The organism is Streptomyces sp. NPDC049954, assembly GCF_040656295.1.
Classification (GTDB): domain Bacteria; phylum Actinomycetota; class Actinomycetes; order Streptomycetales; family Streptomycetaceae; genus Streptomyces.
The window spans coordinates 467420-522065 of record NZ_JBFALS010000007.1 but is presented as its reverse complement, the minus strand read 5'-3'; the positions used below and the strand labels follow the sequence as shown (position 1 = coordinate 522065).

Sequence of the window (54646 nt, the reverse complement as noted above, 5' to 3'; positions counted from 1 at the left end):
GCACCCTGGCCGCCCTTCCCGCGACGGCCGCCCCGGCCGCGCCGGTGGGCCACATCGAGAACGCCGGTGTCTCCGACGCGATATCCGGCAGCTACATCGTCACCCTCAAGTCCGGTGCGCCGAAGGCCGGTTCGGCGGCAGGCAAGGCGCTCGCCAAGGAGTACGGCGCGAAGATCGACCGGACGTACTCGGCCGCCCTCAACGGCTGGGCGGTGAACCTCGGGGAGGCGCAGGCGAAGAGACTCGCGGCCGATCCGGCGGTCGCCTCGGTCGCGCAGAACCGCACGTTCACCGCGGACGCGACCCAGACCAACCCGCCGTCCTGGGGCCTGGACCGCATCGACCAGAAGACGCTTCCGCTCAACCGGAGCTACACGTACCCGGATTCGGCGGGCCAGGGCGTCACCGCGTACATCATCGACACGGGTGTCCGCATCACCCACCAGGACTTCGGCGGCCGGGCCTCGTACGGGTACGACGCGATCGACAACGACAACACGGCGCAGGACGGCAACGGCCACGGCACGCACGTCGCGGCGACCGTCGCGGGCACCTCGTACGGTGTGGCGAAGAAGGCGCGGATCGTCGGCGTCCGCGTCCTGAACAACGCGGGTTCGGGGACGACGGCGCAGGTCGTGGCCGGGATCGACTGGGTCGCGCGGAACGCGGTGAAGCCGGCGGTGGCGAACATGAGTCTCGGTGGCGGCGCCGACACCTCGATCGACACGGCGGTCAGGAACGCGATCAGGGCGGGCGTCACCTTCGCGGTCGCGGCCGGCAACGAGTCCACCAACGCGAGCACGAAGTCCCCGGCGCGGGTCACGGAGGCCATCACGGTCGGCGCGACGACGAACACCGACGCGAAGGCCGGCTACTCCAACTACGGTACGGTGCTTGACCTGTTCGCCCCGGGTTCGTCGATCACCTCGGCGTGGGGCACCGGCGACACGGCGACCAACACGATCTCCGGTACGTCGATGGCGACCCCGCACGTGGCGGGCGCGGCGGCGGTCTACCTGGCCGGCCACACCTCGGCGACCCCGGCCCAGGTCTCCTCGGCCCTGGTCGCGGGCGCCTCGACCGGAGTCGTCACGAGCCCCGGCTCGGGCTCCCCGAACCGTCTGCTGAACATCGTCCCGTAAGGCGTGTGAGTCCTCTCGACGCGGACGGTACGTGAACGAGGGCGGCGGTCACCTCAAGGGGTGGCCGCCGCCCTTGCGCCGTCCACGGCTGCGGCGGCGCGCAGGAGATCCACGGTGCGGGGGGCGGCCCGAACGAGGCTCGGTGAGCGAGGCGTTGCCACTGCCGTGGCCCCGTACTGGTTCGGGCGGCCCGGTGGCCGGACACCTGAGCCCGAGTCGGCGACGTCCTGCGCAGCCAGGCCGCTCACCGGTTTCGCGGGACCTGGCGCCCTAAAAGAGGGTTCCGCCTGACGAACAGGACCGAGCCGGGCAAGCTGGCATCCGGAGCATCCGGACACAGGGAGAGTCACCGCATGCCGTCGACCGTCGAGTACATCCGCTACCGCATCGCTCCGGACGACCAGAAGGCGTTCGAGAGCGCATATCACCAGGCCGCCGAATCGCTGGCCGCAGCTCCGGAGTGCATCGACTACGAATTGGCCCGCTGCCAGGAGGAACAGGACCGCTACATCCTGCGGATCCGGTGGACATCGGTCGAGGACCACCTGAAGGGCTTTCGCACAGGCGATCACTTCCCGGCCTTCTTCCGCGCCATCCGCCCCTATGTGACCGCCATCGAGGAGATGCAGCACTACCACGTCACGAACGTCGTGGGCGTGGGCAGCGCCACAGGACGGGAGTACTCGTGACCGACCCGCTCGACACCACATCTGAACGCCCCGCCTCCGGCGGCAGACCCGGCACGCCGAGCATCTACGAGTGGGCGGGTGGCGCCGACGCTCTGAACCGCCTCACCGAGGTCTTCTACGGACACGTCCTGAAGGACCCGGTCCTGGCCCCGGTCTTCGCGCACATGGACGCGCGCCACTCGCAGCACGTGGCCTTGTGGCTCTCCGAGGTCTTCGGTGGTCCCTCCCACTACACCGAGGGTCGCGGGGGCCACCCGCACATGGCCCGGCAGCACCTCGGCCGTGGCATCACCGAACAGCAGCGCCGCCGCTGGATCGACCTGCTGGTCGACAGCGCCGACGAGGCCGGACTGCCCACCGACCCGGAGTTCCGCGCGGTGTTCCTGTACTACGTCGAGTGGGGCACACGGATGGCGCTCATCTACTCGGGCGAAGACCCGCCGCCCGTCGACGCCGCCGATGTGCCGGTCTGGCAGTGGGGGCAGACACCGCCCTGGCAGCCCGGAAACTGAAGAGTGAGAGGAGCCGAGCGACGAGCGGGAGCAGGGAGGCGAGCATCTTGCGCTTGGAGGTGGCGGGCTCCCGGGTCAGCTCGACATCCACCCGGGCCGCTCGCCCCTCGGGCTTGCCACCGTCCGCGACGAAGCCGCGCCCGGGATCGCCCCGGGCGCCACCGGGCAGCCGGACGGCACGACCCCCCGGCTGCGCATCGTGCTGGACCGGGAAGCCGGCTCCTCCGGGACCACGCTGTCCCCTGGCCGGGGTCGCGCATTCGCGGCCCTCGGCGCACCGGGCCCGGGACGAACACCGTGGCCGCCCGGAGCAAGGGGCTGACGACCTTGCGGTGTGGCAGGAATCCGCACTGGAGCGACGCCAAAGGCAGACTCGACCTACGCTTCAACTGCAAGCACCACACGATCAACTGGGGCTACCGGATCTCCGCCAAGCTGAAGTCCGTCATCACGGGAGCGGTGACGGAGCGAGGTGCGTCGTGGTGGAGGAACGGCCGGCACATGCCGAAGAACTCGCCGCACACGTGGGCAAGAACTACCATTTCCACGGTACCTTCGAGCCGGTCAGGCGCGGTGACCGCGTTCAGTCGCAGGACACCTGAGGTTCCGCGTCAAGGTCGGCGGCCGGACCGGTACGGGCACCTTGACCTGGACCAGCGACGTCAAGGCGAAGAAGTAGTACATGTGTCTGTCTCATGACCTCGTCCGCGGATGGGCCGAGGCGATCCTCGCGCAGCTCGGGCCACCGGCCGGTCATTCGCTGGCCGTGTCCGGGCCCGGGTTCCGCTCCGGTACCCATACCGAGGCACACCAGGCCCCCGACAGCGGGGAGTTCGCTTCCTCCCTGCACATCCGCCTCGATGACGAGCCCTCCTCGGGCGACGACGGGAACCCGCCGGACGAGGACCCGCCGGACAGCGAGGCCGACGGGCTGCTGGTCACGCTCACCTTCGCCGACGGCTCCACGGCCTCCGTCTGCTTCGGCGTCTGCTTCGAGGCGCCCCTCTCGGAGGCGGAGGCCGTCACCCTGCTGGCCGGTCAACTCCAGGACGCCGTACTGGAGGAGACCGGCGGCGCCCCCCACCCGCCCTGCCCGGGCCACAGTCACCCGGCCGTGGCCAGAACCGTGGACGGCATCGCGTGCTGGGCCTGCCCGAACGGCGGGGCGGTGCGGCCCGTCCTCCCCGCTGCCTAGGGTGTGACGTCGTCCACGGCCCCGGCGGCGCGCAGCACGGCCACAGTGCCGGGGTAGGGCCCGGACGAGGCCCAGTAGAGCGGGGAGTTGCCGCTGCCGTGGTCCTCGCGCTGGTTCGGGTCGGCGCCGTGGCCGAGCAGGACGCGCACGGTGTCCTCGTGGCCCCAGGCGCACGCGGCGCACAGCGGGGTGCCCTCGGCGCCCACCCCCGCGCTCTCGGTGCCGGGCTGGGCCCCGGCGGCGAGGAGCAGGACGGCGGACTCGGCGGCCCCGTGCACGGAGGCGGCGTAGAGCGGGGTCGTCCCGTCCCGGTCCGCGGACTCGGCGGGCGCCCCGGCCGCGAGCAGCCGGCGCACGTCGGCGGGCTCCCCGAACATGGCGGCCTCGACGAGACGTTGGACGAGCTTCTTGCGCGTACGACGGTTCATGGCGGAGAGCGTAGGGCTTACCTCGCCCCGGCCCCCGACTCGGCGCGGCCCAGTCCGGAACGCGCCGAGCCGGACGGCGGGTCCAGCCGAGTCACGAGCCGGCGGTCAGCCCTGGAAGCGGTAGCGGACCTGGCGGTACGTCTCACCCTTGCCGAAGGCGAATCCGACGTCCGGGTCGACGCGGTACAGCAGGACGTCGCCGGAGCGGATGGTGTCACCGAGGCCGTACCAGGTGCCGTCCGGGTGGGTCAGGAGGGCGCCGTACTTGTTCTCGTAGGCGTCGGCGGTGGTGCCGCGTTCGGCCGGGTCGCTCACCACCCGGGCGCGCCCCTCGACGGTGATGTCGGTACCGTCGAGGGCGTTCGTGCCGGTCGTCATGGAGCAGCGGTCGTTGGCGTGGAGGTTGCGCGCCTTGCGCTCCTGGTCGCCGGTGGCGAAGTACAGGGCGCCGCCGGTCCAGACGGCCAGCAGCGGTGTCACGTGGGGGCGGCCGTCCGGGCGGACGGTGGACAGCCAGAACAGTGGCGCCTCCTCCAGCTCACGCCGCGCGGTCGGCCAGGGGATCACCTCGGCGCCGGGGTCGCTGAAGGGGCCGACCGAGGCGACGGGATCACTGTGGGCCATGGAAACTCCTTAGGGGGGGGCGGGGCACGGGTCAGGACAGCGGGGCGGGACAACGGGGCGGGTGGTTCGGGTCAAGGGGACGGCGGCACCCGCGGACGCACTCGTGGCCACCCGCGGACTCACTCACGCCCTACCGCGCCCACCCGGCCCCCCGGTTCCACGTCCAGTTCCACGCCCAGCGCGTCAAGCCAGTCGCCGGTGCCGTGCTCGCGCCAGGACGGCTCCTCGCGGCCGTCGAGGTAGACCCCCTGCTCGGTGAGGACGAGCCGCGTGCCCCCCTCTGCCGGGCGGAACTCCACGGTCGTCAGCGAGGCCGTCGCGAGTCCGTCCCCGACGTGCAGCACGGAGGTGTAGACGATGCGCTCGTCCCGGACGATGTCGCGGTACGTCGACTCGAAGGTCATCGACGGGCCGCCGTCCGGGCGGGCGCGGTTGACCTCCCGGCCCCCGACCCGGAAGTCCAGTTCGTGGTCGGCGCCGGGCGTGGAGAACCAGCGGGCCTTCACCTTCGGGTCGGCCCAGGCCGCGAACACCCGTGCCACCGGGGCCGGGTAGAGGCGTTCGAGGGTGAACGTGGCGTGCGTGACAGAACGGTCGGCCATCACAGGCTCCCTTGCTCCGGTGTGCCGGGATCATCGGCCAGGCAGTCGCCGAGCCGGTCCAGTCGCCGTTCCCAGACCGTGCGCTGCCCGGCGAGCCAGCCCTCGGCCGTCCGCAGCGCGTCCGGCTCGATACGGCAGGTGCGGACCCGGCCGGTCTTCTCGGACCTGACCAGCCCGCACGCTTCCAGCACCTGTATGTGCTGCATGACCGCGGGCAGCGACATCTCCAGCGGCCTGGCCAGCTCACCGACCGACACCGGCCCGTGGACCAGCCGCTCGACCATCGCCCGCCGCGTCCCGTCCGCCAGCGCCTGGAACACCCGGTCCAGCGATCCGGCATAGTTAGGCATGTCCTTAACTATGCGGCGGCGCAGCTCCGCGGTCAAGGCTTCACTCCTCGACCGGCGCGGCGCTCGCCCGGGTTCCGGCAGAGCGTGGCCACTCAGCGCAGTACGGCCGCCAGCAGGTCGGTCCCCAGCGCCGTCATCTCGGGCAGGTTGAGGGAGTACCGGACGTAGCGACCGTGGCGCCGGGACGTGAGCAGGCCCGCGCGGCGCAGGACGGCGAGGTGGCGGGAGACCTCCGGGGGTGAGAGTTCCCAGGCGTGGGCCAGCTCGCCGGTGGTGTGCGGGCCACGGGCCAGGGTGCGCAGCAGCCGCAGCCGTACCGGATGCGCGAGTGACTCCAGCCGTAGCGAGACCGTCTCCAGCGGTACCGGCTCCGGTGGACGAGCCTCTGCCACCGGGTACTGCACCACCGGCTGCCACCCGGGCGCGTGGACGGCCACCAGGTGGGGACGGCCGAAGACGCTGGGGACGAACGTGACCCCGGCGCCGTCAGCGGCGGTCGCGTTGTCCTGGAGCTTGTCCACGATGATGCTGTCGCCGTCCGGCGCCAGGGTCACGGCGCCGGAGACCGATGCGAGTGCCGCCCCGACGCCCTGGCGCTTCAGCAGGTCGTTCTTCAGGCGCAGATCGGTGGCGAGCTGCACGGCGACGCCTCTCCAGGCGGTGTCGAAGAAAGCCTCGGCGCACTGTTCGAGAGTGTCACGCACCCGGGCCCGCACGATGTCCGGGTCCGCGAGCAGCCGTTCCGCGAAGGCCTCTTGGAGCGCGCCGCGGGCCTGGGCCAGGTCCAGGGCCCGCTCGCGCGCCGTGGCGTCGGCGAGCGGCGACGGCCCGGCGAAGTGGACCCGGTTGCTGCCGCACGTGGTGATGAGTGCGGCGGTCACATAGGTTTCGTCGTCGATCCGGTCCACCTCGTCCAGCTCCTCGGCGAGGGTGGGCCGGGGACGGGCGGGGACCAGGAAGTCGGCTCGTGAGGAACGCCAGAGGAACTCCGCCTCCCGCAGCCGTTCGGCCAGCTCCGGCCGGAGCCCGGCCCAGACGTCCCCGGCCCAGCCGGCGAGCTGCGGGTGATGCGCGGGTTCGGCCAGCACGTGCAGCATCGCGGTCAGCTCGGCCAGCGGGGAGGCGGCGAACCGCAGTTGCCCGGGCGGCGGGCCGCCGATGTCGATCCTCAACGTCATTCCCTCATCATCACGGGGCGGACGGCCGACGGCCGCGTCGATTGACGATGTCCGTCAACCGGCAAGGGCCGGCTCGACGCCGGACGCACCGTTACGCCATGGCAACCACCGTCAAGATCCGGCCGCACACCCTCGTCCGAGCCTCCGGAGGCCCCCGCTACGCCGTCGCCCTGACCGTGGACGCGCTCGGCACCGGCCTGCTGCGGCCCTTCCTGCTCCTCTACGGGGTGTCCGTGCTGAGGCTGTCCGCGTCGGCCACCGGCCTCGCCATGACGGTCGGCGCCGTCCTGGGCCTGGTGTGCATGCCCGCGGTCGGCCGATGGCTGGACCGGGGCGCACGCAGCACGGTCGTGGCGGCGTCGATGCTGGTGCGGGTACTGGGCGTGGCGCTGCTGCTGGCCGCCCCGGCGGGGCACGTCGGGCTGTTCGCGGCGGCGGCGCTCTTCCTCGGCATCGGCAACCAGGCGTGGCCGGCCGCCCACGCGGCCCTCGTGGCCACGGTCGCCCACGGCCGGGAACGCGACGCCGCCCTCGCGGGGGGCCGCGCCCTGCGCAACGCCGGACTGGGCGCCGGCGCACTGCTCGCCACCGCGTGCCTGGCGGGCGGCACCACCGTGTTGCAGGCGCTGGCAGCCGTCACCGGGCTCGCCTACCTCGCCGCGGCGGCCTTGGCGTGGTCGGTCCACGTGGACGCTCTTCCGGCCGCTGCCGCGGGCAGGGGCGGGGACGACGTGCCCGCACCCCGGATGCGCGCGCTCCTGGCCGCCAACGTGATCTACGTCTTCTGCCTCAACGTCCCCGAAGTCGCGCTCCCTCTGGTCCTGGTGGCGCAGATGGGCGCCTCCCCGGTGTGGTCGGGGGTCGTCTTCGCGGCCAACACGGTGCTGGTGATCGCCCTCCAGGTTCCGGTCACCGTCCTGCTGTCCCGCTTCCCCCGCCGGTCGGTGCTGGCGGTCGCCGGCGTGGTGCTCACCGCGTCCTACCTCGGCTTCCTCGCGGCCACCTCCCTGGGACACGGCTGGGGCGCCCCGGCCGTCGCCGCGGTGTCCGTGGTCTGCACCGTCGGCGAGATCATCTACGCGGGCAGCGCCACGGCGCTCGTCGCCGCCCTCGCCCCCGCGCATGTCCTGGGCCGGGCTCTCTCCCGCTTCCAGCTCTCCACGGGCTTCGGCCTCGCCGTCTCCCCGGCGGCCGTCACCGCTCTCGCGCCCCACGGCCCGACCGCCCTCTGGGGCAGCCTCGCCGCCGCTACGCTCCTCTCGGCCGGAGCCGTCGCCACCGAGCGGGAGCAGGAAACGGGGCTCAGCGGTCACTGACGCCGGGCGTGAGGGGACTCGTGAGCCGGTGAGTCCGGGCGGGCTCGTGAGCCCGGCGACCGCTCCGGACCACACTCGGTGCGGCCTGAACTCAGCGTGCGCTGAGTTGTACAGTGCGGTGACCGGGGCCCGGTGCTGTCCCGCTTCGCCTCACAGTCACCCGTACAGTCGCCGGGCGCCCGCTCCACCAGCGATACGACGGAGAGGCTGCGCACAGCACATGACCATGCGACACGACGACACCACCTCCGACAACGACACCGACACCGACATCGCCCCCGCCACCCCGGATCTGCCGTCCAACAGGGGCCGTTGGGGCCTCGACGACCAGCTCGGCACGCTCAACCTGATCACCGAGGAGGTACGGGCGCGGGGCGCCGCCGAGGTGCGGACGGGCCGCGCGGTCTCCCTGGCGCAGGTGATCGAGCCCGCGCCGGTGGTCAGCGGCCCCTTCGCCCCCGCCGGCCGGCCCGCCTCGCCGGTGCAGCAGACGGTGACGTACACCGGCTCCCCGACGATGGCGGCCGTGGACGTCATGACCGTCGTCAACCACCACACGCGCTCGACGCACATCGACGCCCTGGTGCACATACCGCGTGACGGCGATGTCTATCCCGGGCGGCCCCTCACCCGCAGCCTGAGCCCGGCCGGGGCCGTCCACGGCTCCACGACCGCCTTCGCCGCCGGGATCGTCACCCGGGGCGTCCTGCTCGACCTGGCTCCGGGCACAGCGCTGGAGCCCGGGCACGCGATCACGGCGCGGGACCTGGAGGCCGCCGAGGAACGGCAGGGCGTACGGCTGGAGTCCGGGGACGCCCTCGTCGTGCGCAGCGGCTGGATCGGAGGGCCCCAGCCGGACCGCGAGATGCCCGGGATCAGCCTCGACGCGGTGCGCTGGATGGACCGGCGCGGCGCCTCGCTCTTCACGGGCGACGCCGGGGACGCCCACCCCGGCCACGACCCCGCCTGCCCGATGCCGCTGCACGACGTCGCCCTGCCGCTCCTCGGCATGCCGCTGATCGACGTCCCCGACCTGGAGGAACTGGCCGCCGTGTGCGCGGAACTGGGCCGCTACGCCTTCCTCCTCACGGTCGCTCCCCCGCGCATCCACGGACTGACCGGGGTGCCGGTCAACCCGCTCGCCCTGTTCTGACGACCGCGTTCTGACGACCGTGTCCTGACGTACGGCGACGCGCGTACGGGTCCGGTCCGCGACGGACGGGCACCTACGGTGGCGCCGTCCGTCGTCGTGGCCGGGCCTGCCCGCGCCGCTCACCGAGGCGGGTGGCGCCGGTCCCCGAACGCCTCCGCCAGGACGGACCGGGTCAGCACCCGCAGGAAGGGCGGGACGGTCAGGGCGACCGACCCGGCGAAGACGGCGAAGGCGAGCCGCAGTCCGAGCCCTTCGGCGAGCAGGCCCATGAGACCGGCGCCCAGCGGCATGGCTCCCCAGCTGAACAGCCGGCTGACGGCCCCGAACCGGCCGAGCAGGGCGTCCGGCACGAGGCGTTGCGCCATGGTCCGGGAGTTCACCGTCCACAGGGTGCCGCCCATGCCGCCCAGGAAGGCCGCGCCGGCCACCGCCCGCAGGTCGGCCGTCAGGGCGGGCACGGCCATCATCGCGAGGGTGCCCACGAGGTCGGCGAACATGACCCAGCGGCGACCGAGGAGGCGGTTGAGCCAGGTGACCGTCAGCGCACCGGTCAGGCCGCCGACCCCCAGGGCGCTCAACAGGACGCCGTACTCGGTCGAATCGAGGTGCATGACGGAGGTCGCGAACAGCGGCATCAGCGCGAGCCAGGCACCCCAGCACGCGCACAGGACGGTCAGGATGAGCGCCATGGTCCGCAGCACCGTGTGGCGCCACAGATGGCGCAGACCCTCGGCGATCTGCTCCCGGACGGTCTCCGTGGCGGCCCGCGCCTCGCCCTTCACCGCGTCCCGCCGGCTCGCGCGGAAGCGGCCCACGAGCAGGAGGACGACGAGCGAGGAGGCCAGGTACGACAACCAGGTCGCACCGAGCGCGAATCCGGTGCCGGCCGCGAGCAGGAGGCCGCCGACGAAGGGCCCGGCGAACTCGTTGCAGACCGTTTCGGCGCCCGCGATCCAGGTGTTGGCCCGCTCCCGGTCCTCCGGCGCGGTCAGGGCCGGGATCAGCGCCGAGGCCGAGGTGAGGGCGACGACCTCGGCGACGCCCAGCACCGTACCGGCGGCGCAGAGCACCGGGATGCCGACCGCCCCGGCGCCAGCGAGCGGTATCAGCGCACCGACCGCGAGCAGCCGCAGGGCGTTGGCCCCCCACAGCAGCCGCCGCCGGTCCGCCCGGTCCACGAGCACTCCGACGTGGAGCGCGGCCAGCAGCCAGGGCAGGGACAGCGTGAGCGACACGGCGGAGATCTGGGCGGGCGAGGCGGAGGCCCGGGTGGCCAGGAGGGGGAGGGCGATCTTGGTGACGCCGTCCGCGAGGTTGGTGAGCGCCGTGAAGACGAGGAGGACGACGGTGTCGCGCGTGCCGCGACGCGCTGCGGGCGGCGGCGCGGCGCCCGGCACGAAGTCCTCGGGAAGCGCGGCGGCGAACGCGACCGGCGCTCCCTCCCCGGCATCGGCGCGGTGATCGCCCATCAGTCTCCCCCAACCGTCGGACGGCCGAACGCCCTAACCGTCTAAACCGTTATGCCGGTTACCCCGGTACGCCGAGTCTGGCACGGAGGTGAGCCGGTCCGCTACCCGCTAAAGCGGATAGCCGGTTAGCCGGTGTAGTCTGGGCCCCTTCGCAGGAGGTGATCCATGCCCGAAGCGCCCGCATCCGCGCGGCTCGTGGAGGCGTTCGCGAACACGCTGGACGTCGAGGAGGGGACCGACGACCTGGACACGGCTCGCAAGCTCGACGCCTGGCTGCGCGAACAGGGGCTCCTGCGGGGCGGCGAGCGGGTCCGCGCGCGGGACCACGCCTTGTGTCTGCGCGTACGCGCGGGTATCCGCGAGGAGTTGGGCGTCCACGTGGGCGACACCCCGGACGACGAGCTGTTGAGCGACGCGGCCGAGGCGCTGCGCGAACTCCCCGTCGTCGTCACCACCGGAGCCGGACCGGGGACCGGGGTTGGGGCCGGGGCCGGGGCCGGGGCCACCGGGGTGCTCTCCCCCGCGCCGCACCTCCCGGCGGCCAGGAAGGCCCTCGCGTCGCTCGCGATCGCGTGGAGCGAACTGGCCCTCACCGGCGAGGCCACGCGGCTCAAGCGCTGTTCCGAACACGCCTGCGCCTGGGTCTTCTGGGACACCTCGAAGAACCGCAGCCGCCGCTGGTGCTCGATGCGGGTGTGCGGCAACCGGGCCAAGGCCCGCCGCCTCGCGGCACGCAGGGCCACCGGGGCACCGCGGCCCGAGTGACGGGTAGAGCCGTGCGGGCCGCCCGCACGCGTACGAGGTGACGAACGACGGGCGGCCCGGCCCTTCGGCTCAGCCCCTCCCCTGCCGGGACCTCCGGTTGACGACGGCGAGCCGGGCGCTCAGGACCTCCGCCCGCCCTATGACGACGATCCGCCCGGGGTCGGCGTCCCACTCCCGGCCGCCGCCGAGCGGACGGAGCTGGGTGTACGGCCCGACCTGCCCCATGACGACCCCGACCCGCCCGCTGGCCTCGTCCCGTACGACCGCGCCGGGGCGCGGCGCACCCGGCCCCACCGGTACGGCCTGCTCACTCACGGCCGGCTCCGCCCGGTCCGGCGGCGAGCACGCGCGCGAGGTCCCGGGCGACGGCCGGGGTGACGCGCCCGAGTTCGACCAGGGGCCGCGCGGGCTCGGTGGCGAGCGAGGACGGGTCGAGCCCGAGGGAGGGCAGCGTCACCCCGCGAGCCCGCAGGGCCAGCCGCAGAGTGTCCCTGGCCTCCCGCGCGTCGTTGACGATCTGGGACCAGCTGGGTACGTCGTCGTTCTTCATGGGGACCTTCACTCGGTGGAGGGGATTCGGTGGTTCTGTCCTCCCATCCTCGGCGCCGCGCCCTACGCTCCCAAGCAATTGACGTCCCAAACGGACGCGAGGGAAGAGGAGTTGCGATGCCGGCTCGACCCACCGAACTGACCCCGGACCGCTCCGCGCGACACATGTTCGGCGCGGAGATGAGGAGGCTGCGCGAGGCAGCGGGCATGTCCCTGGAGAGCCTGGGCGCGGTCATCAAGTACAGCAAGAGCTCCCTGGCCCGTTACGAGACGGCGGAGTCGATGATCCCACCGGATCTCCCAGCGCTCCTCGACGCGGCATTCGGGACGTCGGACGGGTGGTTCGGGAAGCTTTACGCGTTGGCTTGCAAGGAGTTCCACCCGGATCAGTTCCGCAGAATGGTGGAACTGGAGGCCCGCGCCAGCCTGATCCAGCAGTACAGCGGGCTCATCGTCCCCGGGCTTGTGCAGACCGAGGCGTACGCGCGAGCGCAGTTCAGGGTCCACAATCCGCGAGCCACCCTGCACGACATCGATGAACTCGTTACGGCCCGCATGAGTCGACAGGGCCTTCTGACCCAGAACCCGGCGCCAGATCTCTACGTACTCCTTGACCAGGCGGTTTTGCTGCACTCGTATGGCGGCCGGGAGGTCATGCGCGAGCAGCTAGCGCACCTGGCTGGCTTGGCCTGCACGTCCACGACCATCCTGCAGGTTCTCCCAATGGTCCACGGGGGACATCCCTTGGCGGGCGGTTCACTGAAGTTGCTCACCCTTGACGACGGGTCTCGTGTCGCCTACGAGGAAAGCATCACCACCGGAACCCTGCTGGAGGATACGCACATCGTCAAAGCGCATCAGCGGTCGTACGATCTGGTCAGGGCCTATGCCTTGTCACCCAGCGATTCGGCGAAGCTGATCCGCTCCACGATGGAGGAACTCCCCCATGAGCACCACCCCGGACTACACCCGCGTGGACTGGACGAAGTCCACCTACAGCGGGAACGGCGGTGACAGCTGCCTGGAGTGGGCCCCTTCCGTAGCCCGCGCAACGACCACGGTTCCGGTCCGGGACAGCAAGACCCCCCGAGGCCCCGTCCTCACCTTCAGCCCCGCCGCCTTCACCGCCCTCGTCAACTGGGCGCGTCAGCCGCGATCCTGACCCGGCTGCCTGACCTGCACGGCCAGGACCGTCCCGAAGGTTCACGAGGCGACAGGGCGACGCTGGCCCACTCCGCGATGAGGACCTCCATGAGCACCGCCGGCCTGGACCACGGGGTGTGACGGGCTTTCTGGGTGCTCGTGCTGGTCATGGGCAGCAGCCCCCGGGGGGATCGTCTGCCGGCGGTGGGAGTCGAGGAGCGTCAGGACGGCAGTGATCCCACGCGGCTGGGCGAGGGTCCGAGGTTTCCTGTGACGGTCGCCGCTGCGTGCCCCTGATCTTCAGCGGCTCTTTGCGGCGTGATCTGTGGGGTGCATGTCGTGGACGCCGTCACGCCGGGTCCCGGAAGGTGGAGGGGTGACGGAACGCAGCATTGTCTTCGTGATCTACGAGGGATTTCAGCCCCTTGACCTCACCGGTCCGCACGAGGTGTTCCAGCACGCCGGGCGGCTGGCCGGCGGCTATCGCCGGCTGGTGGTGGCGCCTCGTCCAGGGCCGGTGCGGGCGGCGAGCGGGCTCGTGGTCCACGCCGGGCACGGGGTGGACGAGGTGGATCCCGAGGATGTCGACACTCTGGTCGTGGCCGGTGGCGAGGGAGTCGACCTGGCGCGCCGCGATGCGGAGCTGACCGGCTGGATCCGAGCCGTCGGGTCGCACGCCCGCCGCGTCACCTCGGTGTGCAGCGGGGTGTTCCTGCTGGCTGCCGCCGGACTCGTCGAGGGGCGCAGGGTCACCACGCACTGGGCCCGCGAGCAGCAGCTCATCAGGGAACATCCGGGTGTCGAGGCCGACTGCGAGCCCATCTTCATCCGGGACGGGCAGGTGTGGACATCGGCCGGTGTCACCGCAGGAATGGATCTCGCCCTGGCGCTCGTCGAGGACGATCTCGGGCGGGACGTCGCTCACGCTGTCGCCCGCGAGATGGTCATGTTCCTGCGCAGGCCCGGCGGTCAGTCCCAGTTCAGCGTGGTGCTGTGGGCGAGAGAACCCGCGACCGACCCGGTCCGTGCCGCGGTATCGGCCATCCACGCCGATCCCGGCGCGCGGCACGCGATCGCCGACCTGGCGCGGAGCGCGCGGCTGAGCCCGCGTCACCTACAGCGCCGGTTCACCGCCGAACTGGGCACGCCGCCCGCCTCGTACGTGGAGCGAGTACGTGTCGAGGCCGCCCAGCGCGCGCTGGCCGAAGGCGACGACCCGGTCGAGGCCATCGCGCGGCACTGCGGGTTCGGCATCCCCGAGACACTGCGTCGCACCTTCCACCGTCACCTGGGCGTCGCCCCCTCCGACTACCGGGCGCGATTCCGGTCCACCGCCACCACCCGGGCGGAACAGCAACAGGAACAAGAACAGGAGCATTCATGACCACCTACGGACTGCTGGTCTTCGACGGTGCCGAGGAACTGGACTTCGTCGGCCCCTGGGAGGTGTTCACCGCGTCCTCGATGCTGCGCGACGGCGTGGACACCGCCGTCCTCATCTCCGAAAGATCCGGACCCGTACGCTGCAGCAAGGGCATGCGCGTCCTGCCTGACCACACCTTCGACGACCACCCGCCCCTCGACGTGCTGCTGGTCCCCGGTGGCCCCGGGGCGCGCGAGACGGAGCTGTACAACCCGGTCGTCACCGGCTGGGTCGCCAAGAACGCGGAACAGGTCTCCTGGGTCAGCGGCGTGTGCACCGGCGCGGTGATCCTGCACGCCGCCGGGCCCGCGCGCGGGCGGCGCGTCGCCACCCACTGGAGCTACGAGGACACGCTCGAATCGCGCGGCGATGTCACCGTCGTCCGTGACGCCCGCTATGTCGTGGACGGGAACCTGATCACCAGCCAGGGCGTGTCGGCCGGGATCGACAGCGCCCTCTGGCTGGTGGGCCGGCTGCACGGCGTCGAGCACGCCCGCGCGGTGCGCCGGTACCTCCAGTACGACCCGGCGCCGCCCTACCTCGCCGACGAACCCCTCGTCGCCTGAGATCGGCCCCGGCCTGTCGTTCGGCGCCTTCCCCGGCGGCCGGCCGCCCCCTACGAGGTACGTGCCCCGCAGCCCGTCAGGCGCGGTCGTGGAGAGTAGCCGGTGCCGGTGCCGACCTCCAGCACGGACATGCCGGGCCGGACCCGTAGCTCCTCCAGCATCCGGACCACCAGACCGGGCAGCGTCGAGGACGACGTGGGCACCTGCGCCAGCCGGCCCTCGACCTGCCGGGGCACCACGCGTCCGGCGAGCCGCGTCACCAACGTGTCGTCCTCGTACACGCGGCCGATCAGCTCGGGCGACGCCTCCAGCGACACCGGTCGATACCACCCGTCGCCGTCGTACTCGAACCAGCCGCCCCGCAGAAACGCCTCACGCGGGACAGCCAGCACCGCCGCCTCCCACTCGGCGCTCAGGACCACCCCCGCCTCCTTGAGCCGTGCGGCCGGCCCCACCCGCAGCGCTGCGGACTCGTTCACTCGGACACTCCGTTCTCCACCGGACCACTGAAGCAGTCCACGGGTTCATACGTGAGGTTTTGGTACATCGCGAAAACCCCTTGCTCAATGGTCAAGAAGTGTTGACCATTAGGCCATGCCTCCCGATGACGGACCTCCCGAGACCTTCCGTGTCACCACTGACGAGCAGCTACGCGCCGTGTCCAGCCTCACGCGTCACCGGATCATGGCCGTGCTGCGCTTCGAGCCCGCGACGATCACGCAGATCGCCGACCGCGTGGGGCTCGCGAAGGGAAGTTCCAGCTACCACGTACGGCTGCTGGAGCGGGCCGGCCTGGTGAAGGTGGTCCGGACGCGGAAGGTCCGGGGGGTCACCGAGCGGTACTACGCGATGGCCGCGCGGTCCATCGTGCTGCCGGACCCGGGCGAGGGAGGTCCGGACGTGCTGATGCGGCACGCGGTGGCGGACCTGGAGGCGGCGCCGGCGGACGGCGAGCGGCATGTGGGGATGGCCCATCTGCGGCTCACCGAGGAGCAGTTCGCGGAGCTGGGGGCGCGGCTCCAGGCGCTGGCGGACGAATACCGGGAGTTGTCCGATCCCTCACTGCCGGACGCGTCGCTCGTCTTCGCGCTGTTCCACCCGGCAACCCGCCATCAGCAGGCCAAGGGGGACGCCAAGTGAGCCTGACAGAAAGCAAGTTGCCGACCGGTTTCGGACGACTGTGGACCGCGCAGACGGTGTCCTCGCTCGGTGACGGCGTGTCGCACGCCGCGCTGCCACTGCTCGCGCTGGCGTTGACGCGGGACCCGATGGCGCTCGCCGTCGTCACGGCCGCCGGGACCCTGCCGTGGCTGCTCTTCGGGGTGCTCGGCGGTGCGCTGGTGGACCGCTGGGACCGCCGGCGCACGATGTGGGTGACGGACGCGGCGCGTGCGGTGCTGCTCGCGATACCGGCGGGCGCGGCCGCGCTCGACGTGCTGAGCATTCCGCTGCTCGCGGCCGTCGCCTTCCTGCTCGGCCTCGGCGGACTCTTCTTCGACACGGCCGCGACGGCTTATCTGCCGGATCTGCTCGGCCGTGACCCCGTACTCCTGGAGCGCGCCAACTCCCGTCTGCGCGGCGCCCAGACCGCCGCGTCCGGCTTCGCGGGGCCACCTGCGGGCAGTGCCCTGCTCGCGCTCGGGCGGGCGGTCCCGCTGCTCGCCGACGCGGTGTCGTTCGCGCTCTGCGCACTGCTCGTCCGGTCGCTGCCCGCCGCGCCCCGTCCCGTACCGCAGGCCCGTGAGTCGCTGCTGCGGCAGGCGCGGGCCGGTGCCTCGTACGTGTTCCGGGACCGGCTGCTGCTCGGACTCGCGCTGCGCCCGGCGGTCGGGAACATCGCCTTCCTCGCCGTGGAGACCGTCCTCGCCCTCTTCGCGCACGACCGTCTCGGCATCGGCACCTTCGGCTTCGGCCTGCTCCTCACGGCGGAGGCCACCGGCGGTCTGCTCGGCGCGGGCATCGCCTCCTTCCTCGGCCGGGTACTCGGCACCGGCGCCGCGCTCACCTGCACGGCGGCGGTCGAGGGGCTCGCCGTCCTGGGCCTCGCCGCCGCCCCCGACCCGTACGTCGCGGGCCTCGCGCTCGCGGTCTGCGGAGCGGGCATGGGCGCCACGATGGTGCTCGCCCCTTCGCTGCGGCAGGCGATCGTCCCCGCCCACCTGATGGGCCGGGTCGCCTCCACCTCCCGCATGCTCGCCATGTGCGCCGCCCCGTTCGGCGCCTTCCTCGGCGGCTGGCTGGCCACCGCCTACGACGTACGCACCCCGCTGTACGCCGCCGCCGGTCTGCTCCTCACCATGACCGCCGTCACGTCGACCATGACCAGCAACCGGAAGGTGGAAGCGGCGCTGCGGGCCGCCGCCCCGGCCGGTGAACCCCGCCACCCGGAGGAGTCCGGGGATGCCGTTCAGGAGGGTGCCGTTCAGGGCTCCGCGGGGTCGTTGGCCTGAGCCGCGCACGCACGCACGCGTACGGCGGCCGGACCCCGTGAGGGAGCCCGGCCGCCGTGGTCACCGCATCTCGTTGTTCACCGCACCCGACCGGGTCAGGTGCTCAGCCGCACTGTCCCGCCGGGCGGTCCCGCTTGACGAGGTTGGTGTAGCCGGTGGTGCCGTCGATCCACAGGACCGTGCGGCCCTCGTCGGCGGCGGCGTACACCTGGTCGCCCCGGTCGCAGGAGACGCGCTGCGCGCCGCCCTTGCCGTCGGGGGCCACCTGGTACAGCTTCGGCAGCGTCGCGTTGGTGCCGTCCGAGACCAGCGGCAGGGTCATGATCGTGACCGCGTCGTCCGAGGCCGTCAGCGTGTACGCGTCCAGGGAGCCGGCGCCGGACTCGGGGACGACGGTGACCGGGTCCGAGCCGTCGAGGGCGGCGCGGCGGACGGCGGCCTGACCGGTGTCGGCGGCGTCGTCGTCCTCGATCCAGAAGACGCCGTCATCGGTGAGCGCGGTCTGTCCGACACCGGCCGTGGCAGTCGGGTCGACCGGCATGAGCGTGGTGGCGGCGGTCGCGGGGTCGAGGACCTCCACGCCGAGCTTGTAGCCGTCCGCCTCGGGCCACAGCTTGGCGTAGGCGATCTTCCCGTCACGGACCGAGGGCAGGGCCGTCGACATGACCGGCAGGCCCTTGTCGACCAGGCCGGTGGCGCCGGTCTTCAGGTTGATGTAGCCGACGTGCTGAGAGCCCATGTACGGGTCGGTCGTCGTGTAGACGACGAGGTCGCCGTCCACGTTCAGCGAGGACACGTTCGTGCCGGAGGCGCCGACGACCTTGTCGAGCCCGCCGGTGAGCGGGCGCGCGTGGAACAGGATGGACGAGTTCGTGTACTCGGCCCAGACGACGGTCTTGCCATCGGTGTCGGCGTACACGTTGTAGTCGCCGTTGTTGGCGCTCATCAGCTTGGGCGCGCCCTTGCCGGTGGTGTTGCCGACCCACACCGAGTACGGCTCGCTGCCGTCCTCGTTCGAGCGGGAGACGGCGTACTTGCCGCCGCCCGCGCCGACTCCGGTGCCGGAGACGTTGACCTTCGAGAGGATCGTGTCGGCGTCGACGCCGAGCGCCTTCTCCCAGCCCGGGGTGATGCCGTGCGCGTCGAACGACCGCTTGACGACCTTGAGTTGCGCGTTGGTGACGCCCAGCTCCTGGGCGGCGGCGATGACGGCGGCGCGGCCCTCGGTGAAGCCGTCGAGCGGCGTCATGTACGCGGACAGCGCGCGGTAGACGATCTTGTCGGCGAGTTCGGCGCCGAGGTCCTCGCGCAGGTCCCACAGGGCGCCGGAGAAGATCGTGGAGTTGGCGTGCACCCCGCCGTTGTCACCGCGGAAGGAGACGCCGACGAAGTCCTTGGAGGTGGTGTGCCCGTCGTTCAGGTCGCGCAGCGCGCACTCACGCGAAGGGAGGTCGGTGCACAGGTCCTCGCCGAGCAGCGAGGCGTCCGGGTCCGACATCGGGACGTGGTTGGCGGTCACGTCGATGGCGTTGCCGAAGTAGTCGGCGATGGCCTCGTTCATGGCGCCGGACTGGCCCGCGTAGACCAGGTTGGCGGTGTGCTCGACGACTCCGTGGGTCATCTCGTGGCCGACCACGTCGGTGTCCGCGGAGAACGTGCGGTACCCGTCGCCGCCCTGGCCGTACACCATCTTGCTGCCGTCCCAGAAGGCGTTGTTGTACGGCTGACCGCCGTTGACCACGCCGACCAGGGACTGGATGAAGCCGTTCTTGCCGTCCAGGCCGTCCCGGCCGAAGTTCTTCTTGTAGAAGTCGTAGACCTGACCGGCGGCCCAATGGGCGTCCACCGCACCGGAGTCGGTGAAGTCGGCGCCGAGGTCGGGGGTGGCCGACTGGAAGGTCTTGACGCCGCTGGGCCACGTGCCGGACGCGCTGGCGACCTCGCGGCCGCGCGCGTCGTAGGTGGCGATCATCTCCCCGTCGTACGGGGAGGACGCGGGCCGCTTGCTGTAGTCGATCGTCTGGTAGGCGCCGTCGGCGCCCTGGTACAGGTTGACCTCGGTCTTCTCGCCGTTGTAGCGGGTGCCGGTGCCCTTGACGACGAGCTGCGAGGCGGCAGCGGTGGCGTCGGGCGCGGCCGTCTCGCCGGTGGCCGTGGCGCCACCGGCGGCCCCCGTCGCGCCGAAGGTCTGGATGGCGCTGTACTGGAGGACCGGGAAGCCGGAGTGCGCGTCGACGTACACCTCCTGCCGCACCGGGCTGCCGTCCGCCGCGTCGGTCCCGGTGACCGTGATGTGCCGGGTCAGCACGCCCTCGCCCTGCGGGAGGATCGTGACGCCCGAGGACTTCCCGGCCAGCGGGGCCGCGCCGGGCTTCCCGCCCTTGGCCGGAGCGCCCTTGGCCGGGGCCTTCAGCGGGCCCGCGCCGAGCTGTGCGGTGACCGCGCCGACGGCCCGCTCGACCGCCGTCTTCTCGGAGACCTCCGGAGTGACCGTGCCGAGCTTCAGCTTGGTGAAGTAGTTGCCGGAGGTGCCGGTGACCGCGCGCCTGCCGTCCTTCTTCGTCATCCGGACGACGTACTGCCCGCCGAGGACCGGGACGCCCTGGTACTTCTGCTGGAGGCGGACCGTCTCCTCGCCGCCCTTGCCGGTGTCGGTGCCGAGCGAGGTGAGGTCCTTCGCCGAGGTGTCCGCGATGTGGTAGCGGCTCTTCTTCGCCTTGAGGTGGCCGCGCGCCGCGTCGGCGGCGTCGGCGGTGGCGGAGACGTCCTCGTGCAGACCGGTCACGAGCGACGGGGTGTCCGTCTCCGCGCCCGTGGTGGCGCCGGAGGCGGCCGAGGTGGTGGACGTGACGGTGCCGGACCCGGCGGCCGTCGTGGTGGTGCCGGTGTCCGCCTGCGCGGACGGCATTGCGGTGACCAGGAGGCCCGCGGCGGCCAGCAGCGCCGCCACGCCCTGGCCGAGGGCTATGCCGCCCGCCCGCTTGCCCGCGCCCCTCCCCGCACTGTTCCCGGTTCTCTTCCCTGCACTGGCCGATCTCCTGCGCGTCGCACTCCGCACGGTGCCCCTCCGATGTCACTGCTGGGTGAACGGATTCCGGATGCGGACATGCAAGTACCTGAGCGGGCATGTGAACAATGCGTTCCAGGTGCCGACTTGTGTACGTGGACACTTGTGTGGGCTGCGGGACTTGGCCAGAATCGCCAGGTGGGGTGGGGTGAACTGGACGCGCGGTGGCACGCTCTCGGGCTCGGGGCCGACGAACTCCGGGTGTACGAGGCGCTGCTCGACGCACCCGCACACCCCACGCGCACCGCCCTGGCCCGCGCCCTCGGGCTGACCGCGCGCCGGGTCGCCGCCGCGCTCGGCCGGCTCGCCGAGCACGGCTTCGTCCAGCCCGCGCGGGGGCCCGGACTGCCGGCCGCCGTCGCCCCGGCGACCGCGCTGCGCAATGTCATCCACCTCCATCAGGCACAACTACTGCGCCGTTCCGCCGAGTTGGAGGAACTCACCGGTTCCGTCGACCGGATCGCCGCGCAACTGCTGAGCACCGCGCACGACACCCGGGCCTTCGGCATCGAGACCGTCCACGGCAGCCGGGCCATCGCCGAGCGCGCCGCCTCCCTGCTGGTGTCGGCCAACGAGGAGGTGGCGCTGTTCGACCGGCCGCCGTACGCGGCGAGCCAGCCGGACGGGATGCCCGCCCCGCTGGACGTCACCGAACCCGTGCGGCGCGGGGTACGGGTGCGGGTGGCCGTGGACCGGGAGGGGCTGAGCTTCCCGGGCCGCGCCCGGGGCCTGAACGAACTGACGGCGCAGGGCGTGCAGATCCGGGTGGGTACGGATCTGCCCACGAAACTGATCACCGTGGACCGGCGGGTGACGCTGCTGCCGCCGAGCGACGCGGCGGACCCGACGGCCTCGGCCCTCGTGGTGAGCGACTCGCTGCTGAGCCACGCCCTCGTACCGCTGTTCGAGGCGGTGTGGGACCGGGCGGCGCCGATCGGGGCGGCCTCGCAGGGCCAGGTCACGGACGCCGACCGGGAGTTGCTGACGATGCTCTCGTCCGGGCTGAAGGACGAGGCCATCGCCCGCCGCCTCGACGTCCACGTGCACACGGTGCGGCGCCGCATCAGCAGGCTGATGCTGGAGCTGAACGCGGAGACCCGGTTCCAGGCGGGCGTACAGGCCGCGTTGCGGGGCTGGTTGACGGGGTGAGGGCCCGGGCGCGGCTACGACACGCCGGCGGGAGCGCGTGCGACAACGGACGGCAGGGGGCGGACGGCCGACGCGGACGGCAAGGTCCGGACGGCCGACGCGGACGGCCGACGCGGACGGCGGACGCGGACGGCGGACGCCGCCCCGAGGGAGCTGATCCGTCCGCCCGTCTCCCTACGCGCCCGCGCCCGCGCCCTTGCCCCCGCCCTTCCGCTCCGCGAGCGTGTGCGCGACCACCGCGTTGGCATGCCCGTGGCCCAACCCGTGCTCGGCCTTCAGCCAGGCGACGAGCTCCATGTGCTTCGTGAGCGGCGAGGAGCGGACGAGCCCCTTCCACTCCTCGACCGGCCTCCCGTACTTCTTCTCGATGGCGGGGAAGTAACTGGCGGGGCCCTTGGTGGCGTTGGCGGTGATGCTCATGGTGACGTGTCCTTGCCGGTCGCTGCCTACTGGTAGTACTACGACCGGAGCGGGGCGGGAAGGTCATCGGTGGACGCCGACCCGGCCGCGGCCCCGACGCCGTGGCGCGGCCCCCGGGGGGCGACAGGACGTCAGCCCTTCTGATAGCGGGTGGCCAGGCCGGTGCTCTGCCCGCCGAAGGCGGCGAGGTCGGCGGTGAAGACGTCGTCGAGGAGCTGGTGGTCCTCGACGCCGGGGGCGCTGACGGTCTCGCCGAGTTCGATGCCGCGCAGGGCCCCGGTGACGACGTCGGCGGCGCTCATGCGCGGGACGGAGCTGAGGTCCAGGCCCTGCACGGAGTGGAACTCGGTGGCGACGACGCCGGGGCACACCACGTGGACCCGCACGCCGGAGTCCTCGACCTCGGCGGCCAGGGTCTGCGTCATGGCGACCAGATAGGCCAGGGCACCGGCGTAGACGGCGCGCCGCGGCATCTGGGACTTGTCGGCGGGGCCGGAGAAGGCGATCATCCCGGCGACGTTGACGATCGTGCCGCTGCCGCGCCGCTGCATGCCGCCGACGGCGGAGCGCATGAGCTCGGTGGGGGCCAGGACCTTGACGCCGACCAGTTCGCGGGCCTTGTCGGCGGGCAGCTCGGCCAGCGGCATGTAGTGGGCGACACCGGCGTTGTTGACGAGGACGTCCAGCGGCTCGTCGGCGCAGTAGGACGCCACCAGGCCGATGCCCTCCTCGGTGGACAGGTCGGCGACGACCGGGCGCACCGTGACCTCGGGGTGGTCGGCGGCGAACTCGACCAGGCGGTCCTGGCGGCGGCCGACGACGATCAGGTCGTAGCCGTCGGCGGCGAGGCGTTCGGCGAAGGCCCTCCCGATGCCGGAGGTCGCGCCGGTGACGAGGGCGAGCTTGCTCATGAGGGTTCCCTTTCGGCTTTCCGGCCCTGCGACCGGACTCCGTGACGGAGACCGGCCCTGTGACCGGACTCCGTGACGGAGACCGGCCCTGTGACCGGACGGGTGCGACCGGCCTTGCGACCGGACTCCGTGATGACCGGCCTGGAGGGGTGCGGCGGCCGGGCGGCCGCCGTGTGTCACCCCGGCGTCGGCGGGCGCGGTGGATCAGTGGTGCTTCCGATCTTCGCTCCGTCCGGTGGGTCGAGCCAGTTCCCCACGCGTCCAGGGGAGTGACAGGACCCCTCTCGCGGTCGGCACCGCACAGGAGCGGACCCGCGAGGGTGAGCCCGCGGAAGTGGTCCCGCCCGGGCAGTCCGACCTGGGTGAGCCCAGCCGCTTGACGGCCCCCGCACACATCTCTAGGTTCCGGAACGACGACTGACCGACAACCGACGAAGCGCCGAACCCCGAACCCCACAAGGGGAGTTCGGCGCTTCCAGCGTGCCGAGGGAGACGGCACCACCTGACGTCGGCGGGCTTCCCCGGCCCGCCCACACCCCCCACTCAGGACTCAGGAGTACGCACATGATCCGACGCAGATCAGTCCTCACGGCGGCGACCGCGGGCGTGGTCGCGGCGCTCGCCGGGCCGGCCGTACCCGGTTCCGCGCAGCCCCTGCGGCGCGCCGGGAGAGCGGCGCCCCGTTCCGTGGCGCTGGGGACCGACAACGCCGCCGCGGCCTTCGCCGCGCTGAACAGCGCGTTCCTCGTCTCCGACGGCGAGCAGCGGTACTACAAGGAGTCCCTGGAGAAGGCGGAGAAGGACTACTTCTGGCGTCAGGCGCTGGACATCCAGGCGGTGCAGGACGTGTACGAGAGCGATCCGCGCACCGAGACGCGGGATCTGGTCGGCCGCCTCCTCGACACCTTCCTCCAGCAGAACCAGGGTTCGGGCGGGCTGTACGACTGGGGGTGGAACGACTACAACGACGACCTGCTCTGGGCCGGGCTGGCCTTCGTGCGCGGCCACGCGATCACCGGTGACCAGACCTATCTGGACCAGGCGCGGTACGCCTTCGACCGGGTCTACGACCGGGGCTGGGACGACGCGCTCGGCGGCGGTGTCTGGTGGAGCGTCGACAAGGAGGAGAAGAGCGCGCTGAGCAACAGCCCGGCGGTCATCCTCGGCTGCCTGATCTACGAGGCGAACGGCGACCGCGGGTACTTCGACAAGGCGCGGGCGATCTACGACTGGGTGTGGGGGGCGCTGCTGGACCGCTCGACCGGCGGGGTGCACGAGAACATGGCGGCCGACGGGACTCTCGCGAGCGGGCAGACCGTCTACTCGGCGGGCGCCTTCGTCGGCGCGGCCCAGGCCCTGTACCGCAGCAACGGGGTGGGGAGCATCTTCGACGACGCCAAGCGGACCGTCGACTGGGTCATCCGGGACCGCACCGTCGACGGCATCATGACGGACGGGCAGCGGGAGGGGACCTGGCAGACCGAGTTCTCGCGCGGCATGGGCGAGTTCGTCCGCGAGAACGCTCTGTGGGGCGACTACTACGACTTCATGAAGCGCAACGCCGACGCGGCGTGGAACGCGCGGCGCACCGACCTGAACCTGACGTGGAACCGCTGGGACGCGCAGACACCGCAGGACGACACCCGGGCGATCGAGGCCATCGGCTCGGTGATCATGCAGGCGGTCACCCCGGCCACCCGGCCGTGACAACGATGCCGTGACGGAGGGTGCGATGACAACGATGCCGTGACGGGGGTGCCGTGACAGCGGCCGGACGAGGGGGGCGCGCCCGGCAGCGGGCAGCGGGCAACGAGGCGGGCGGCGGGCACCCCGCCGCTCCGCAGCGGCGGGCCGGGCCGCTCCGGTGCGGTGTCCTCCGTCCCGGCCGCCGCCCGCTCACGCCTGCCGCGAGGCCAGCCGGACCACGGTGATGTCCGAGGGCGCCCCCACGCGGACCGGTGGGCCCCAGGCCCCCGCGCCCCGGGTCACGTACAGCTGGGTGTCGCCGTAGCGGTCGAGGCCCGCGACCGTCGGGTTGGACAGCTTCGCTATGAGGTTGCCGGGGAAGAGCTGCCCGCCGTGGGTGTGGCCGGAGAGCTGGAGGTCCACGCCGTGCTTCACCGCGTCGTGGATCATCACGGGCTGGTGCGCCAGCAGCACCGAGGCGCGCGAGGTGTCCCGGCCGCCCAGGGCCCTGCCGTAGTCGGGGGCGGCGTGGTGGTCCTCGCCCGAGATGTCGTTGACGCCCGCGAGGTCGAAGCCGGGCAGTTCCACGCGCGCGTTCTCCAGCGGGTGCAGGCCCAGCTCCCGGACCTTGTCGATCCACTCGTCGGCGCCCGAGTAGTACTCGTGGTTCCCGGTGACGAAGAAGCTCCCGTGCCGGGCGCGCAGTTGGTTCAGGGGTTCGGCGGCCGGCCCGAGGTCGGCCACCGAACCGTCCACGAGGTCGCCGACCACCGCGACCAGGTCCGGCTGCGTCGCGTTGATCGTGTCGACGACGCGCTGGGTGTGGGCGCGGCCGAGGATCGGGCCGAGGTGGATGTCGCTGACCACGGCGATCCGGTAGCCGTGCGCCGAGCGCGGCAGCTTCGCCAGCGGGATCGTGACGTTCTTGACGCGCGGGCCGCGCAGCACCCCGTAGGTCCCCTGCGCGACCGTCCCCACGGCGGCGGCCGCCGCCGCTCCCCCGACGATCCGCGACACGAACAGACGGCGGGAGGAGGACCGGGCGGGGACCGGGGGCGCGGAAGCGGCCCTAGTCGTGGCCGTGGCCGTCGCCTCCGGCGGTTCCGCGGCGGCCGGTCGCTGTTCCGCGCCCACGGTCACCTCGGTACGGTCCGCCTGCCGCTGCGCTCGTACACCGGTCCCGTCCTCACCCGTAAGGGTGGAGCGGCGGCGCGTCACCCGTATGAGGAGGGGGCGCAGCAGCTCTCCCACCAGGACGGCGAGGAGGAGGTAGATCGCGAGGGCCGCCCACAGGAAACCCGGCCAGGCCAGCACCTGTTGCGCCCGGAAGGGGAGGCCCGAGCGGCTGCCCGCCATCGCGGCGATCATCAGGACGGGGCCGGCCACGAAGAGCGCCGTGCCCAGCTTGCGGGCGGGTCCGGGGGCGGCTGTCGTGTCGCGTACGAGCCTGCGCCACAGGTACCAGTGCAGGGCGGCGAGCACGGCGAGCGCGACGAGCACGGCCGCCGCGAGGAGAATGACCATGCCGCGTCAACGGGCCGCCGGTGGACGGGGTTCCCGTACGGCGGCGTCCCGGACACGGCCGGACCGCCCCCGCTGCCGGGTCACACCGGGAGGTCGGCCTTCCGGAGGGCGCGCAGACCCCGGAACCCGATGGCCCCTACAACCGTCCCTAGGACAAAGGACACCACCGCGAGCAGCAGGTGGACCCAGAAGTAGGCGGTCGGGTCTCCGGCGTCGTCGAAGGCGAGACCGCTCCCGTCCTTCCAGAGATTCTTCGCGAAAGTGATCCAGATGATCCAGCTCCACACCCCGAAAGCGAGCAGGAACCAGGAGAGGGGGCGGCTGAGCTTCATGCTTCCAGTATCGCGCCGGGGTCGCGCCGCCCTTCGCGGGGGTGCGCGGGAGGCCGGGGGCGCCGGGATGACCCCCGTACCGCAGGCGGGGGCGGCGACGGCGACGCACACGCGGGCGAGTACTGCGGACGGCCCAACGATCAGGGGCTCGCAACTTGCCTCCCCCGCCACGGGATGTACGTTCCTGAGCGTGCCTGCCTCCAAAAAGCCCGCATCGGCGCGCTCCTTGACCGCCCGTGCCTCCGTGCTGTCCGTGTTGTCCGTGCTGTCGGCGACGGCGCTCTCCGTGCTTCCCGTGACCGCCGCCACCAGCGCCTTCGCGGACGAGGGTCCGCAGAAGCCGAAGGTTCCCCGCCCTCCGGCGTCGATGTCCGACGTGGGAGGGGCGCGGCTGGCCCGCCCCGGCACCCAGGTGGACCGGAAGGCGGGGGCGCCCGCGCTGCCGAAGAAGGTGTCCGCGCGTTCCTGGCTGGTGGCCGACGCCGAGTCCGGGCAGATCCTCGCGGCCCACAACCCGCACTGGCGGCTCGCCCCGGCCAGCACCCTGAAGATGCTCTTCGCGGACACCCTGCTGCCGAAGTTCCCGAAGGACCAGGTGCACCGGGTCAGCCTGAACGACCTCGCGGGCATCGGCGCCGGGTCCAGTCTGGTCGGCATCAAGGAGGACCTGCCCTACTCGGTGCACGATCTGTGGCTCGGCGTGTTCCTGCGCTCGGGCAACGACGCGGTGCACGTCCTGTCCTCGATGAACCACGGGGTCGACGCGACCGTCAAGGACATGCAGGCGCACGCGGACGACCTCCAGGCCGAGGACACGCACGTCGTCACCCCGGACGGGTACGACGCGAAGGGCCAGGTGTCGAGCGCGTACGACCTGACGCTGTTCGCCCGCAACGGCCTGAAGAAGAAGGACTTCCGGGAGTACTGCTCGACCGCCTACGCCGAGTTCCCCGGGCTGTACGCGAAGAGCAAGAAGGACAAGGACGACGAGGGCGCTCAGGAGACCCCCGCCGACACCGGTGCCGACACCGGGCAGGCCGGGTCGGGGCAGTCGGGTGCCAAGGCCTCCACGGACACCCGCAAGCGCGAGCACTTCGGCATCCAGAACACCAACCGCCTGCTGACCGGCGCCCCCGGGCTCGACAAGTACCCGGGCATCGCGGGCGTCAAGAACGGCAACACGACCAACGCGGGCGCGACCTACACGGGGCTCGCCGAACACGACGGCCGCCAGCTCCTGGTCACCGTCATGCACCCGGAGCCGGACGAGCCGCAGGCCGTCTACAAGGAGGCCGGGCGCCTGCTCGACTGGGGGTTCGAGGCCGACGGAAAGGTCACGCCGGTCGGTGAGCTGGTCGCCCCGCGCAGCGTCCTCGCCGAGCAGGCGAAGGCCCGCGCGAAGCAGGAGGGCGGCTCGCACGGCGGCGACACCAAGGCGGGCGGCGCGGGCCAGGCCTCCGCCTCCGGCCCCACCGAGGGCTCCGGCGGCCTGGGCACGGCCCTCGCGATCACCGGCGGCACGCTCGTCGTGCTCGGCGGCGTCGTGTACGTCGTACGGCGCCGGCGTCCGCTCCCGGGCGGGGGCGGCGGACAGGACTGAGGCCCCGGCCGGGATACCGGCTGAGGCACCGGCGGCGCGCGGCGGACGGCTCCCTTCCCGGGGGCGTCCGCCGCGCTCAGTCCTCCCCGGCGGCGCCCCGCTTCGCGCTCGCCGCACGGGTCGCGCCGTTCGCCTCCCAGGACGCGACGGGGCCGAGGGGACGCGTGGCCGGGCCGACTGGAGGCACAACGGACTCCTCCGCTCCCTCCGGCACCTCCGGGGTCTTCTCGACCGGCCCGACCGGCCCGTCCGGCCCGTCCGGCCCGTCCTCCCCGAGCGGGTCGCCCTGCGCCCACTCCTCCTTCATCTCCCGCGTGTGCTTGGTCGCCGACCAGGCCGCGCAGTACAGCAGCAGTTTCGCGGTGAAGTTGATCCACAGGAGCAGGGCGACGGGGACGCCGAAGGCCCCGTACGTGTTCTTCGCGGCGACACCGCTGATGTAGCCGCCGATCAGCAGTTTCAGCAGTTCGAAACCGATCGAGCCGATGGCGGAGGCGAAGACCAGCGAACGCCGGTCCGGGTGCACGCCGGGCAGCAGGCTCAGGACGTACAGGAGCAGCAGGAAGTCGGCGAGGACGGCGACCGCGAAGGCCAGGACCCGCAGGAGGACGCCCCCGGCCGCGCTCTCCTCGATGCCGAGCTGCCGGGCGCTCCAGCCGATCGCCGTGGACGAGAGCGTGGAGGCGACGGCCGAGAGCAGTCCGGCCCCGCCGAGCCCCACGAGGACCCCCGCGTCCTTGACCTTGCGCAGCAGCGGGTTGCCCTCGTCCTCCGGGACCTCCCACACCACGCGCAGGCACTCGCGCATCGAGCCGACCCAGTTGATCCCGGTGAACAGCAGCAGCGCACCGGCGACGATCCCGACCGTGCCCGCGTTGTCGACGAGCCCCTGGAGGTCGAGCTGGTCGGCGATGCCGGGGATCTGCTCCTTGACCCGGTCCTGGAGGTCGGCGACCTCGTCCGGCCCCGCCGTGCCCGCGACGAGCGCGGCGGCCACCGAGATGAGCGGGAAGACCGCGAGGAAGCTCGTGAAGGTCATCGCGGCGGCCAGCCGCGTCCACTTCACCGCGTCGAGCCGTTCGTACGAGCGGTAGACGTGGGTCCGCATCGCGCGGGCGATGTACGGCCCGACGCCGGGAAGTCTGGTGAGGAAGTCCATGCCGTGTCCGCCCTCCGGGGGAGCGCCGTTCTTCGGGTACCCCGGAAAAGGGGCACGGCCGCCAGGTTCACGCCGTCATCTGCCCACGACCCCGGCACGGCACTCCGGCACGCCGTCGCGCGCGCGAGCGATGGGCCGATCCGGTGAGTTTTCCGTCGGTTTGGGCGTATTCGACTGGTGTGCGGCGATACGGTCGCCGTCAGGTTCCCTGCCCCCTCTCCCTCTGGAGGAGCCCGGCCCATGAAGGACGCGATCGGACCGCCCCGCTCCCTGTTGATCCTGGGCGGCACCTCGGAGCTGGGTCTCGCCACGGCCCGGCGGATGATCGGCCGCCGCACCCGCACGGTGTGGCTGGCCGGCCGGCTCTCCCCCGCGCTGGACTCGGCGGCCCGCGAGCTGCGCGCGCTGGGCGCGGAGGTGCGCACCGTCGCCTTCGACGCGCTGGACCCCGAAGGGCACGAGGAGGCCCTCGGCAAGGTGTTCGCGGAGGGGCCCGTGGACCTCGTCCTGCTGGCCTTCGGGGTGGCCGGCGACCAGCTCAACGACGAGGCCGACCCGCCGGCCGCCGTCCGCGTCGCGCAGACCAACTACACGGGCGCGGTCTCGGCGGGCCTGGTGTGCGGGATGGCGCTCCAGGCGCAGGGGCACGGCACGCTCGTCGTGCTGTCCTCGGTGGCCGGGGAGCGGGCCCGCAGGTCCGACTTCATCTACGGCTCCTCGAAGGCGGGCCTCGACTCCTTCGCGCAGGGCCTGGGCGACGCGCTGTACGGGACCGGGGTGCGGGTCATGGTCGTACGGCCGGGCCCGGTGCGTTCGCGCAAGGCGGTGGAACCGGACGAGGGGCTGCTCTCCACGACCCCGGAGGCCGTGGCCGAGGCCGTCGAGTCCGGGCTGCGGCGCGGCGCGGAGACGGTGTGGGTGCCCGGACTGCTGCGCGTCGTCATGGCGGGGGTGCGCCTCGTACCGCGCGCCCTGTTCCGCCGCCTGCCGCTGTGACCTGACGCGAGGCCCCGGGGCGGCGGATGCCCGGCCCCGGGGGTCAGCTGATGGGGTGGCTGCCCTCGCTCGTGGGCACCCCGGCCTGCGCGGGCACGCCGGTGGCGCCGAAGAAGAAGGTGCGCAGCTGCCGCCACACCCCGTCGGCGCCCTGTTCGTACAGGCCGAAGCCGGTGCAGTCCCAGGCGGCCGAGTAGTCCGACAGCTCCTCGAAGGCCCGGTCCATCGCGTCCTCCGCGATGCCGTGGGCGACGGTGACGTGCGGGTGGTACGGGAACTGGAGTTCCCTGGCGATCGGTCCGGAGGCGTCCCTGACCTGCTTCTGGAGCCAGGTGCAGGCGTCCGCGCCCTCGACGACGCGGACGTAGACGACCGGGGAGAGGGGCCGGAAGGTGCCGGTGCCGGACAGCCGCATCGGGAAGGCGCGCCCGGCCGCGGCGACCTCCGCGAGGTGCGTCTCGACGGCGGGCAGCACGTCGGTCTCCGCCTCGGTCGGCGGGAGCAGCGTGACGTGCGTGGGGATGCCGTGCGCAGCGGGATCACCGAAGTCCGCGCGCAGCCGCTGGAGCCGGCTGCCGTAAGGCTCCGGGACCGCGATCGAAACGCCGAGCGTTACGGTCCCCACGTCCTACTCCGATCTCTTCGGTTCAGTCCTGCGGTCCTTCGCCGGGCCGCCGGGGCTGTGTCCCCGTCCCGATGTCCCTGTGCTCCCGCTGTACGGCCAGTGTCGCGCTCGGGGCCGCGCACGGCCAAGCCCCACGGTGTGTGCCTGGTGTCACGCGCGGCCCGTGCGCCGTACGCGCCGAGCGCGTGAGCCGTGCGCGGGGCGGGCGCCCGCCGGCCGCTCACCGGGGGGCCCGCCCGGGGCGCGGCCCGGCTCAGCGCTTGGCGGGGAGGAACCCCACCTTGTCGTACACCTGGGCGAGGGTCTCGGCGGCGACGGTGCGCGCCTTCTCCGCGCCCTTGGCCAGGATCGAGTCCAGCGTCTCGGGGTCGTCCAGATATTCCTGGGTGCGGGCCCGGAACGGGGTGACGAAGTCCACGACGACCTCGGCGAGGTCCGTCTTGAGGGCGCCGTACATCTTGCCGTCGTACTTCTGCTCCAGCTCGGCGATGCTCGCGCCGGTCAGGTTGGAGTAGATGCCGAGCAGGTTGCTGACGCCGGGCTTGCCCACCGGGTCGTAGCGCACGACGGTGTCGGTGTCGGTGACGGCGCTCTTCACCTTCTTGGCGGTGACCTTCGGCTCGTCCATGAGGTTGATCAGGCCCTTGACCGAGGAGGCCGACTTGCTCATCTTGTTCGCCGGTTCCTGGAGGTCGTAGATCTTCGCGGTCTCCTTCAGGATGTACGCGTCCGGGACCGTGAAGGTCTCGCCGTACCGCCCGTTGAAACGCTCCGCGAGGTCCCGGGTCAGCTCGATGTGCTGGCGCTGGTCCTCGCCGACCGGGACCTGATGGGCCTGGTAGAGGAGGATGTCGGCGACCTGGAGCACGGGGTAGGTGAAGAGGCCGACCGAGGTGCCCTCGGTGCCCTGCTTCGCCGACTTGTCCTTGAACTGCGTCATCCGGGCCGCCTCGCCGAAGCCGGTGAGGCAGTTCATGACCCAGCCCAGTTCGGCGTGCTCGGGCACGTGGCTCTGCACGAACAGGGTGCAGCGCTCGGGGTCCAGGCCGGCGCCCAGGATCTGCGCGGCGGCGAGCCGGGTGTTGGCACGCAGGTCGGCGGGGGCCTGCGGCACGGTGATCGCGTGCAGGTCGGCCAGCATGTAGAAGGCGTCGTGCGTGTCCTGGAGTGCCACCCACTGGCGGACCGCACCGAGGTAGTTGCCGAGGTGGAACGAGCCCGCGCTGGGCTGGATTCCGGAGAGCACACGAGAACGTTCAGAGGCCATGGGGCCCATTCTCTCAGGTGCCTCTCACGGTCCGGGGACAGGTGCCGTGCACACTTCAGGCGCGTTTCGGCGGCCCCGTCCGGCGGGTCGTCCGCGCGCCCGGGCGGTCGCGCGCGAGGTGCGGCCGGTCCCCCGGTACCGTCCGGGGCATGGACGAGAGCGGGAAGCGGGCCGCCGGGCCCGCCGGTACGGAACAAGCGGAACGAGCAGGGCAAGCCGAACAGCTGGTGTACGTCGGCAAGGCGGGCAAGGACGCGGCGCTGGACCGGGGGTGGCTGCTGGGCCACTTCAAGCCCGAGGGCGATCCCCGGCACAGCGAGGCCGTGGAGATCAAGTGGGGCGTGCACCCGCCGGGCGAGACCCGGGCCGAGTGGGTGCACGGGGAGGTCAGGGAGGCGCTGCTCGTCCTGATCAGCGGCCGTTTCCGGGTCGAGCTGCCGGGCCGCAGCGTGCTCCTGGAGGAACAGGGCGACTACGTGGTGTGGGGCAGGGGCGTGGACCACTCGTGGACGGCGGAGGAGGAGTCCGTCGTCCTGACCGTGCGCTGGCCCTCGGTGCCGGGGTACGCGGTCGAGCGGGGCTGAGGCGAGGGGCGGGGCGGGGGCGGTTCGCGGGGCGTCCGTCCGTCCGGATACGGGAGCGTCCGTCCGTCCGGATACGGGAGCGGCCGTCCGTCCGGCCTCGCCCACGCACGGTCCGTGTCCGGGCGCGCCCACGCACGGGGGGTTTCTTCGTCGGCGGGGCGCGCGACGATACAACGAGGGGCACCACACCATCGGACCCACCGGACCCATCGGCCCAGCCCCGTACTTCGGACGGACGGAGACCCCGTGTCGAGCCATCTTTCCCCCGGCCAGCACCCCGACGAGCCGGCCACCGCGGTGAGCGCCGCGACCGCCGAAGCGGTGTCCGCGGCCGAGGCGCACAGCGCGCACAACTACCATCCGCTGCCGGTCGTCGTCGCCGAGGCCGAGGGCGCGTGGATGACGGACGTCGAGGGCCGCCGCTACCTGGACATGCTGGCCGGGTACTCGGCGCTCAACTTCGGGCACGGCAACCGCCGGCTGATCGAGGCGGCGAAGGCCCAGCTGGAGCGGGTCACGCTCACCTCGCGGGCCTTCTACCACGACCGTTTCGCGGACTTCTGCACCCGGCTCGCGGCGCTGTGCGGCATGGACGCGGTGCTGCCGATGAACACCGGGGCGGAGGCCGTCGAGACGGCGGTGAAGACGGCCCGCAAATGGGGCTACCGGGTCAAGGGCGTGCCGGAGGGCATGGCCAAGATCATCGTGGCGGGCAACAACTTCCACGGCCGGACCACGACCATCGTGAGCTTCTCGACCGACCACGAGGCGCGCGCCGACTACGGCCCGTACACGGCGGGCTTCGACATCGTCCCGTACGGCGATCTCACCTCGCTGCGCGAGGCGCTCACGGACAACACGGTGGCGGTGCTGCTGGAGCCGGTCCAGGGCGAGGCCGGGGTGATCGTGCCGCCCGAGGGCTATCTGCCGGCGGTGCGCGAACTGACCCGGGAGCGCGGGGTGCTGTTCATCGCCGACGAGATCCAGTCGGGCCTGGGCCGCACCGGCCGTACCTTCGCGTGCGAGCACGAGGGCGTCGTCCCCGACATGTACGTGCTGGGCAAGGCGCTGGGCGGCGGGGTGGTCCCGGTCTCGGCCGTGGTGTCCTCGTGGCCGGTGCTCGGCGTCTTCAGGCCGGGTGAGCACGGTTCGACCTTCGGCGGGAACCCGCTGGCCTGCGCCGTGGCGCTGGAGGTGATCGACCTGCTGGAGAGCGGCGAGTTCCAGCGCCGGGCGACGGAGCTGGGCCACCGTCTGCACCGCACGCTGGGCCTGCTCGCCGAGGAGGGCGACGCGGTGCGGGCGGTGCGCGGGCGCGGGCTGTGGGCCGGGGTGGACGTCGACCCGTCGTACGGCACGGGGCGGGAGATCTCCGAGCGGCTCATGGAACGGGGCGTGCTCGTCAAGGACACGCACGGTTCGACGATCCGGCTCGCCCCGCCGCTGGTGATCAGCGAGGAGGACCTCGACTGGGGCCTCGCGCAGCTGCGGGAGGTGCTGTCCCGGCGGCCGTGAAGGCCGTGACCTCTGGGCCCCCGGGGGTCTGTCAGAGGATGACGTGCGGCAGGAAGCGCGCGTACTCGTCGGTGACGAGGCCGGCGGACTCGCGGATGCCGAGGCCCGCCGCCTCGTCCTCGACCACCCAGGCGCCGAGCACGACCCGGTTGCCGTCGAACACGGGCAGCGGGGCGAGCGCCTGGTAGCAGCACGCCTCGGCCGACGGGTCCCGGCCGGGGACGGGGGTGCCCGCCTCGTGCACGGTGACCCCGGCGCCCTCGCGGCCCAGCAGGGGCTTGGTGACCCAGCCGGTGGTGGCGAGTTCGCGGGGGCCGTCGAGGTAGGCGGGCAGCAGGTTGGGGTGGCCGGGGTACAGCTCCCACAGGATCGCGAGCAGCGCCTTGTTGGAGAGCAGCATCTTCCAGGCCGGTTCGATCCACAGGGTGGAGCCGGTGCCGCCGCCGTTGTCCAGGGTGTCCTGGACGTGGCCGGAGAAGCGGTCGGTCGCGAGCCACTCCCACGGGTAGAGCTTGAAGCAGCTGCGGACGAACTTGAGGCCGAGGTCCACGAACCGTCCCGACAGCGGGTCCCAGCCGATGTCCTCCATCGCGATGGCCTCGGTCTCCAGGCCCGCCTGTTCGGCGGTCTCCCGCAGGTAGGCGACCGTCATGAGGTCCTCGCCGAGCTTGTCGGCGACGGAGTGCGCGAAGTACACGGGGCCCGGCGGGAGCAGCGCGGACTGGTTCTTCCACGCGGCGACGAGCCGTTCGTGCAGCGAGTTCCACTGGTCGGCGCCGGGGAAGCGGTCCTCCATCCAGAACCACTGCGGGCTCGCCGCCTCCACGAGGGAGGTGGGCGTGTCGGCGTTGTACTCCAGGAGCTTGGCGGGGCCGCTCCCGTCGTAGCGCAGGTCGAAACGCCCGTACAGGGAGGGGAGTTCGGCCCGCCGCCGCCAGGCCTCCGCGACCAGTCCGGCCTGCCTGGGGTCGGTGAGGCCGAGGTCGTGGAAGCGGTCCTCCCTGACGATGAAGTCGGCGGCGGCCAGGCACATGGCGTGCAGTTCCTCGACCACCTCCTCCAGCGCCTCGACCTCCGGGAGGGTGAACGCGTAGTAGGCGCTCTCGTCCCAGTAGGGGCGCAGCGAGTCGTCCGGGTAGCGGGTGAGGGGGTAGATCAGCCCCTGCTCCTCGACGATCCGCTGCCAGCCCGGCCGTGGTGCGATGGTGCGGCGCCGCATGGTGTGCCTGTCCCCCGTCGTCGTACGTGCGTTGTCATACATGCCGTGTCGCACGTGCGTTGTCGTACGTGCCTTGTCATGCGTCCGTCGCCGTACACGCCTTGTCGTACGTGCGTTGTCGCACGTCTCTTCGGCGGCCCGTCCGTACCGGCCGCCGCCCGTCCGCCCCGCTCGGCCGCTGCCGATACCGCTACCGCCGCTGGTCAGCCGCCGCCGCTGCCGTCGTCATCGTCGTCGCAGCCGAGGCCGCCGCGCTGGATGGCCCCGTCGCGGGAGAAGGTGCCGTCGCTCGCGCGGCTGCCGTGGGCCTCGGAGCCGTAGTACCAGGCGGGCCGGGCCGCGGTGGCGCCGGCGGCCCTGGTGGTCCGGTCCTTGCCGCCGCCGGAGGGCTTGCAGTCCTTGGAGCCGAGGATCTTGTAGCCGTCGACGGTGTAGCTGTCGCGGTCCACGCACCGCCGGTCGGGGTCGCTGCCGCACGCGGCGAGCGCCATCGCGAGTACGCCCATGCCGCCGAGGACGACCGTGCTCGACCGCAACCGGCGCGGAGCGGCGAGGCTCCCGGCGGCGGCCCGCGCGAGCTCCTCGCCGGTCTCGTCCCCGGCGCCCGGCCCTTCGGCGTCCTTCGCCCTGCCGTCCTCCACCACGCGCGGCGCGCGCTGCGTCTGCGTCATGTGCTCCCCCGTACTTGTGACCGTGGTCGTAGCCGTCTTCATGTGTCACGCCGTACGCGCTCGGCGTGCGCGCGCATTCCTCGTGCCCCCGTGACGGGCCTCGGTAACCGCCGCTCAGCGTAGGGACTCGGGGCCGGAACCCGCCAGTCCCTCATCAGGGATCGGCGTCCCGCTCTCCCCGAACCACCGCCCCAGGGCGGTGCCCAGCCCACCGGCCGCCCCGACGCTCTCCTCCCGGCCGGCGGCCCAGGCGACGCGGCCGTCCGGGCGCACCAGGAGCGCGGCCTCTACCCGGAGGACGGGGACGCGGGCGGGGACGTGGACCGCCGCTGAGCCTTGCCCGCACCCCTCACGGCAGCACCCGGCACAGTGCTTCCAGGGCGCCCGTCCAGGCGTGGTCGGGCGGGGTGCCGAAGCCGACGACGAGGCCGTCGGTGACACGGCGGCCGGAGAAGTCGCCGTCGGGGTGGCGGAAGCGGGTCAGGCCCTCCAGGGCGAGGCCCTGCCAGGTGGCGGCCTGGACGACGGAGTGTTCGGTGCCCTCGGGCAGGGCGAGGACGGCGTGCAGTCCCGCGGCGATTCCGGCGACGCGCACGTCGGGGGCGCGTTCGGCGATCGCGGTGACGAGTTCGTCGCGGCGGCGGCGGTAGCGCAGCCGCATCGCGCGTACGTGGCGGTCGTACGCGCCCGAGGTCAGGAACTCCGCGAGGGTCAGCTGCTCGGTGGTGCCGACGCTCCAGCCGGTGTCCGCGTACGCGTCGGCCCGGTGTTCCCGGGCGAGGGAGTGGGGCAGGACCGTCCAGCCCAGGCGCAGCCCCGGGGCCAGCGACTTGCTGGCGGTGCCGAGGTAGACGACGTGGTCGGGGTCGAGGCCCTGGAGCGCGCCGACGGGCTGCCGGTCGTAGCGGAACTCCCCGTCGTAGTCGTCCTCCAGGATCAGCGCGCCCCGTTCGCGGGCCCAGTCGACGACGGCGGCCCGGCGGTCGGAGTGCAGGGAGCCGCCGGTCGGGAACTGGTGGCCCGGGGTGAGCAGGACGGCGTCGGCGTGGCCGAGCGGGGTGGGGTCGGTGCCGAGCGCGTCGAAGGGCAGGGGACGCACCCGCAGCCCGGCCTCGGTGAGGATCTTCCAGTGGATGTCGAGCCCGTACGCCTCCACGGCGATCTCGCGGGCCCCGCGCCGGTACAGCCAGCCGGCGATCCGCCGCAGGCCCTGGCCGAAGCCGGCGCACACCAGGACCCGGTCGGGCGAGGTGCGCACGCCGCGGGCGCGGGCCAGGTAGTCGGCGAGGGCGCCGCGCAGTTCGGGGCGCCCGTCGCCGTTGCCGTAGCCGAAGGCGTCGTTGGGCGCGAGGGTGAGCGCCTTGCGGGCCGCCCGCAGCCACGCGGAGCGCGGGAAGGACGCCAGGTCGGGGCTGCCGGGCTTGAGGTCGTGGACGGGTCCCGGCCGGGTGCGGGCCGGACGGGCGGGGCGCGCCTCGGGCAGCGGGGAGGTGCGGGCGGCGACCCGGGTGCCGGAGCCCTGGCGGGCGGTGAGCCAGCCCTCGGCGACGAGTTCCCCGTAGGCGTCGGCGACGGTGTTGCGCGCGAGGCCGAGGTCGGCGGCGAGGCCGCGCGAGGAGGGCAGCCGGGTGCCGGGCGCGAGCCGGCCGGAGCGGACCGCCTCGCGCAGCGCCGCCATCAGCGCCGCGCGGACGCCCGCGCGCCGCGCCCCGCCGTCCCCGCCCTCCGCCGCCGCCCGCACCGAGGTGTCGAGGTGGAGGTCGACGCCGCCATTGGCCCATGAATCCGGCATGGGAATGGACCATACACGCGGGCCGCCCGCTCCCTAAGGTGGAGCCATGAGCGTGAACGAAGCACAGCAGAACGGCACGAAGTCCGCGTCCGGCACCTACCTCCCGGAGCACACCCCGCGGCTGAGCATGGCCGAGCGGGCCCCCGAGGTCTACAAGGCGATGGTCCGGCTCGACGCGGCGACCCGGAAGAACATCGACCCGACCGTCCTGGAACTGGTGAAGATCCGTTCCTCGCAGCTCAACCACTGCGCCTTCTGCATCGACATGCACACCAAGGACGCGCTGGCCGCCGGCGAATCGGTCGAGCGGATCGTCCAGCTCAGCGCGTGGGAGGAGTCGAAGCACTTCTACACCTCCCGCGAGATCGCCGCGATCGAGCTGGCCGAGGCGATCACCGTCCTGACCGACGGTTTCGTCCCCGACGAGGTGTGGGCGAAGGCCGCCGCCGAGTTCGACGAGACGGAACTGGCCCACCTGGTCGCCGCGATCACGGCGATCAACGCGTGGAACCGCTTCGCGGTCACGACCCGCATGGTCCCGGGGCACTACACGCCGGGGAAGCACTGACGGCTGGACGATCCCATCCGGTCCGGCGCCTGTCGCGCGGGCCGTACGTGCCTGGCTAGCCTGGGCGCTGTGGCGAGCACCATGGAGTTCAGGCCCTCCCCCGAGGACGAGCGCGTCATCGCGTCCGTCATGCGCGAGGGCGAGGGCACCGCAGACGTGGTGCGCCGCGCGCTGCGCCTGCTGGAACGCGAGCAGTGGCTGGAGCGGGCGCGTTCCGACGCGGGACGCCTGGTGGACGAGGATCTCGGCACCGAGGCGAACGCCTGGTGACCAGGGGCGGCACGTCCACCGGGTCCGCTCCGGGAGACGCCGACCACTCCGTCTCCGTGACCGCCATGGGCCCGCGACCGTTGAGTACCGCCGTGACCCGCCACCCGGGTCTCCGGGCCCGCGCGACCCGCAGGACCCGTACAGACAGAAGCCGCCACAGGCCCCGCCGCACAGCGAAGCGCGCCGGCCGGAGGGACGCCTCTTCCCTCCGGCCGGCGCGCTTCGCCGTGCGGTCGGCGGCTGCGTCCGCCCACACCACCCGTACCACCCGCGCTACTTGAGCCACTTCTCCCAGGTGGCGCGGTTCTCGTCGACCCACTTCTCCGCCGCGTCCTGCGGGGACATCTTCCGGTCGGCGATCATGAGGGAGACCTCGTTCTGTTCCTTGGTCGTCCACTTCATGTGCTTGAGGAGGGCGGCCGCCTTCCCGCCGCTCTTCGCGAAGTCGGCGTTCAGGTACTTCTGGAGCGGGGTCTGCGGATAGGCGCAGGTGATCTTCTGCGTGTCCTTGTCGCAGCCCTCCCGGTACGCGGGCAGTTTCACCTCGGTCATCGGGACCTTCTCGAAGAGCCACTGCGGCTGGTACCAGTAGGTGAGGTACGGCTTCTTCTGTTTGGCGAACTGCTTCATCTGGGTGATCTGCGCGGCCTCGGAGCCGGCGAAGACGACCTGGTAGTCGAGTTTGAGGTTCTTGACGAGGGCCTTGTCGTTGGTGACGTACGAGGGTGAGCCGTCGAGGAGCTGGCCCTTGCCGCCGCTCTCGGGGGTGCGCAGCTGGTCGGCGTACTTGTTGAGGTTCTTCCAGTCGGTGACGTCCGGGTGCTGCTTCGCGAAGTACGTCGGGACGTACCAGCCGATGTGCCCGGTGACGCCGAGGTCTCCGGCCGCCTCGATGGTCTTCTTGTCCTTGACGTACCGCTGTTCCTGCTCGGGGTGGCCCCAGTCCTCCAGGATCGCGTCGACGCGGCCCTGGCTGAGCGCGTCCCACGCGGGCACCTCGTCGACCTGGACGGTGTCGACGCGGTAGCCGAGTTCGTGTTCCAGGAGGTACTGGGCGACGGCCACGTTGGCCTGCGCGCCGACCCAGGACTGCACGGACAGCGTCACCGTCTTCGCGCCCTTGGCGTTGGCGTACGGCGAGGGCTGCCTGGTCATGTCGGCGGCCCCGCAGCCGGTGGCGAGGAGCACGACGCCCGCGCCGAGCAGGACGGCAGCCCTTCTGCCGTGCGCGGTGGACGGGTTGGAGAGTTGGCGGGGGCGGATACGCACGGTCCTCACGCTGCCTTCCGGGTACGGCGGGCCGTCGGCTGGGTGACCCGGTCGAGCATCAGGCCCAGGCACACGATGGCGACCCCGGCCACCAGTCCGGTCGCGAGGTCGCCCTGCGCGAGGCCGTAGACGACGGAGTAGCCGAGCGCGCCACCGCCCACCAGCCCGCCGATGATGACGACGGCGAGGGTCAGCACCACGCCCTGGTTGACGGCCAGCAGCAAGGAGCGGCGGGCGAGCGGCAGTTGGACCTGGCGCAGTTGTTGTCCGCTGCTCGCGCCGAGCGACCTGGCCGCTTCGAGGGCGCCCGCGTCGACGTCCCGTACGCCCTGCGCGGTGATCCGGACGACGGCGGGCAGCGCGTAGATCACGGCCGCCGCGGCGGCGGGGGCGCGGCCGACGCCGAACAGGGCGACGACCGGGATGAGGTACACGAACTGCGGCATCGTCTGGAACACGTCGAGCACGGGCCGCAGCAGGCGGTCCACGCGGGCGCTGCGCGCGGCGGCGATGCCTACGGCGAAGCCGATGACGAGGGTCACGAGGACGGCGGCGAGCACCTGGGACAGCGTGTCCAGGGAGTCGTTCCACTTGCCGAGCACGCCGATCGCGGCCATCGCGAGGACGGCGGTCAGCGCGGTGCGCCAGGTCCCGATGAGCCAGGCGAGCGCGGCGACGAGGAGCAGCACCGCCCACCAGGGCAGCCACTGGAGCCCGTCGCGCAGCGGGTCGAGGCCCCAGGTGGTGAAGCGCGCGGCCCAGTCGGCGGTGCCGCCGATCACCGGCACCCCGGAGTAGAGGTGGCCGGTCATCCAGTCCACGACGCGGTTGACGGGTGCCGCGATGCCGTACGTCCACGAGTCGGGCCAGTCGAGCCGGCCGAGGCCGCGTACGGCGAGGGCGACGACGAGGGTCGCGGCGGCGGCGAGGCCCCAGCCGCGCGCCCCGCGCAGCGGTGAGCCGTCCTCGGCGCCGGAGCCCAGGTTCTCGCCCGCGGCGGCGGTCGTGCGGTCGAGGACGACGGCGAGCAGCACGATGGGGACGCCCGCGGCGAGCGCGGCGCCGACGTCGACGGAGGCGAGCGCCTGGTAGACGCGGTCGCCGAGGCCGCCCGCGCCGATCACGGAGGCGATGACGGCCATCGACAGCGCCATCATGATGGTCTGGTTGAGGCCGAGCAGGAGTTCCTTGCGGGCCAGCGGCAGTCGTGCGCTCAGCAGGCGCTGGCGGCCGGTCGCGCCGAGCGAGGTCACGGCCTCCATGACGCCGGTGTCGGCGCCGCGCAGTCCGAGCGAGGTGAGCCGGGCCATCGGCGGGGCCGCGTAGACGACGGTCGCGAGGACGGCGGCGGGCACGCCGATGCCGAACACGAGGACGACCGGCAGGAGGTACGCGAAGGCGGGCAGCGTCTGCATCGTGTCGAGGACGGGCCGCAGCGCGCGGTCGGTGCGGTCGGACAGTCCGGCGGCGAGGCCGAGCAGTCCGCCGACGACGACGGAGGCGAGGACGGCGACGGCCATGAGGGCGAGCGTCTGCATGGTCGGCACCCACATGCCGAGCGCCCCGCACACGAGGAGGGCGACGACGGTGGTGAGCGCGAGCCGTACGTGCGCGACCCGCCACGCGATCAGTCCGGCGGCGGCGGTCACCCCGGCCCAGCCCGCCGCGAGCAGCACGAGGTAGACGGCGCGGACGCACACGACGACGGCGTTGCTGACGTGGCCGAGGAAGTAGAGGAACAGCGGGTGGCTGTCGCGGTTGTCGATGATCCAGTCGCTGGCCCGGCCGAGCGGCTGCGACAGGTCGACGGTCAGGGCGTGCGGCCACGCACCGCTCGCCCAGTGGGCGTGCGCGACGGGTCCCAGGACGGCGGCGAGCCCGGCGAGGACCAGCAGCTTGCCGAGCGCCCGGTGGCGCAGCCAGGAGCGCGGGGCGGACGGCGCGGTGGCCGGGGCGGCGGAGGCGGAAGCGGAAGCGGCCATCAGGCGACCACCTCGCCGGGGCCCTGGCCGGGTGTACCCGGGCCGGCGCCCGGGCCGGACGCGGCGCCGTGGTGCTCGGTGTGCTCCGGAGCCTGCCCCCGCCGCACCTCGACTCCGGCGACGACGGCGAGCAGCGCCTCGCGGTCGACAAGGCCGAGGAGGCGTCCGCCGTCCATGACGCGGGCGGCGGGTTCCCCGGTGCGGGCGACGGCCTCGATCGCCTCGGAGACGGTCGTACCGGGCGCGAGGGCGGGCCCGTCGGCCCGCTCGCCGGGCGCCGGCGGGCGCATCGCCCCGCGCACCGTGAGGACCTGCTCGCGCGGGACGTCCCGGACGAACTCGCGCACGTAGTCGTCGGCGGGCGAGCCGACGATCTCCTCGGGCGTGCCGATCTGGACGACGCGTCCGGCGCGCATGAGGGCGATGCGGTCGCCCAGGCGCAGGGCCTCGTTGAGGTCGTGGGTGATGAAGACCATGGTGCGGCCCTCCTCCTGGTGGAGGCGGACCACCTCGTCCTGCATCTCGCGCCGGATCAGCGGGTCGAGGGCGCTGAACGGCTCGTCGAACAGCAGGACTTCGGGGTCGACGGCAAGGGCGCGGGCGAGCCCGACGCGCTGCTGCTGACCGCCGGAGAGCTGCCCGGGCCTGCGCCGCTCCAATCCGCCGAGCCCGACCTTCTCGATGACCTCGGCGGCCTTGGCGCGGCGTTCGGCGCGGCCCATGCCCTGGATTTCGAGGCCGTAGGCGACGTTGTCGAGGACGGTGCGGTGCGGGAGCAGCCCGAAGTGCTGGAAGACCATCGCGGCGCGGTGGCGGCGCAGTCTGCGCAGCCGGGCCCGGTCCATGGCGCGCACGTCCTCGCCGTCGATCTCGATGCGGCCCGAGGTGGGTTCGATCAGCCGGGTCAGACAGCGCACCAGCGTCGACTTCCCGGAGCCGGACAGGCCCATGACGACGAAGACCTCACCCCTGGCGACCTCGAAGGACACCTCGCGCACGGCGGCCGTGCAGCCGGTGCGCTCCCGCAGGGCGGCCGGTTCGAGCGCGGCCAGCTCCTCGTCCTGCGGGACGCGTTCGGCCTTCGGCCCGAAGACCTTCCACAGGTCGCGTACGGCGAAGACGGGCCGCTCGCCGGACGGGTCGGCACCGGCGGGGGCGGCACCGGACGGGTCGGGACCGGCGGGATCGGCACCGGACGGGTCGGGACCGGCGGCGGCCGGGGTGGCTGCGGTACTCATCGGCCCGCACCTCCGTCCGGAAGCGCGTCCGAACCGGCCTCCGCCACCAACCCGTGTGCCTGCACCAGGAGTTCCGCGCACTTCTCACCGATCATGAGCACTCCGATCATCGGGTTCACCGCGGGCATGGTCGGGAAGACGGAGGCGTCGGCGATCCGGATGCCGGACAGCCCCCGGATCTTCAACCGCGGGTCCACCACGGCCGCTTCGTCGTCGACCGCGCCCATGCGGCAGGTTCCGGCGGGGTGGTAGACGGTGTGCGCGACGCTGCGGGCGTACGCGCTCAGGTCCTCGTCGCTCGTGACCTCGGGGCCGGGGCACACCTCGCGCTTGAGCCAGCCCTTGAGGGGTTCGGTCTCGGCGACGCGGCGGGCGAGGCGGATGCCGTCGACGAGGGTGCGGCCGTCGTGGTCCTCCTCGTCGGTGAAGTACCGGAAGTCGAGGGCGGGTTTGACGGCCGGGTCGGCGCTCGTGAGGTAGAGGCGGCCCCGGCTGCGCGGCTTGGGGATGTTGGGGGTCATCGACACGCCGTGCTCGGGCCGTTGGTAGCCGAGGCGTTCGGGGTTGTCGGTGAAGGGGATCTGGTAGAAGTGGAACATCAGGTCGGGTCCGGGGGACCCGGGGTCGCGGCGGACGAACAGACCGGCGTCGGAGTCCATCGCGGAGTTCTCCGGTATCGGCCCGTCGGTCTCCCACACGATGACCGACTCGGGGTGGTCGAGCAGGTTCTCGCCGACGCCCGGCAGTTCGTGCACGACGGGGATGCCGAGCGCTTCGAGGCCGGCGCGCGGACCGACCCCGGAGTGCAGCAGCAGGCGCGGGGTGTCCACGGCGCCCGCGCACACCACGATCTCCCGCCGGGCGCGCAGGACCTGTTCCGCGCCGTCCTTCGTGCGGATGTGCACACCACTGGCCCGGCCGTCCTCGAACTCCAGGCGGTGCGCCCAGGTCTCCAGCAGGACACGGAGGTTGGGCCGGTCGAGGAAGGGGTGCAGGTAGGCGACGGAGGCGGAGGAACGCTTGTTGTCCTCCGGGTGGTACGCGAGGTCGAAGAACCCGGCGCCGTCCTTGAACGGCGCCCGGTTGAAGCCCTCGACGAGCGGGACGCCGAGCGCGGTGCGGGCGCTGTCCACGAAGTCGCGGGCGATCGCGTTCCGGTCCTTCTCGCCGACCGGCACGATGTTGTTGCGCAGCTTGCCGAAGTACGGGTCCATGGACGCGGCGTCCCAGCCCTCGGCGCCGAGCGCGGCCCACTCGTCCCAGTCGGAGGGCAGCGGCTTGAACGCGATGAGGGTGTTGTGGGAGGAGCAGCCGCCGAGGACACGGGCGCGGCTGTGCCGTATGTGGGAGTTGCCGCGCGGCTGTTCGGTGGTCGGGTAGTCGTAGTCGAGTTCCCCGCCGAGCAGCCCCATCCAGCGGCGCAGGGTGAGTACTTCGGGCCGGTCGACGTCGCTGGGGCCGCCCTCGACGACGGCGACGCGCACGCCGGGGTCCTCGGTGAGCCGGGAGGCGATCACCGATCCGGCGGTGCCGCCGCCGACGACCACGTAGTCGTACAGGTACTCCTCCGGCAGGTACTCCTCCGGGGCGCCTTCGGGCGGGTTCTGCGGCAGGGGGTTCGCTGCGGTCACGGGGTTCTCAGGCATGGGGAGGGGGCTCCTTGGCTGGGTGGGCGCGACAAGGCTGCGCGGAAGGTGCTGCGCTGGACGACGGGAGCGGTTGAGTGGAGGGGGTGAGTGGGGCGGGGCGGGGGCGGTACGCGGCGGGGGCGTCAGCCCGCGAACCAGCGGACCGGCTTCGGGTCGAGGTTCTGGTAGACGTGCTTGGCCTCGCGGTACTCGGCGAGTCCGGAGGGGCCGAGTTCGCGTCCGACCCCGGACTTGCCGAAGCCGCCCCACTCGGCCTGCGGCAGGTAGGGGTGGAAGTCGTTGATCCACACGGTGCCGTGCCGCAGCCGTCCGGCGACCCGGCGGGCGCGCCCCGCGTCGGAGGTCCACACGCCGCCCGCGAGCCCGTACTCGGTGTCGTTGGCGAGGGCGACGGCCTCGTCCTCGGTGGTGAAGGTCTCGACGGTCAGGACCGGCCCGAACACCTCCTCGCGCACGACGCGCATCGTGCGCTCGCACTGGTCGAGGACGGTCGGCTCGTAGAAGTACCCGTTCGCGGGGCGGGTCGCGGAGGGCTCGGGGCGCCGGCCGCCGCTGCGGACGACGGCGCCCTCGGCGAGGGCCGCGTCGACGTAGTACTCGGTCTTCTCCAGCTGCTGCGGGGAGACGAGCGGGCCGCACTCGACGCCGTCCTCGGTGCCCCGGCCGAGCCTGATCCTGGCCGCGCGGCGCGCGAGTTCGGCGACGAAGCGTTCGCGCACCGACTCCTCGACGATGAGCCGGGACCCGGCCGAGCAGACCTGGCCGCTGTGGATGAACGCGGCGTTGAGCGCCTGGTCGACGGCGGTGTCGAAGCCCTCCTCGGTGGCGCAGGCGTCGGCGAACACGACGTTGGGGTTCTTGCCGCCGAGTTCGAGGGCCACCTTCTTGACGGTGTCGGCGGCGGACCGCGCGACCTTCGTCCCGCTGTGCAGCCCGCCGGTGAACGACACGAGGTCGACGTCGGGGTGCTCGCAGAACCGGGCGCCGACCGAGTGGCCGGGCCCGGTGACGAGGTTCGCGACCCCGTCGGGCAGTCCGGCCTCGGCGAGCAGCCGGATCAGCGCGATCGTCGTCAGGGGGGTGATCTCGCTGGGCTTCAGCACGAAGGTGTTGCCCGCGACGAGCGCCGGGGCCACCTTCCAGCTCGCCTGGAGCAGCGGATAGTTCCACGGGGTGATGAGCGCGCACACGCCGACCGGCTCGTACACGACGACGCTGTGCACGCTGTCGGTCCCGGCGTCCACGACGCGGCCCGCGCTCTCCCCGGCGGCGAGGTCGGCGAAGTAGTCGAAGGCGTCGGCGACGCAGTCCACGTCGACCCGCCCCTCCTCGACGGTCTTGCCCGCGTCGCGGCTCTCCAGCAGCCCGAGCGCCTCCCGGTCACGGCGGAGCAGGACGGCGGTACGGCGCAGCAGCGCGGCGCGCTCGGCGACCGGGGTGTGCGGCCAGGGGCCCTCGTCGAAGGCGCGGCGGGCGGCGGTTATCGCGGCGTCCGCGTCCGCCTCGGCGCCCTCGGCGACCACGGCGAAGGTGGTGGCGTCCGCCGGGTCGACGATCTCCCGCGTCTCCCCGGCGAGGGCCGCCCGCCACCGTCCGCCCACATGGATGGTCTCTTCTGCCGACACGACGATCTCTGCCTTCCCTTCGCACGATGCCGGTGGCGGCGGGGCCGCCCGGATCACGGGCCCGTCCTCGCACCTGCCACGACAAGCGCACCCCGGGCTCGGGGTGCGACCGGGAGCACCTGCCCGGGGCGGCGGGAAAGATGCGGAACGGGGGGCTGGGAGTGGGTCGGGTCACGTTTGGCCCCGCTGTCGCGGGGAGCACCAGCAGCGCGAACTCGCGCATCAGCGCGGCGAGGGACCAGCCCCGCGCGGCGGGGAGCGCCCGTATCGCTTGAGCGTCGGGCGGATCCGGCCGGGATCATCCCCGCACGCGCGGGGCACACCTCGGCCACTCGGTGGTCTGGCTGCTGAAGCAGGGACCATCCCCGCACGCGCGGGGCACACAGCCTGGAGACGGACGCCGCCGGCGAATCCGAGGGACCATCCCCGCACGCGCGGGGCACACCCTCACTGACCTGCGGTTTCCCGCCGCTCAGGTGCCGTTCCACGCCACTTTCGCACAACCGCCCCGCCCCGGGAAGCTCCTCGCCTCCCTCTCCCTCCCCCGCCGCGCCAGCGGCTCAGTAGCCGTCCGGTACGAAGTGCGCCAGGGCCGTGTCCAAGATGTCGCGCTGCTCGTCGGTGTCCGTCTTCGGGCCCGCGGCGAGGACCGCGTACTGCTTGCCGTCCACCGCCGTGAACGCGCGCTCGATCACCTCGCGCGTGCCGCCGGTCTTCTCGCTCTCGTACGCGTACGTCAGCTCGGCGGCGTCCCCGGCGGGGTTCTCGGGGCCGCCGTCCACCGGGCCGAGGGCGATCTCGCGGTAGCCCTCGGTCCTGGAACGCAGGTCGCGCGAGGACTGGGTGACGGCCTTCTCGGGGGTCAGGTCGTCCTCGGTGACGACGAAGATCTGGAGCAGGCTGCGCTCGTCGGGCGCGGTGTAGAACACCCCGGTGTCCTTCTCCGACCGCTTCCAGTCCTCGGGCGCGGCGACGGTGAACCCGGCGGGGTCCTCGTGGGTCGCGAAGCCGTCCGGCAGCCCGGGGCTCTCCCCGGACGGGCTGCTCTCCTCGCCCGGTACGTCGTCCTCGGCCCCGCTCAGCTCCGGGTCCGACGCCTCGTCCGTCTCCGGGGAGGCGTAGTAGCGCGGGCTCGTCGCGGCCTTGCCGCGCTGGGCGGCGGCGGGCGTCCTGTCGCCGTCGTCCGTGCCCCAGGTGAGCCAGGCGGCGACGCCTCCGCCGACGACGAGCGCGGCGGCGACCGCCACGGCGACGGTCCGGCCGGCGGGCCGGCGGTACGGTCCAGGGGCCTGCGGCGGCTCCGGCTCCGACCACTCCGCGAGCGGCGGGGGCGCCACGAGCGGCGCGGTCCCGGGGCGCGGCGGGGGCGGCGGCTGGTACGGCAGTGGGGCCTCGTCGGTCTCCCAGCGCTGGGCGGTCGCGTTCCAGCGGGGTGCGCCTGCGGCCATGCTCAGCCTCCCAGCAGCGCGGCGAGCGACTGCGCGACGGCGGCACCGGACGCGAGGCTCGCCGTCAGGGGTCCGGCGAGGTCGAGGGCCTGGCGCAGACGGGCGAGCCGTCCGGGCGCGGCCGCGCCCGCAGCGTCGATCTCCCCCTCGGCGGCCGACAGTTCGGCGTCGAGCGCCTCGTGCTGCGGCGTCGCGACGAAGCGGCCCAGGTCCTCACGCAGGGCGCGGATCGCGGCGAGCAGTTCGGCCTGCGCGGGGTCGGTGGCGGGGCCCGCCCCGCGTACGTTCGAGACGACGTTGTGGTCGCCGATGCCGACGGCGCTGTTGTCCACCGAGCCGATGTGCACGGTGGGCCGCCCCGGCCCGCCGGCAGAGGCGTCCGAAGTTCCCGAAGTGCCGGGCGTGTGTGTCATGTTCTTCCCCCGATCGAAGTCACGGCGTCATCCTCATGGTCGCGGCGTCGGCGGCTTCGGGCCCGGGGCGGGCGCCGGGCCGCCGCCCTTCGCGCCCCCGCCACTCGCACCGCTCGCCTGGCCGGCGCCACGCGTACCGCTGGCCTTGCCCGTGTTGGTCGTTCCGCTCGTGCGCCCGGCGCTCACGGTGTTGTGGTCGCCGACGCCGATCGCGCTGTCGCGCGCCGAGTCGATGTACACCCCGCCCGAGACGTTGATGATCTTCTGCTCGAACTCCTCGGTCTGCCAGCCCGCCTCGTGCAGCGCGAGCGTCACCCCGCCCGCGACCCGTTCCTGGATCGTCTTGAGGTAGCGGCTGACGTCCATGTCCTGGAACAGGGACACGTCCTCGTCCGCGCCCAGTTCCCGGATCGCGACCGCGGGCCCCTCGGCGGGTGCCCCCGCGTTGCCGGAGAGCAGCCGGCGGACCCCGACGGCGAACCACACGCCCAGGGTCTGCACGGACTGCCCGAGCGACACCGGCATGTGGGTGAGGGCCCAGGCGACCTGCCCCGGCCAGGAGTTGTTGATGTGGCGGCGGGCGTCCCGCTCCGCCTGCCGGTACTCGCGGCGTACGGGGGTGAGCAGGTGCGGGGCGAACTCCGCCATCAGCATGCCGCCCTGCGTGTGGACCCGCACGAACACGGTGACCACGAGTTCCTCGTCCCAGCCGCCGACCCGGATGCGCAGGAAGTGCCGCCGGGCCTCGCCGCCCTCCTCCAGGGCGTCGAGACGGTGCTGTTCGAGGGCCTGCGGGTGGAAGGGGGCGCCGTCGCGCGCCTCCAGCCGGTCGGCGGGCAGGAACACGCACTCGTCGATGCCCAGTTCGCGCAGGCGGTCGAGGACGGTGTCGGCCGTGCGGGCGTCCACGCGCGGCGAGGGGACGCGCAGCGCTTCGAGCAACGGGACTATCCGGCGCAGGATCGCGCCGTTGTCGAGCGGTTCGGGCTCGCGGTCCTTGCGGGGCCGCATCTCCACGGCCAGCGTCCACGTGGCGAACGGGAAGCCGAATCCGCAGAAGGGGCGGGCCGCGTCGTACATCACGAGCGGCTGGTGCTGTTCGGCGCGCAGCCGGGTCCGCAGCCACTGCGTGCGGCGGCCCGCGCTCGTCTCCGCCGGGTCGCTCGCGGCGACCGGGAAGCGGCGCGGCGACAGTTCGTTGCTGACGACCCGGGCGAACTGCCCGCGCCGCAGGGCCACGAGCGCCGTCACGACGACGAGGACGAAGAGGATGAGCGCCGCGTCCTCCCGCCGGATGTCCAGGCCGGAGCTGACCAGTCGCCACGTGAAGTCGCTGAGGTCGGGGCCGTCGGAGAACTCGTCCCCCTGCTGCGACCACTGCGCGTCCGGGCTCGCGGAGTCGTCCGAGGAGCCGCCGAACGCGACGACCGCCACGAAGACCATCAGGAAGGCGAGGACGACGCGGGCGTTCCAGCGCAGGTAGAAGGCCACCACGCGGCGCAGCAGGGAGGGGCGGGCGCCGCGTCCCCGGACCCAGCGGGCCACACCGAGGACGAGGCTCCAGAACATGGCCGTGAGCAACAGCGGGCCGGTCAGGGCCACTCCGGCCGCCCACGCGGCGAGGATGCCGCCCGCCCAGGCCGCCTCGCTCCGGCGGGCCCGCGCCGCGTGCGACAGGACCCGGCCCGCGTCGATGCCGACCGAGGGGGCGACGAACCGCTCCTCGTGCTCGGACAGCTCGTCGAGGACGGCCTCCCGGAAGGCCCGGTCGTGGTGGACGCCGACGCACAGCAGCCGGGTCGCCTCGCTCGCGGCGGGCGGGACCGGGGGGCGGGCGGGCACGGCCGGAGCCGCGGGTCCCGGCATCCCCCCGGACTGCTGGGGGAACGGGGGCTGGCTCACCACGGGCCTCCTGGAACGAGCGTCGGGGAACGTCACCGGCTGTGTGACGGAGGCAACACTGTACGCCAGGGTGATCCCCGTGCCCCACTCAAAAAAGAGTGCCGAACTCACCCCTGTAGGGGGCGAGTTCGGCACTCCTCGGATCAGCCGGCACTCTTCCGGGTCAGCCCCCGGCCACCGGTCCCGGTGCGGCTCAGATCAGGCCGAGGGAGCGCACCGCGTCGCGCTCCTCGCCCAGCTCCTTGACGGAGGCGTCGATGCGCGAGCGGGAGAAGTCGTTGATCTCCAGGCCCTGGACGATGGAGTACACGCCGTCCTTCACGGTGACCGGGAAGGAGGAGATGAGGCCCTCGGGCACGCCGTAGGAGCCGTCGGACGGGATGCCCATGGAGGCCCAGTTGCCGTCCTCGGTGCCGTTGACCCAGGTGTGCACGTGGTCGATCGCGGCGTTGGCGGCGGAGGCCGCGGAGGAGGCGCCGCGGGCCTCGATGATGGCCGCGCCGCGCTTGGCGACGGTCGGGATGAACTCCTCGGCCAGCCACTTCTCGTCGTTGACGACCTCGGCGGCGTTCTTGCCGGCGATCTCCGCGTGGAAGATGTCGGGGTACTGGGTCGCCGAGTGGTTGCCCCAGATCGTGAGCTTCTTGATGTCGGAGACGCCGACGCCGGCCTTCTTCGCGAGCTGGGTCAGCGCGCGGTTGTGGTCCAGGCGGGTCATCGCGGTGAAACGCTCGGCCGGTACGTCCGGGGCGGCGGCCTGGGCGATCAGGGCGTTGGTGTTGGCCGGGTTGCCGACCACCAGGACCTTGATGTCGTCGGCGGCGTGGTCGTTGATGGCCTTGCCCTGCGGCTTGAAGATGCCGCCGTTGGCCTCCAGGAGGTCACCGCGCTCCATGCCCTTGGTGCGGGGGCGGGCGCCGACCAGCAGCGCGACGTTGGCGCCGTCGAAGGCGACGTTCGGGTCGTCCGTGATCTCGATGCCCTTGAGCAGCGGGAAGGCACAGTCGTCCAGCTCCATGGCGGTGCCCTCGGCGGCCTTCAGCGCGGGGGTGATCTCCAGGAGCCGGAGGTTGACCGGAACGTCGGGGCCGAGCAGGTGACCGGAGGCGATGCGGAAGAGCAGCGCGTAACCGATCTGGCCGGCCGCGCCGGTGACGGTGACATTCACGGGGGTGCGGGTCATGGCGATCTCCGTAAGACAGCTGGCGGTGGGGTTCCCTGCCCCTGGGTGCTGGATCTGGTACCCGACGCCCGATGATCGATCTCTTGGCGTCAAGAGAGATCCACCGGTCAGGCTATCGCGCCCCCGCTTCCCCGCACCCTTGGGCGGGTGTGGCCCGGCACACAGCGCCCCTCCGGCCACGGGCGGGAGGGCGGGGACGTCCACCACGGCGACGGCCGCCCCACCCGAAGGTGTGACGGCCGTCGCAGGGAGGGTGTGCCGCTCCCGTGGGGGTTGACAGTGCGTCTGCCCCGGGACGGGCGGCTCAATCGCCCTGATTTCGCGGGGCGGCCGAGCGGCGGCCGACTGACGCAGCGCCGCGCGTGCGGGGCGACGTCCGGCCGGGGAGGACGGGGGCGACCACCTGGCGCTCACCGGCGCGCCTCCGCGCCGGACCGCCGCCCACCCTTGTCACCCTCCCCCTTGTCACCCCTTCGTGCAGCCCTTCGCGCCGCCGCTCACCTTCGCGCACGCGCGCGCCCCGTCCGCCTCCGGTACGGCGACCATCGGCGTGTACGCCTCCGCGTCGTCCTCGACCGCGGCCGCCCGCGTCGAGCCGCCGGCGGACACGGTGATCCGGTCCCCGGGCCCGGCCCGGGTGATGCGCGCCCAGGCGGCGCGGCAGACCTCGCTGTACCGCACCTCGACGAGGCGGTCGCCGACGGTCGCCCGCGCGGTGGTGCGGACCTGTCCGCCGCTGCACCCCATGCGCTCGGGGTCCCGCCCCTCGCACGCCCGGCCGGTGCACTCGACGCCCGCGGGCAGGTTCCGGGGGCTCGCCTCCCGCGCGCTCGCGGCGGGCTCCTTCGCGCTCGCGGGCTGGTCGCCGCCGGACCCGGACCCGGTCAGCGACAGCACCGCCGCGACGAGGACCAGCACCCCGGCGAGGCCCGCGAAGAACATCGTGAGCCGCCGCCCGCGCCGCCGCCGGGCGTCCGGCCCCCCGCTCTCCGGCGGTACGGCGCCCACCGGTTCGGCCGGTCCCTCGCCGCGCTCCCCCGGACGGGCCCCGTCCGGGTGCGGTGCCGGGCCGGCGGGCCGGCCGGCGGCGACGTCCACCGCCACGCCCCCGTCCGCGTACGAGGGGGCGCCGGTACCGGCCACGGCGGGGCCGGGTTCCCCGAGCGCCGCCCGGGCCTGGGAGATCCGGATGGCCTCCATGGTCATGTCGTGCCGCAGTTCCGAACGGCTCCACGCCCGTTCCGCCAGCTCCCACATCGTCGTGAGGTGCTCGGGGTTGGCCCCCGTCACCTCGGCGAGCGCCACGATCGCGCCCTGGGGGGCGAGCAGCCGCCCGTTCAGATACCGCTCCCAGGACGTCCTGCTGTAGCCCGTGTGATCCGCCACCGCCGCGACGCCCAGCCCGCTGCGGTCGACGAGCCGGCGCAACTGGCTCGTGAACTCGCGTATCTGCGGGTCGAGCCCGTCCGGCAGGGCCTTCCAACGAGGCATTGCCTCCCCCTTCGTCCCCCGTGTGCTCACGCTGTCCCCCGGCCCGGCTCCCGGGCCGTCCCCCGGGGCCCTGTCCCGGACCGCCCCCGGGGATGCGCCCTCGGCGCGGGACAGTTCCGTGCCACGGGGCGCACAGGAGCAGTCGGGCCCCTCGGGGTGCACCGTCGCACGCCCGCAGCCGACCGGTCCAGTCCGTCACCGACCGGCCGGACACCGTCAGAAAACTCCGCGAAGCCCATGGAAGACGACGCGGAACGAAAGGTTCCGAGCAGAGTTGAGGCCGGACCGTGCACACGGTGCGCGAGAGGCGGCCCCCTTCGCCCGGGAGCCGCCACACGGCCGGTACACCTTGCCGGAATGGTCACCTCCGTGCCACAGCCGACCGGCCTGCCTTGTCGGGGATTGGCGCGTCCATGACTCTGGTGCCGGGCCGGAATCCGCCGGTCCGTCACGGGGCCCGCCCGGCCCCGGCGCGCCGCTGCCCGTCCCTCCACGGGGGTGGGGACGGGCAGCGGGCACGCGCTCGCCTCGACGGCCCGGCCGACGACAACCCGGCCGTCCGCTCAGTCGATGGTGAAGTGCAGTACCTCGTCGAGGAACGGGATCACGAGCCAGGGCTTGGGCTGCACCATGAGCGCGAGCAGCACGATGACCAGCCCCAGCCCCCCGTACGTCACCATGTCGGTGAAGCGGGAGCGGACGGCGAGCATGCCGACCGAGGGCAGGCACCAGCGCAGGGCGGCGCCGAGCAGCAGCGCGAGGCCGACGAGCAGCGTGCCGACGCGGAACACCCCGAAGCCGGTGAGCAGCAGTCCGGCGCCGGTCGTCGCGAGCACGGCGATGATCGGCCACTGGCGGGCCGGGGCGGGCGCGTCGGCGGGCGCGGCGCGGCCCCCGCCCTCGGGCCGCGCGGTGTCCCGCGTGAACCCGCCGACCTCCCGGGTGGCCCGCATCGGCTCCCCGTCCGGGCCCGGGGCGCTGACCACCTCGGTGACCGTCGGCCCCTCGCCGTGCGGCGCCCCGGAGGGCTCGGCGGCACGGTCCTCCTCCGCCCCGGCCCCCTCCGCCACGCGCGTGGCGCCCGCACCGGCGGGCTCACTCGCGGGCTCACCGGCGGGCTCCGGCGGCCGTGCTCTCTCCGGTCCCTCCGGGTCCCCCGGGCCCGGGGCGGGCCCGGGACTGCCGCTCTCGTTCGGTTCTCCGGCCACGGGATGCGTGCCTTTCCGCTTCGCCGACCTCTCCGGTTCGCTGATCAGCTCTCGTCGGAGGCGGCGGCGCGTTCGGCGGCCTCCACGACGTTGACGAGGAGCTGGGCGCGGGTCATGGGGCCCACCCCGCCCGGGTTGGGCGAGAGCCAGCCGGCGATCTCGGCGACGCCGGGGTGCACGTCGCCGACGATCTTCCCGTTCTCGTCGCGGGAGACGCCGACGTCGAGGACGGCCGCCCCCGGCTTGACGTCCTCCGGCTTGACGAGGTGCGGCACCCCGGCGGCGGCGACGATGATGTCGGCGCGGCGCAGGTGCGCGGCGAGGTCGCG

General features: G+C 73.0%; 54 protein-coding genes and 1 CRISPR repeat array (2 of these 55 cut by a window edge). Of the genes, 21 read left to right on the top strand and 33 right to left on the bottom strand.

Going from position 1 to position 54646, the window contains the following annotated elements:
• The 4 genes from AB0J21_RS19415 to AB0J21_RS19400 form a co-directional block, all read left to right on the top strand.
• A protein-coding gene (locus tag AB0J21_RS19415; RefSeq protein WP_363147201.1) for a S8 family peptidase crosses the window boundary here: on the top strand, positions 1-1142 show its 3' portion. Its footprint begins 73 nt before the window's first position; the window shows 1142 of its 1215 coding nt (coding positions 74-1215); its start codon lies beyond the left edge, outside the window; its stop codon occupies positions 1140-1142.
• Positions 1143-1495: 353 nt separating this feature from the next.
• Positions 1496-1831: an antibiotic biosynthesis monooxygenase family protein gene (locus tag AB0J21_RS19410; RefSeq protein WP_363147200.1), complete on the top strand. Its 336-nt coding sequence runs from the start codon at positions 1496-1498 to the stop codon at positions 1829-1831.
• A complete protein-coding gene (locus tag AB0J21_RS19405) occupies positions 1828-2343 on the top strand; it encodes a group II truncated hemoglobin (protein WP_363147199.1) in 516 nt (171 codons plus the stop codon). Before AB0J21_RS19410 ends, AB0J21_RS19405 begins: the two co-directional genes overlap by 4 nt.
• 682 nt (positions 2344-3025) lie before the next feature.
• Positions 3026-3538 carry a hypothetical protein gene (locus tag AB0J21_RS19400; protein ID WP_363147198.1) on the top strand — a complete coding sequence of 171 codons (513 nt, stop codon included), beginning with the start codon at positions 3026-3028 and terminating at the stop codon, positions 3536-3538.
• On the opposite strand, the gene AB0J21_RS19395 is transcribed toward AB0J21_RS19400, so the two are convergent.
• The 5 genes from AB0J21_RS19395 to AB0J21_RS19375 all read right to left on the bottom strand — a co-directional run bounded on the left by AB0J21_RS19395 (position 3535) and on the right by AB0J21_RS19375 (position 6720).
• On the bottom strand, positions 3535-3966 hold the full coding sequence (locus AB0J21_RS19395) for an ankyrin repeat domain-containing protein (protein WP_363147197.1): 432 nt from the start codon (positions 3964-3966) through the stop codon (positions 3535-3537). The two genes, AB0J21_RS19400 and AB0J21_RS19395, sit on opposite strands and share 4 nt — an antisense overlap.
• Before the next feature lie 105 nt (positions 3967-4071).
• A complete protein-coding gene (locus AB0J21_RS19390) occupies positions 4072-4590 on the bottom strand; it encodes a pyridoxamine 5'-phosphate oxidase family protein (RefSeq protein WP_363147196.1) in 519 nt (172 codons plus the stop codon).
• 119 nt (positions 4591-4709) lie between these two features.
• Positions 4710-5192, bottom strand: a complete 483-nt coding sequence (locus AB0J21_RS19385; protein WP_363147195.1) for an SRPBCC family protein — start codon at positions 5190-5192, stop codon at positions 4710-4712.
• Positions 5192-5542 carry a metalloregulator ArsR/SmtB family transcription factor gene (locus AB0J21_RS19380; protein ID WP_363147194.1) on the bottom strand — a complete coding sequence of 117 codons (351 nt, stop codon included), beginning with the start codon at positions 5540-5542 and terminating at the stop codon, positions 5192-5194. Before AB0J21_RS19380 ends, AB0J21_RS19385 begins: the two co-directional genes overlap by 1 nt.
• 92 nt (positions 5543-5634) lie before the next feature.
• On the bottom strand, positions 5635-6720 hold the full coding sequence (locus AB0J21_RS19375) for a helix-turn-helix domain-containing protein (protein WP_363147193.1): 1086 nt from the start codon (positions 6718-6720) through the stop codon (positions 5635-5637).
• Positions 6721-6818: 98 nt separating this feature from the next.
• Here AB0J21_RS19375 and AB0J21_RS19370 point away from each other — a divergent pair, with 98 nt between their 5' ends.
• Positions 6819-8036, top strand: coding sequence for an MFS transporter (locus AB0J21_RS19370; protein ID WP_363147192.1), 1218 nt, complete (start codon positions 6819-6821; stop codon positions 8034-8036).
• A 220-nt stretch (positions 8037-8256) separates the two neighbouring features.
• A complete protein-coding gene (locus AB0J21_RS19365) occupies positions 8257-9189 on the top strand; it encodes a cyclase family protein (RefSeq protein WP_363147191.1) in 933 nt (310 codons plus the stop codon).
• A 119-nt stretch (positions 9190-9308) separates the two neighbouring features.
• Here the strand turns inward: AB0J21_RS19365 and AB0J21_RS19360 are convergent, their stop codons facing one another.
• Positions 9309-10658: an MFS transporter gene (locus AB0J21_RS19360; RefSeq protein WP_363147190.1), complete on the bottom strand. Its 1350-nt coding sequence runs from the start codon at positions 10656-10658 to the stop codon at positions 9309-9311.
• A gap of 165 nt (positions 10659-10823) precedes the next feature.
• Here AB0J21_RS19360 and AB0J21_RS19355 point away from each other — a divergent pair, with 165 nt between their 5' ends.
• Positions 10824-11423: a CGNR zinc finger domain-containing protein gene (locus AB0J21_RS19355; RefSeq protein ID WP_363147189.1), complete on the top strand. Its 600-nt coding sequence runs from the start codon at positions 10824-10826 to the stop codon at positions 11421-11423.
• 69 nt (positions 11424-11492) lie between these two features.
• Here the strand turns inward: AB0J21_RS19355 and AB0J21_RS19350 are convergent, their stop codons facing one another.
• Together AB0J21_RS19350 and AB0J21_RS19345 are read right to left on the bottom strand one after the other, a co-directional pair.
• Positions 11493-11717, bottom strand: coding sequence for a hypothetical protein (locus AB0J21_RS19350; protein WP_363147250.1), 225 nt, complete (start codon positions 11715-11717; stop codon positions 11493-11495).
• Between the two features lie 13 nt (positions 11718-11730).
• Positions 11731-11973, bottom strand: a complete 243-nt coding sequence (locus AB0J21_RS19345) for a hypothetical protein (protein ID WP_363147188.1) — start codon at positions 11971-11973, stop codon at positions 11731-11733.
• Positions 11974-12089: 116 nt separating this feature from the next.
• Here AB0J21_RS19345 and AB0J21_RS19340 point away from each other — a divergent pair, with 116 nt between their 5' ends.
• From AB0J21_RS19340 to AB0J21_RS19325, 4 genes are all read left to right on the top strand, one after another.
• The gene (locus AB0J21_RS19340; RefSeq protein ID WP_363147187.1) at positions 12090-12986 is read left to right on the top strand and encodes a helix-turn-helix transcriptional regulator; all 897 of its coding nucleotides are present in this window, start codon (positions 12090-12092) and stop codon (positions 12984-12986) included.
• The gene (locus tag AB0J21_RS19335) at positions 12919-13134 is read left to right on the top strand and encodes a DUF397 domain-containing protein (protein WP_363147186.1); all 216 of its coding nucleotides are present in this window, start codon (positions 12919-12921) and stop codon (positions 13132-13134) included. Before AB0J21_RS19340 ends, AB0J21_RS19335 begins: the two co-directional genes overlap by 68 nt.
• Before the next feature lie 357 nt (positions 13135-13491).
• Positions 13492-14499, top strand: coding sequence for a GlxA family transcriptional regulator (locus AB0J21_RS19330; protein ID WP_363147185.1), 1008 nt, complete (start codon positions 13492-13494; stop codon positions 14497-14499).
• A complete protein-coding gene (locus AB0J21_RS19325) occupies positions 14496-15104 on the top strand; it encodes a DJ-1/PfpI family protein (RefSeq protein WP_363147184.1) in 609 nt (202 codons plus the stop codon). The genes AB0J21_RS19330 and AB0J21_RS19325 overlap by 4 nt, the downstream gene beginning before the upstream one ends.
• A 50-nt stretch (positions 15105-15154) precedes the next feature.
• On the opposite strand, the gene AB0J21_RS19320 is transcribed toward AB0J21_RS19325, so the two are convergent.
• Entirely contained in the window at positions 15155-15583 is a 429-nt protein-coding gene (locus tag AB0J21_RS19320) for a hypothetical protein (RefSeq protein WP_363147183.1), read from the bottom strand.
• Positions 15584-15698: 115 nt separating this feature from the next.
• Here AB0J21_RS19320 and AB0J21_RS19315 point away from each other — a divergent pair, with 115 nt between their 5' ends.
• Positions 15699-16244, top strand: a complete 546-nt coding sequence (locus AB0J21_RS19315; protein ID WP_363147182.1) for a winged helix-turn-helix domain-containing protein — start codon at positions 15699-15701, stop codon at positions 16242-16244.
• A 17-nt stretch (positions 16245-16261) separates the two neighbouring features.
• Entirely contained in the window at positions 16262-17554 is a 1293-nt protein-coding gene (locus AB0J21_RS19310; protein WP_363147249.1) for an MFS transporter, read from the top strand.
• Positions 17555-17657: 103 nt separating this feature from the next.
• On the opposite strand, the gene AB0J21_RS19305 is transcribed toward AB0J21_RS19310, so the two are convergent.
• Positions 17658-20612 (bottom strand): M4 family metallopeptidase, encoded by a 2955-nt coding sequence (locus tag AB0J21_RS19305; RefSeq protein ID WP_363147181.1) that lies wholly within the window; start codon positions 20610-20612, stop codon positions 17658-17660.
• Positions 20613-20759: 147 nt separating this feature from the next.
• Between AB0J21_RS19305 and AB0J21_RS19300 the strand changes: the two genes are divergently transcribed.
• Positions 20760-21770, top strand: a complete 1011-nt coding sequence (locus AB0J21_RS19300) for a LuxR family transcriptional regulator (RefSeq protein WP_363147180.1) — start codon at positions 20760-20762, stop codon at positions 21768-21770.
• A 174-nt stretch (positions 21771-21944) separates the two neighbouring features.
• Here AB0J21_RS19300 and AB0J21_RS19295 read toward each other — a convergent pair whose 3' ends face one another.
• Both AB0J21_RS19295 and AB0J21_RS19290 read right to left on the bottom strand, forming a co-directional pair.
• Positions 21945-22184, bottom strand: a complete 240-nt coding sequence (locus AB0J21_RS19295) for a DUF4287 domain-containing protein (protein ID WP_363147248.1) — start codon at positions 22182-22184, stop codon at positions 21945-21947.
• 137 nt (positions 22185-22321) lie between these two features.
• Entirely contained in the window at positions 22322-23101 is a 780-nt protein-coding gene (locus tag AB0J21_RS19290; RefSeq protein ID WP_363147179.1) for an SDR family NAD(P)-dependent oxidoreductase, read from the bottom strand.
• Positions 23102-23665: 564 nt separating this feature from the next.
• Between AB0J21_RS19290 and AB0J21_RS19285 the strand changes: the two genes are divergently transcribed.
• Positions 23666-24808 carry a glycoside hydrolase family 76 protein gene (locus tag AB0J21_RS19285; RefSeq protein ID WP_363147178.1) on the top strand — a complete coding sequence of 381 codons (1143 nt, stop codon included), beginning with the start codon at positions 23666-23668 and terminating at the stop codon, positions 24806-24808.
• A gap of 189 nt (positions 24809-24997) precedes the next feature.
• Here AB0J21_RS19285 and AB0J21_RS19280 read toward each other — a convergent pair whose 3' ends face one another.
• Together AB0J21_RS19280 and AB0J21_RS19275 are read right to left on the bottom strand one after the other, a co-directional pair.
• Positions 24998-26311, bottom strand: a complete 1314-nt coding sequence (locus AB0J21_RS19280; RefSeq protein WP_363147177.1) for a metallophosphoesterase — start codon at positions 26309-26311, stop codon at positions 24998-25000.
• 80 nt (positions 26312-26391) lie between these two features.
• Positions 26392-26643, bottom strand: a complete 252-nt coding sequence (locus AB0J21_RS19275) for a hypothetical protein (RefSeq protein ID WP_363147176.1) — start codon at positions 26641-26643, stop codon at positions 26392-26394.
• Between the two features lie 244 nt (positions 26644-26887).
• Here AB0J21_RS19275 and AB0J21_RS19270 point away from each other — a divergent pair, with 244 nt between their 5' ends.
• Positions 26888-28243 (top strand): D-alanyl-D-alanine carboxypeptidase, encoded by a 1356-nt coding sequence (locus AB0J21_RS19270; RefSeq protein WP_363147247.1) that lies wholly within the window; start codon positions 26888-26890, stop codon positions 28241-28243.
• 76 nt (positions 28244-28319) lie between these two features.
• Here the strand turns inward: AB0J21_RS19270 and AB0J21_RS19265 are convergent, their stop codons facing one another.
• Positions 28320-29402 (bottom strand): YihY/virulence factor BrkB family protein, encoded by a 1083-nt coding sequence (locus tag AB0J21_RS19265; RefSeq protein WP_363147175.1) that lies wholly within the window; start codon positions 29400-29402, stop codon positions 28320-28322.
• A 240-nt stretch (positions 29403-29642) separates the two neighbouring features.
• Here AB0J21_RS19265 and AB0J21_RS19260 point away from each other — a divergent pair, with 240 nt between their 5' ends.
• Positions 29643-30398, top strand: coding sequence for a decaprenylphospho-beta-D-erythro-pentofuranosid-2-ulose 2-reductase (locus AB0J21_RS19260; protein ID WP_363147174.1), 756 nt, complete (start codon positions 29643-29645; stop codon positions 30396-30398).
• 43 nt (positions 30399-30441) lie between these two features.
• On the opposite strand, the gene AB0J21_RS19255 is transcribed toward AB0J21_RS19260, so the two are convergent.
• Both AB0J21_RS19255 and trpS read right to left on the bottom strand, forming a co-directional pair.
• The gene (locus AB0J21_RS19255; RefSeq protein ID WP_363147173.1) at positions 30442-31023 is read right to left on the bottom strand and encodes a 2'-5' RNA ligase family protein; all 582 of its coding nucleotides are present in this window, start codon (positions 31021-31023) and stop codon (positions 30442-30444) included.
• Between the two features lie 253 nt (positions 31024-31276).
• Entirely contained in the window at positions 31277-32290 is a 1014-nt protein-coding gene (trpS, locus tag AB0J21_RS19250) for a tryptophan--tRNA ligase (protein WP_363147172.1), read from the bottom strand.
• A 149-nt stretch (positions 32291-32439) separates the two neighbouring features.
• Between trpS and AB0J21_RS19245 the strand changes: the two genes are divergently transcribed.
• The gene (locus AB0J21_RS19245; protein WP_363147171.1) at positions 32440-32874 is read left to right on the top strand and encodes a signal peptidase I; all 435 of its coding nucleotides are present in this window, start codon (positions 32440-32442) and stop codon (positions 32872-32874) included.
• A 297-nt stretch (positions 32875-33171) separates the two neighbouring features.
• Complete coding sequence (gene rocD, locus AB0J21_RS19240) at positions 33172-34389, top strand: ornithine--oxo-acid transaminase (RefSeq protein WP_363147246.1); 1218 nt, start codon at positions 33172-33174, stop codon at positions 34387-34389.
• A gap of 31 nt (positions 34390-34420) precedes the next feature.
• Here the strand turns inward: rocD and AB0J21_RS19235 are convergent, their stop codons facing one another.
• From AB0J21_RS19235 to AB0J21_RS19220, 4 genes are all read right to left on the bottom strand, one after another.
• Positions 34421-35608 carry a glutathionylspermidine synthase family protein gene (locus tag AB0J21_RS19235; protein ID WP_363147245.1) on the bottom strand — a complete coding sequence of 396 codons (1188 nt, stop codon included), beginning with the start codon at positions 35606-35608 and terminating at the stop codon, positions 34421-34423.
• A gap of 203 nt (positions 35609-35811) precedes the next feature.
• Complete coding sequence (locus AB0J21_RS19230; RefSeq protein WP_363147244.1) at positions 35812-36114, bottom strand: hypothetical protein; 303 nt, start codon at positions 36112-36114, stop codon at positions 35812-35814.
• Positions 36115-36393: 279 nt separating this feature from the next.
• Positions 36394-36720, bottom strand: a complete 327-nt coding sequence (locus AB0J21_RS19225) for a hypothetical protein (protein WP_363147170.1) — start codon at positions 36718-36720, stop codon at positions 36394-36396.
• Positions 36629-38071, bottom strand: coding sequence for a PLP-dependent aminotransferase family protein (locus tag AB0J21_RS19220; RefSeq protein ID WP_363147169.1), 1443 nt, complete (start codon positions 38069-38071; stop codon positions 36629-36631). Before AB0J21_RS19220 ends, AB0J21_RS19225 begins: the two co-directional genes overlap by 92 nt.
• 46 nt (positions 38072-38117) lie before the next feature.
• Here AB0J21_RS19220 and AB0J21_RS19215 point away from each other — a divergent pair, with 46 nt between their 5' ends.
• Positions 38118-38639, top strand: coding sequence for a carboxymuconolactone decarboxylase family protein (locus tag AB0J21_RS19215; protein ID WP_363147168.1), 522 nt, complete (start codon positions 38118-38120; stop codon positions 38637-38639).
• 69 nt (positions 38640-38708) lie between these two features.
• Positions 38709-38909, top strand: coding sequence for a hypothetical protein (locus tag AB0J21_RS19210; RefSeq protein WP_363147167.1), 201 nt, complete (start codon positions 38709-38711; stop codon positions 38907-38909).
• 273 nt (positions 38910-39182) lie between these two features.
• Here the strand turns inward: AB0J21_RS19210 and AB0J21_RS19205 are convergent, their stop codons facing one another.
• From AB0J21_RS19205 to AB0J21_RS19150, 12 genes are all read right to left on the bottom strand, one after another.
• Positions 39183-40064 (bottom strand): ABC transporter substrate-binding protein, encoded by an 882-nt coding sequence (locus AB0J21_RS19205; RefSeq protein ID WP_363147243.1) that lies wholly within the window; start codon positions 40062-40064, stop codon positions 39183-39185.
• Between the two features lie 119 nt (positions 40065-40183).
• Positions 40184-42160 (bottom strand): ABC transporter permease subunit, encoded by a 1977-nt coding sequence (locus tag AB0J21_RS19200; protein WP_363147166.1) that lies wholly within the window; start codon positions 42158-42160, stop codon positions 40184-40186.
• Positions 42160-43398: a glycine betaine/L-proline ABC transporter ATP-binding protein gene (locus tag AB0J21_RS19195; protein ID WP_363147165.1), complete on the bottom strand. Its 1239-nt coding sequence runs from the start codon at positions 43396-43398 to the stop codon at positions 42160-42162. Before AB0J21_RS19195 ends, AB0J21_RS19200 begins: the two co-directional genes overlap by 1 nt.
• The gene (locus AB0J21_RS19190; protein WP_363147164.1) at positions 43395-45044 is read right to left on the bottom strand and encodes a GMC oxidoreductase; all 1650 of its coding nucleotides are present in this window, start codon (positions 45042-45044) and stop codon (positions 43395-43397) included. The genes AB0J21_RS19195 and AB0J21_RS19190 overlap by 4 nt, the downstream gene beginning before the upstream one ends.
• 125 nt (positions 45045-45169) lie before the next feature.
• On the bottom strand, positions 45170-46672 hold the full coding sequence (locus tag AB0J21_RS19185) for an aldehyde dehydrogenase family protein (RefSeq protein ID WP_363147163.1): 1503 nt from the start codon (positions 46670-46672) through the stop codon (positions 45170-45172).
• Positions 46673-46851: 179 nt separating this feature from the next.
• Positions 46852-47118: a CRISPR direct-repeat array (repeat unit 24 nt; unit sequence CATCCCCGCACGCGCGGGGCACAC).
• Between the two features lie 114 nt (positions 47119-47232).
• A complete protein-coding gene (locus AB0J21_RS19180) occupies positions 47233-48120 on the bottom strand; it encodes a hypothetical protein (RefSeq protein WP_363147162.1) in 888 nt (295 codons plus the stop codon).
• Positions 48121-48122: 2 nt separating this feature from the next.
• Positions 48123-48533 (bottom strand): hypothetical protein, encoded by a 411-nt coding sequence (locus AB0J21_RS19175; protein WP_363147161.1) that lies wholly within the window; start codon positions 48531-48533, stop codon positions 48123-48125.
• A 33-nt stretch (positions 48534-48566) separates the two neighbouring features.
• Positions 48567-50435 carry a hypothetical protein gene (locus tag AB0J21_RS19170; RefSeq protein WP_363147160.1) on the bottom strand — a complete coding sequence of 623 codons (1869 nt, stop codon included), beginning with the start codon at positions 50433-50435 and terminating at the stop codon, positions 48567-48569.
• 193 nt (positions 50436-50628) lie between these two features.
• On the bottom strand, positions 50629-51618 hold the full coding sequence (locus AB0J21_RS19165; protein WP_363147159.1) for a malate dehydrogenase: 990 nt from the start codon (positions 51616-51618) through the stop codon (positions 50629-50631).
• Between the two features lie 465 nt (positions 51619-52083).
• On the bottom strand, positions 52084-53109 hold the full coding sequence (locus AB0J21_RS19160; protein ID WP_363147158.1) for a DUF2690 domain-containing protein: 1026 nt from the start codon (positions 53107-53109) through the stop codon (positions 52084-52086).
• A gap of 563 nt (positions 53110-53672) precedes the next feature.
• A complete protein-coding gene (locus tag AB0J21_RS19155) occupies positions 53673-54317 on the bottom strand; it encodes a DUF3017 domain-containing protein (RefSeq protein WP_363147157.1) in 645 nt (214 codons plus the stop codon).
• A gap of 44 nt (positions 54318-54361) precedes the next feature.
• Positions 54362-54646: the 3' end of a bifunctional methylenetetrahydrofolate dehydrogenase/methenyltetrahydrofolate cyclohydrolase gene (locus tag AB0J21_RS19150; RefSeq protein WP_363147156.1), read on the bottom strand. 582 nt of this gene lie beyond the right edge of the window; only the last 285 of its 867 coding nucleotides appear in the window; its start codon lies beyond the right edge, outside the window; the stop codon is at positions 54362-54364.

What these genes read in the sequence shown, in the direction of transcription:
- AB0J21_RS19410 (WP_363147200.1), top strand. Translation starts at nt 1,496, where the DNA reads ATGCCGTCGACCGTCGAGTACATCCGCTACCGCATCGCTCCGGACGAC.
- AB0J21_RS19400 (WP_363147198.1), top strand. Translation starts at nt 3,026, where the DNA reads ATGTGTCTGTCTCATGACCTCGTCCGCGGATGGGCCGAGGCGATCCTC.
- AB0J21_RS19395 (WP_363147197.1), bottom strand. Translation starts at nt 3,966, where the DNA reads ATGAACCGTCGTACGCGCAAGAAGCTCGTCCAACGTCTCGTCGAGGCC.
- AB0J21_RS19390 (WP_363147196.1), bottom strand. Translation starts at nt 4,590, where the DNA reads ATGGCCCACAGTGATCCCGTCGCCTCGGTCGGCCCCTTCAGCGACCCC.
- AB0J21_RS19385 (WP_363147195.1), bottom strand. Translation starts at nt 5,192, where the DNA reads ATGGCCGACCGTTCTGTCACGCACGCCACGTTCACCCTCGAACGCCTC.
- AB0J21_RS19380 (WP_363147194.1), bottom strand. Translation starts at nt 5,542, where the DNA reads ATGCCTAACTATGCCGGATCGCTGGACCGGGTGTTCCAGGCGCTGGCG.
- AB0J21_RS19375 (WP_363147193.1), bottom strand. Translation starts at nt 6,720, where the DNA reads ATGACGTTGAGGATCGACATCGGCGGCCCGCCGCCCGGGCAACTGCGG.
- AB0J21_RS19370 (WP_363147192.1), top strand. Translation starts at nt 6,819, where the DNA reads ATGGCAACCACCGTCAAGATCCGGCCGCACACCCTCGTCCGAGCCTCC.
- AB0J21_RS19365 (WP_363147191.1), top strand. Translation starts at nt 8,257, where the DNA reads ATGACCATGCGACACGACGACACCACCTCCGACAACGACACCGACACC.
- AB0J21_RS19360 (WP_363147190.1), bottom strand. Translation starts at nt 10,658, where the DNA reads ATGGGCGATCACCGCGCCGATGCCGGGGAGGGAGCGCCGGTCGCGTTC.
- AB0J21_RS19355 (WP_363147189.1), top strand. Translation starts at nt 10,824, where the DNA reads ATGCCCGAAGCGCCCGCATCCGCGCGGCTCGTGGAGGCGTTCGCGAAC.
- AB0J21_RS19345 (WP_363147188.1), bottom strand. Translation starts at nt 11,973, where the DNA reads ATGAAGAACGACGACGTACCCAGCTGGTCCCAGATCGTCAACGACGCG.
- AB0J21_RS19340 (WP_363147187.1), top strand. Translation starts at nt 12,090, where the DNA reads ATGCCGGCTCGACCCACCGAACTGACCCCGGACCGCTCCGCGCGACAC.
- AB0J21_RS19335 (WP_363147186.1), top strand. Translation starts at nt 12,919, where the DNA reads ATGAGCACCACCCCGGACTACACCCGCGTGGACTGGACGAAGTCCACC.
- AB0J21_RS19325 (WP_363147184.1), top strand. Translation starts at nt 14,496, where the DNA reads ATGACCACCTACGGACTGCTGGTCTTCGACGGTGCCGAGGAACTGGAC.
- AB0J21_RS19315 (WP_363147182.1), top strand. Translation starts at nt 15,699, where the DNA reads ATGCCTCCCGATGACGGACCTCCCGAGACCTTCCGTGTCACCACTGAC.
- AB0J21_RS19290 (WP_363147179.1), bottom strand. Translation starts at nt 23,101, where the DNA reads ATGAGCAAGCTCGCCCTCGTCACCGGCGCGACCTCCGGCATCGGGAGG.
- AB0J21_RS19285 (WP_363147178.1), top strand. Translation starts at nt 23,666, where the DNA reads ATGATCCGACGCAGATCAGTCCTCACGGCGGCGACCGCGGGCGTGGTC.
- AB0J21_RS19280 (WP_363147177.1), bottom strand. Translation starts at nt 26,311, where the DNA reads ATGGTCATTCTCCTCGCGGCGGCCGTGCTCGTCGCGCTCGCCGTGCTC.
- AB0J21_RS19275 (WP_363147176.1), bottom strand. Translation starts at nt 26,643, where the DNA reads ATGAAGCTCAGCCGCCCCCTCTCCTGGTTCCTGCTCGCTTTCGGGGTG.
- AB0J21_RS19265 (WP_363147175.1), bottom strand. Translation starts at nt 29,402, where the DNA reads ATGGACTTCCTCACCAGACTTCCCGGCGTCGGGCCGTACATCGCCCGC.
- AB0J21_RS19260 (WP_363147174.1), top strand. Translation starts at nt 29,643, where the DNA reads ATGAAGGACGCGATCGGACCGCCCCGCTCCCTGTTGATCCTGGGCGGC.
- trpS (WP_363147172.1), bottom strand. Translation starts at nt 32,290, where the DNA reads ATGGCCTCTGAACGTTCTCGTGTGCTCTCCGGAATCCAGCCCAGCGCG.
- AB0J21_RS19245 (WP_363147171.1), top strand. Translation starts at nt 32,440, where the DNA reads ATGGACGAGAGCGGGAAGCGGGCCGCCGGGCCCGCCGGTACGGAACAA.
- AB0J21_RS19235 (WP_363147245.1), bottom strand. Translation starts at nt 35,608, where the DNA reads ATGCGGCGCCGCACCATCGCACCACGGCCGGGCTGGCAGCGGATCGTC.
- AB0J21_RS19230 (WP_363147244.1), bottom strand. Translation starts at nt 36,114, where the DNA reads ATGGGCGTACTCGCGATGGCGCTCGCCGCGTGCGGCAGCGACCCCGAC.
- AB0J21_RS19220 (WP_363147169.1), bottom strand. Translation starts at nt 38,071, where the DNA reads ATGCCGGATTCATGGGCCAATGGCGGCGTCGACCTCCACCTCGACACC.
- AB0J21_RS19215 (WP_363147168.1), top strand. Translation starts at nt 38,118, where the DNA reads ATGAGCGTGAACGAAGCACAGCAGAACGGCACGAAGTCCGCGTCCGGC.
- AB0J21_RS19205 (WP_363147243.1), bottom strand. Translation starts at nt 40,064, where the DNA reads ATGACCAGGCAGCCCTCGCCGTACGCCAACGCCAAGGGCGCGAAGACG.
- AB0J21_RS19200 (WP_363147166.1), bottom strand. Translation starts at nt 42,160, where the DNA reads ATGGCCGCTTCCGCTTCCGCCTCCGCCGCCCCGGCCACCGCGCCGTCC.
- AB0J21_RS19195 (WP_363147165.1), bottom strand. Translation starts at nt 43,398, where the DNA reads ATGAGTACCGCAGCCACCCCGGCCGCCGCCGGTCCCGACCCGTCCGGT.
- AB0J21_RS19190 (WP_363147164.1), bottom strand. Translation starts at nt 45,044, where the DNA reads ATGCCTGAGAACCCCGTGACCGCAGCGAACCCCCTGCCGCAGAACCCG.
- AB0J21_RS19180 (WP_363147162.1), bottom strand. Translation starts at nt 48,120, where the DNA reads ATGGCCGCAGGCGCACCCCGCTGGAACGCGACCGCCCAGCGCTGGGAG.
- AB0J21_RS19175 (WP_363147161.1), bottom strand. Translation starts at nt 48,533, where the DNA reads ATGACACACACGCCCGGCACTTCGGGAACTTCGGACGCCTCTGCCGGC.
- AB0J21_RS19165 (WP_363147159.1), bottom strand. Translation starts at nt 51,618, where the DNA reads ATGACCCGCACCCCCGTGAATGTCACCGTCACCGGCGCGGCCGGCCAG.
- AB0J21_RS19160 (WP_363147158.1), bottom strand. Translation starts at nt 53,109, where the DNA reads ATGCCTCGTTGGAAGGCCCTGCCGGACGGGCTCGACCCGCAGATACGC.